This window comes from Burkholderia sp. A2 (genome assembly GCF_001729305.1).
In the GTDB taxonomy this organism is placed as follows: domain Bacteria; phylum Pseudomonadota; class Gammaproteobacteria; order Burkholderiales; family Burkholderiaceae; genus Burkholderia; species Burkholderia sola.
Window position 1 is genome coordinate 1 of sequence record NZ_LZXX01000081.1, and the last position, 56533, is coordinate 56533.

The window sequence follows — 56533 nt, forward strand, 5'->3', positions numbered from 1 at the left end:
GTGTCGCTGTTCCTGCAGCCCTTCGATGCTGTGCGCGACGAGATCCTTGACCATCGGCGCCATCGCGCGCAGGTCGACGCCCGGCCGGTAGCGGATGTACACCGCGGCCGACGACGGCTTGATCTTGTCCGCGAGCGGATCGTTTTCCGGAATCACGACCTGCACGCGCGCGACCACCACGCCCTCGATGTCCTGCAGCGTGCGCGACAGATCCTGCGACACGCCGTACAGGTAGCGCACGCGCTCCTCGGCCGGCGTCGACACGAGGCCCTGCTTCTGGAACAGCTCGCCGAGGCTCGCATAGCTCGGCTTCGGCAGCCCGTTCGCGTGCAGCACCGTGAGCGCCGCCTGCATGTCGCCGTCCGCGACGCTCACGAGCCATGCGTTGCGGTCCGACGTGTCGCGCGCGTCGTTGTCCTTCGACGCGCTGATGCCCGCGTCGCCGAGCACCGCGATCATCTGGTTCGCGTCGCGCTCCGACAGGCCCGAGTACAACTCCTTCTGGCACCCGGCCAACAGCACGAGCAGCCCCGCGAGCAGCGCGCGCGCCGCCCGGCTGCGCCACGCATGCGTGCGCGGCGTCGAATCGATCGTCGTCATCGTTTGTCCGCTTCAGGGCGCATGGGACCCTATGGTCCGCACGCGCGCTTTCACTCCTGCGTCTTCAGCACCGTATGCGTGAAGCCGTTCGCCGCCTGCGCAACCGACAGGCTCAACTGGTATTCCGAAATCGTGGTGGTTGCCGTCCACTGGAAATCCATCGCCTTCACCATTGTCATCAGCGGGTCGCTGCGGCTGTCCGCCATCGACGTCAGCATCTCGTTGCGGTGCTTGTCGATGTTCGCGTACCGCGAATCGAGATCGTTGCCGTACGTGCGCAACCGCTCGACGAGCGACGACTGGTTCGCCTGCGCGGGCGTCATCTGCACGGCCGGCGCCGCATCCGCCGGCGCGCGCGCCATCGCGACGCCCGACGAAGACGGCGGAGCGGCCGTCGACGCGCCCGGCTGCATCAGCGCATCGAACTGGCGCACCTGCGCCGGATCGGACGCCGCGCCCGTTTGCTGCGCGGCACTCGCGAGCGCCGCCGCGCCCGGCGGCGCCGCGCCTACGCCTGTTACCGACATGATCGTGTCCTCCTTGACCGGCAGAGCCGGAAACGGGCCGGCCGGCACGCATCGACGCCCCACCGGGCGCCCGTCACGGGCGGCCCCGGCATGCGACGTCGCGCGGCTCGGCCGGCGACCGGCGTCACGCGCGGCCGGCGGAACTCAGGTGTTGCGCAACCTGGGCGTTCGCCGTCCCTTCCTGCGCGGTCACTGCGTTGCTGGTTTCGAACGTCGCAGTCGATTGCTGAACCTGGAAATTGATCTTGGTCAGTTCGAGCTGCGTCTTGGTCAGGTCGTCGGCCTGCTTCTGCACGTCGCCCGTATTCGTCACACCACCTGCTGCCGAGGTACCCATGCTTCGCTCCTTTACGTGAACCACACTCCACCTTCCGGCGGCGGCCCCATGCCCCGCCGGCGACGTGACGCGCCGCATGCGCGGCGTGTCGCGTAATGCGCGCATCGCGCGACGCGATGCGCAAATCCTGTCGCGACGCTAGTGCGTCGCGCCCTTCGATGCGCCGGCCGCCGCGACGGGCGGCGGCGCCGGCGCATCGGGCAGCAGCGTCGGCCCCGGCACCGGCTGCGCGACGCCCGCCGCCGCCCCGCTCGCGAGCGGCGCCACGGGCGGCGCCGGCGCCTGCTCGGGCGCATGCGCGGACGGGCCGCCGAGCGGCATCGTGATGCGTTGGCCGTTGCGCTCGAACACCACTTCGTCCGGGCCGATCGACACGACGGTCGCGCCCTCCTTCAGCCGTGCGCCTTCGAAATAGCGGCTGCCGTCGATCGTTTCGATGTAGCGCTGGTCGCCGTCGCCGGCGAATACGGTCGTGATCTCCGGAATGCCTGCCGTGCCGCCGAGCGTCGTCGCCGTGCGCGGCGCGGCCGCATCGGCGTCGCGCACGTGATCGACCACCTCGAGCGCCGGCCGGGCATCCTTCATGTAGTTGCGGATGCGCGGCTCGATCTGCGCGCGCGCGGCCGTGCCCGTCAGCTCGATCCGGCCGCGCCCGAGATACGTGACCGTCAGTGCCGTATCGCTGAAATAGGTCTGCGCGGTCGCGACCAGATCGCTGACCACGTAGATGTTGCCGAGCGCCGCGTTGTCGACGCCCGCGACGATCTGCGCGACGCGTTCGCGCGCGGCCGGATCGCTCACGTAACCCGACACGATCACGCCGTCGTCGCGCGGCGCGACCGCCAGCTCCGGATACGCGTGCAGCAGCTGCTGCAGCCGGTGCGTGCGCGCGAGCACCGATTCGTGCTGCCACGGCAGGCGCCCCGACCATGCGACGAAGCCGTAGCCGAGCGCGCCGAGCAGCACGCCGACCCACAGCGCGACCAGCGCGATCACGAGCCGCCGGCTGCCCAGCCGCCGCAGCCCGCCCGTGAGCCAGCCGAGCCACGCGGCCTCGCGCGCGGTGTCCGGCGCATCGGTTTCGTCGGGCACCGCGACGCTCGCCTGCGCATGCCGCGCGATGCCGAGCCGGATCGAGCCGACCGTCACGACGTCGTTCGGCGTCAGCGAGCGGCGGCCGGCGCCGAGCGGCTCGTCGTTGAACAGCACCGGCGCGCCGGCGTCGCCGCCGTGGTTCTGCACGGTCACCGCGAGCGCGCCGACCTGCAGGCACACCTGTTTCGCGCCGATCTCGCGATCGGGCAGGATCACTTCGCAGTCGGCCGCCGTGCCGACCCAGTTCGCGCCGCGCGCGAGCGACATCGTGCGGCCGTACATCGGCCCGCTCAGGAAGCACAGATTCCACGGCGATGCGAGCGCGGCCGAGCCGGCCCCCGCGCTTCCCGCGCCGCCGGGCAATGCGCCGTCGCCGTGCGGATCAATGATGCTCGTCGACATGCGTGGCCACTCCTGCGGTCGTCGCCGCGGGCTGCGACGCCGCGCCCACGGGCGGCGGCGGCAACGCGGGCGGACCGAACTTCGTGCCGGGCAGCGGCTTCGGCGTCAGCGGCACCGCGACGTCGTTGTCCGGCGGACGATACATCGACAGCCCTTCGGGGTTCGCCGGACCGTCGACGCCCGGGTTCACGGGCGAGCCGTCCGGCGCATACATCGACGCGTTCGTCACGACGCGCGGCGTCAGCAGGTAGAACCGCTCCATGTGGTTGCCCGACTTGTCGGTGTACTTGAACAGGTTGCCGATCAGCGGAATGTCGGACAGCCAGGGCACGCCGCTCTTGTTCAGCCGCACCTCGTCGTCGTTGAAACCGGCGATCAGGAGGCTCTTGCCTTCGTCGATCATCGTCTTGGTGACGATGTTGCGCTGCTGGATCACCGGCACGTTCGACACGGCCTGCCCCGGCACGATGTTGCCGTCCTGGATGTCGATCGACATCATCACGCTCTGCGGGTTGCCGGACACGGCGGCCGCATTGCGGATCGCCTCGTCGACGATCATCGGCGTCACCTTGATGCTGGTGCCGGTCGTCACGCTGTACAGCGACGAATCCTGATAGCCCGGCACCTGCACGTAGAACTGCGTGAGGTTCTCGAGGATCGCCTCGGTGTTGTCGAGCGCGAGCACCTTCGGCTTCGATCGCAGTTGCGCCTGACCCTTTTGCGCGAGTGCGTTCACGCGCGTGAGCAGGTAGTTGCGCAGCGACCCGCCGATCGACGCGGTCAGCGCGATGCCGGTCGGCATGAACGCGCCCGTCTGCCCGGTTTCCGACGTGCCGATGCCGAACGTCAGCGGCGGATTGCCGGCGCCGTTGTACTGCGTGTTGCCGTTCAGCGCGTTCTGGCCGTTGCCGATCTGTACGTCGCCATGCGTCGTGTGCAGGCGCCAGTCGATCCCGAGGCTGTCGAGCGAATCCTCGTTGATGTCGATGATCGTCACGTTGATCTCGACGATGCGCGGCCGCTCGTCGAGCTGGCCGATCAGCGACTGGTAGCGATACATGTTCTCCGGCAGGTCCCGCACGATCACCGCGTTGATCGCCGGATCGGCGACGATTTGCGGCAGCGTGTCGCCGCCGCCGTTGTTCGAGAACGGCGAGAACCCGCCGCCCATGCTGCCGTCCGCACCGCCATAGCCGCCCTGCCGCGGGCCGCCGGAGATGTCGGGGAAGTCGAGGCGCGGCACCGCGATCGTCAGCCCCGAGCCGAGCTTCACCTGGCGCGCGGCCTGCCCGAGCGGCGTGCTCGACGGCGCCGCGACCGTGTCGCCGGTCTTGCCGAACAGCCGGCGCAGGATCGTCGCGACGCCCGGCACCGTCACTTCCTTGCCCGAGCGGTTGATCGTGAAATCCGACGCCCAGCCGTATTTCAGCCGGAACGCGCGGATGTCCGCATGCGCGCCGTTCGCCGACGGATCGCCGACCGAGCCGATCGCCTGCCGCACGAGTTCGACGTAGCGGCGCGGGCCGGCCACGTACACGCTGTTCGCGCGATCGTTGATCACCAGCGTGTAGCGCTTGTCCGGAATCTGCATCGCCTGCAGCGCGCGGCCGATTTCGCCGGACGCGTTCGGCGGGATCGGGATCATCTGCGTTTGCGACTGGTCGGCCGGATCGACGTACAGGAACGAGCCGTCGTAGTACCACGTGAGCCCGTAGGTCGAGCAGATCGTGTCGAGCGTCTGCTGCGGCGTGCCGGAGAAGCGGCCGCTGATCACGCCGTCGACCTTCGGATCGACCACCGCCGTCACGCCCTGCGACGACGCGAGCTCGCGGATGAAGTCGCCGATCTTCTTGCCGTTCGCGACGATCGTGAACGGCTTGTTGCGCCAGCGCAGGTCCGCGGCGCGCGCATGCTGCGCGGGCGCCATGCACAGCGACGCCGTGAGCAGCGCGGTCGCGCACACGGCAAGCGCGGCCCGTTGCAGGCTGCGCGGTTGAAACCGGATCGAGGCGACGCGTCGACGCATCAAAGGACTCCTGTGGAAGAAACGAACATGCGTTCCAGCGCCTGCTGCGCAAAGCGCAGCACTTCGCCGCCGAGCCAGCCCGACAGCAGCACGAGCGCGACCATCACGGCGATCAGCCGCACCGCGATGCCGATGTTGGCGTCCTGCACCTGCGTAACGGCCTGCAGGATCGCGACGACGAGGCCGGTGACGGTCGCGATCAGCACGATCGGCAGCGACAGCAGCAGCACGAGCATCAGCGCCTGGCGCGTCAGGTCGAGGATCGTCGAGCTCGTCATTGCACGGCTCCCGGCGCGCGCACGTCGGCGCCCGCGCCGACCGTCCCGTCGTCCGGCGGGTTCTTCACCCAGCCGACCGTATGCAACTGCACGTCCTCCTCGACTTCCTGGTACGACAGCACCGCGAGTTCGGGCAGCACCGGCTGCAGGATCGTCTTCACGTAGCGGCGCGCGCCGAGCGCGACCATCACCGCGAGCCGCGCGGCGCCCGGCGCATTGCCGTGGCCGCCGGGGCCGGCCGCCTGCGCGGCCTGCACGATCGCGCGCACCTGTTCGCCGATGTCCTGCTTGACCGCGCTCGACAGCGCGAGGAAATTGCCCTGCTTCGTGCGCATCACCGCGCGCTCGATCCGCTCCTGCAGGTTCTGCTCGAACAGCACGACCCGCAGCTGGCGCGCCGTGCCCGCATGACGATCGGTGATCATCCGGCGCAGGTCGACGCGCACGAGTTCGACCAGCGCGATCACGTCGTCGGGCTCGTTCGGCGCCCACGTGATCAGGCTCTCGAAGATCACGCGCAAATTGCGGATCGGCACCTGTTCGGCGAGCAGCCGGCGCAGCACTTCGGTCACGCGCTGCAGCGGCACGAGCCGCGTCAGTTCGCCGACGAGCTCCGGGTGATCGCGGCGCACCAGATGCACGAGCGCCTGCGTCTCCTGGATGCCGAGCAATTCGTCGGCATGCTGGCGCACGATCTGCTCGACGTGCGCGGCCAGCGCGCTCTCGCTCGACAGCCACTTGCCGTCCGGCGCCGCGCCGTCCGGCTTGATCCACAGCGCGGTCGCGAACGGGCCGAACGCCTCGGCCGGCTGGCGCTCCGCGCGCTCGGGCAGCGGCGCGACGCCGTCCCACAGCAGCCAGCCCGGCTTCAGCGCACCGTGCGCGGCGAGCACGTCCTGCAGGTAGATCCGGTACGTGCCGGCCGGCGCGCCCTCGTCGTCGTTCAGCGTGATGCGCGGAAACACCGTGCCGATGTCCGCGTCGACGCGCGCCTTCGCGCTCGACAGCGCCGCCTGCAGTTGCGCGAGGTTCAGGCCCGTGCGCAGGTCGTCGGACAGCGACACCGCGATCAACGACGTGACGCCCGCCGCGTGCGACACCTTCGCGGGCTGGCCGTCGTCGGCCGCGCCGACGCGCCCCGCGACATGAATCAGGTTGAAGCTCGGCGCGGACGTCTTGCGCTTCAGTTGCGAGAACGCGAACGCGCCGAGGCCGAGCGCGATCAGCGCGAACGACCATTTCGGAAAACCGGGCACGACGAGAAAACCGGTCAGCACGAACGCCGCGATCAGCAGCGCGCGCGGATGCGCGCCCAGTTGCTCGCCGAGCTGTTCGCCGAGCTGGCGCTGCCGTGCATCGCGCGTCGCGACGCGCGTCGTCACGATGCCCGCCGCGATCGACACGAGCAGGGACGGAATCTGCGACGCCATCCCGTCGCCGACCGTCAGGATCGCGTAACGCTGCAGCGCCTCGCCGATGTCCATCCCGTGCATCAGCGTGCCAACCGCGATCCCCGCGACGATGTTGATGAACGCGATCACGAGCCCCGCGATCGCGTCGCCCTTCACGAACTTCATCGCGCCGTCCATCGCGCCGTGCATCTGCGATTCCTGCTCGAGCTTCTCGCGGCGCTCGCGCGCTTCGTCGGCGCTGATGATGCCCGCGCGCAGGTCGGCATCGATGCTCATCTGCTTGCCCGGCATCGCGTCGAGCGAGAAGCGCGCGCCGACTTCGGCCACCCGCTCCGACCCTTTCGCGATCACGATGAACTGCACGACCGCGATCACGAGGAACACCACGCCGCCCACCACCACGTTGTTGCCGACCACCAGCCGCCCGAACGCGTCGATCACGTGGCCGGCGTTCGCATGCAGCAGGATCAGCTTGCACGACGCGATGTTCAGCGCGAGCCGGAACAGCGTCGTAAACAGCAGCAACGCGGGGAACGACGAGAAGCTGACCGCCGACGGCACGTAGGTCGACACCGTCAGCAGCACGACGCTCGCCGCGAGATTCAGCGAGATCATCCCGTCGAGCGCGGTCTGCGGCAGCGGCAGGATGAACAGCGCGACGACCGCGACGATGAAGGTCGCGAGAAACAGGTCGGCGCGCGGCGACGCGCCCCCGAGGCGCCGTCCGGACACGCCGCGGCCGGCGGAAAACAACCGCTGCCAGTCGCGGGGGAGCGCCTTCGGTTCAGCCATCGTGCCGTTGTCCTGTCGTTATCGCCGGCTGGCACGGGCAACCCTTCCCCGTGCTGCGCGGACCGTTGAATGGGACGAGTGTAGCGACGGGAAACGGCGGAAAAAGAAGCGCGCCTCGTAGCGTGAAAGCGCGTTTTCGTCAGACAATCGAATCGGACTACGAAACCCGGCGGCAGGTTCGGGCACGCGCCGCCGGAACCGCTTCCATTGCGCGCAGCGGGCGCCGGCGCGTGTCCGGCACGCGTCAGGTCAGGACGGCAGCCGCCGCGCGGCGAGATACGCGAGCTGCGCGCGGTTCTGTACGTTGAACTGCTTTTCCAGCGAGCGGATATGGTGCCCGACCTTGTGCAGCGACGTACGCAGCGCGCTCGCGATCTCCTGGTCGGACAGCCCGTGCACGAGCCGGTCGAGCACCTGCTGCTGCTCGTCGCCGAGCGCGAAGCCGCGCATGCGCGCGACACGCGCCTCGAGGAACGGCAGCGCGACGCGGTGCACGGCAAGACTGACCGACAGCGCGCCGCCGATCACGCGATCGTCGATCCATTCGGTCCCGTGCGTTTCCGACGTCAGGTTCACCGCGACGCGCAGGTCGAGGCGCGGCGCCGACAGGCTGAAGATCACGCCGCTGTTCATTGCGTGCGCACGCAAGTGGCCGGCGAGCGCGAGCACCTTGCGGTCGCCGCTGCCCTGCGCAACCGCCTCGATCTCGTCGAGCCGCCACGCGACCGGGAAGCCGCTCTGCCGCACCTGCGCGAAGCGCGGGTCGCTTTCGTACAGCATCCCTTCGATGAACGGCTGCATGAACGTCGCCGGCGCGAGATCGCGCAGCAGATGCGCGCGCAGAATGCGGCGCCCGATCATTTCGTACGCGCCGTAACCGAGCGTGCTGAAGCCGATTTGCCGCAATCGCGCATGGCATTGCGCGAAATCGAATGACGCAAGGTCGGTTTTACCTGGCGCTATTTGAATACCGGTAAAAACGTCACGCTCGATTGCGTGATATTCGTTCGAATAAGCGGCAGCGGCCGCTATATCGGCTTGTGAGAACCACTCGACGCGTGGTGCGCCGTCAGCATATGTCATGAGGAGCCCGCCCTTTCCCAATATGTGAAACTGCGCCCCGTCACGATCCGGTCTTTTCTTTATGATTTTCTGGTCGTCGTTATATGCGTTCGAAGATGAACCTTTCGCCGCCATTAGTATTACGGCATATTACCCACACCCCGGCATTTTTGTACAATGCCCCCGCGTTTCGTCAGGGATGACGATCGGCGCAATCACAACGATGCTCGGTCGCACCGCCGCGAATGCCGTACACGATACGGCCGCCGCCAGGCGATGCGCGTCGATTCCGAGGGATGGCTCATGTCCGATATTGCATTGCATGAAGAAGCGGTCGCCCCAACCAGCTTGCCGCGCTCGTCGCGCGGATCGAACGCCGGCGCGGACGCGTTGCGCGAGCGCGCCGTGCAGGTCGTCTGGTGCGACGACGTGAAGCGCGGCGACGACGCGCAGCCGCACGCGCCGAAGCTCGGCGTCGCCGATACGCTCGCGCACGCGCAGAGCACGGCCGAGCGCAACCGGATCGTCACGAGCCTGCTGCATCTGACCGGGTTCTCGACGTTCGCGTATTTCGCACTCGAATTCGCGCGCGAGCGCGTCGAAAGTCTCTACCTGCACGAAGCGTTCACGCCGGCCACCTATCGCGGCGACTACGTGCGGCACAGCCACCACGACGTCGATCCGCGCACGCTGGGCGCACGCGTGTGCAACATGCCGATCGTGTGGGACCTGCAGCAATTGCGCCGCGCGCACCGCGAGCGCGACGACGCGCCGTCGGTGAGCCCGGCCGCGCTCGACGGCTTCCTGCAGACGATGCAGGACGACGGGATGTGCAGCGGCATCATGTATTCGATGGCCGTGCCCGGCACGCGGCTCCACGCGTTCATGAGCTTCACCGCGCCGCGCCGCACGCGCGAATGGATCACGCCGGCGACGATCGAGCAGGCGCTGTCGATCGGGCTGTCGGTCCACAAGTTCGCGTCGCCGCAACTGATCTCGACGTCGCGCGAGCGTGCGGTCAACGGGCTCACGCCGTTCGAGCAGGAGTTGCTGCTCGGCATCGCCGAAGGCGCATCCGACAAGGAGATCGGCCGGCGCCTCGACACCAGCGCGCACAACGTCGACTATCACCTGCGCAAGCTGCGCAAGCGCTTCGGCGTCGCGAACCGGATCCAGCTCACGTACCTGACGTCGAAGCTCGAGCTGATCTGACACGCGGCGGCGGCGCAACGCCGTTGCGCGTCATCGCCCGCGTAAAACGCACATGCCGGCCTCGCGGGCCGGCATGGACGGGTTGCGGCGCGGTGCCGGGTCCGGCGCCGCTTCCTGGCAGACGATCGCCGTTACTTCAGCAGCGTCATCTGCACGACCTTCACGATCACGAGGCCGACCGCGATCACCAGATAGCCGCGCAGCACGGCCATCCAGATCCGCGTCGCGAGCGTCATGTTCTGCGGCTCGAGCGTGTCGAGCGGCGGCATGCGCCACGTGTCGCGCAGCGAGCGATCGACGGCCGGCTCGACGACGCGCTTGTTGCGGCGAATCAGCACCGTCGCCAGATAGCCGGCGATCGCGAGCACGGTGCCGCCCACCAGCACGTCGACGATCGCTTCGCCGCTGATGTCCGGATACATCACCGACGCGGTCAGGATGATCGACAGCAGCACCAGCACCCAGATCACCGCGCCCGTGAACACGTTGAGCTTCGTCGAGTTGACCCAGGGTCCAAGCACCTGGCGGTCGTTGCACAGCACGAGCAGGAACACCGTCGCGCTCGGCAGCAGCACGCCGGCCAGCGTCTGCACGGCCTCGGTCAGCAGCCCCAGCGGGCTGCCCGGGATCAGCACGAGCGTGGCCGCGGCCGCGACGATGCCGAAATACACGAGATAAAAGCCCTTCGCGTCGGTCACGCCACGGTGTAGCGAGTGGCGAATCTTGAACACGTCGCCGATCGCGTAGGCGGTCGACAGCGACACGGCCGCCGCGCCGATGATGCACGCGTCCAGCAGCGCGACCGCGAACAGCGTCGCGCTCGTGCGGCCCGCATACCGCTCCAGGCCGGCGATGACCCCGCCCGCGTCGGTGAAGTTGCCGGCTTCCGGATGGCCGCCGAACAACGCCGAGCTGAAGCCGATCATCGCGACCGCGCCAACCAGCACGAACGCGATGCCGATCCACAGGTCGGCCTTTTCATATTTCATGAAGCGCGGCGTGATGCGCTTGTCGATCACGTAGCTCTGCTGGAAAAACAATTGCCACGGCGCGACCGTCGTGCCGACGATACCGATCACGAGCAGCATCACGTCCGACAGCTTCGCGTGCGCGGGCCAGTTCGGCACGAAGAAATCGCGCGTCATCTGCGCGACCGGCGGGTGGATCGACACGAGCACCGGCACGAGCAGCAGGCTCAGCACGCACAGCCCGATCGCGAACCGCTCGAAGCGCCGGAAGTCGCCGGTACTGACGGCCGCCATCGTCAAGGCCGCGGCCACGCACACGCCGGCCACCTTCGGCAATCCGAAGAAATCCAGCACGAACGTGATGCCGATGAACTCGGTGACGATGGTCAGTGCGTTGAGCAGGAACAGGTCGATCACACTGAACGCGCCCCAGAACTTGCCGAAGCGTTCGAAGATCAGGCGCGCATGGCCGACGCCCGTGACCGCGCCGAGGCGCAGCACCATTTCCTGGTTCACGTACAGCACGGGCACGAGCAGCAGCAGCGTCCACAACAGCGTCGTGCCGTAGTTCTGGCCGGCCTGCGTATAGGTGCCGAACGCGCCGGCGTCGTTGTCGCCGACCATCACGATCAGGCCCGGGCCGACGATCGCGAGCAGCGTGCGCAGGCGCGCCCACCACGTGCCGCGCGCACCGGTGTCGTGGTGCGAGATCGTGCCGAGCGCACCGCGGATGTCGCCCAGATGGGCTTCGTCGAGTACGGCGTTGCGCTCGACCGCGATCGGTGGAGAGACGTTGGAGGGCGTGGACATGATGTATTCCGTACGGCTAAGGGTTATGCGATTCGATGAGCGTGTGACCTTGGAATGCGCACGGGACGGCCGCTCGAAGGCGGGCGCGCGTGCGCATGCCGAGGCGCGCTCGGCGTTTCTGTTCAGTGGATCAATGCTTTCAGCTGGTTCAGCAGGCGGGAGAACACCCGCGGACGGGCGTCGAGCGTCAGCATCGCGTCGTAGTGGGGGCGCGATTCCGTGACGTGCGGAAGGTTCGACAGCAGAAGGCCGAAGTTCATGGTCTGGCTCCGTGCGGCGACGGCATCGTGCCGGCCGCGTCGTGGACGCGGGGCCAGTCCGGCGCCTGAACGACGTGTCAGGCTAGGCGGCCGGATTGTCCCCGCGACCCGGGTTCAAAAAGGGTCTGCGTATGCAACGGGCATAAGGGACAACTGTCACTGTCGTTCATGGCGGCTCCTGTGCGGTGTTCCGGGGAACACGGTTGACCGCCGTCCGGCGGGCGGGCCGGCATTCGCGCCCGGAGAACGGATGCGCGAACGCGGCCGCCTGCCTGGCGGCGGTGAAACCGGGCAGCGCATGCGAGAACGCATCACGCTAACCGGCGCGAATCAGGGTGCACGTAGGGAGTTGCTGCGGAATACTGCTGCGCGCACCGTTTGCCCGGGAGACAAACGGCGGCTTCGATGAGGCGCGGACGTCGGTCGCTCAGGCGGAAATTTCGTTCGAAGATCGACTACTGCAGGCGTCCAAGGCGGCGGCCCCAAGAGTGAAGATGGCGGATTCTATGGACCGCCCGAAAGTGAAGTCAACCCCTTGAAACCCCATTTTTCGAAATAAATTCCCCGCCTGACGCGACTGAAAGATTTGCCCTTGAAATAACGTTCCGAAACCTTTCAGCACCGTCATCGCGCCACGGCGCGCCGATGCGTGCGAGCAACGGCACGGCACCCTGCCGCGCATCCTTTTCACGATCGCCGGGCGGGCGCGCGACAGCCCCGCCACGCGGCGACGCGCACGCGACACAGCGCATCTTTCGTGCGTTTTTTGCTTGCGCCGCAGCAAAAGTCGCGACTACAATCCGCCCCAATTCATCAAGGGAGTCCCTCCGTGGACACATGCTCCAGTTGCAGTTCGATGCCGGTCCAGGCCGGCCAAGCCATCGCGAGATAGCAGCCAGACGCATGTCTTTCGCCGCTAGCTCGCATTCGTCGGGTTAGCGCGCGTCCTCCCGGGCCGGCCATCGCCGGTTCGTCAGTCGCACGCTCCGTTATGTTCCATCCTCCGATCGCAGGGTCGCGTCACGCACCCGCGCTCGATCACGTCGTCCGGCGTTCGCCGGGCGGAACGGAGGCAGCGTCATGTTCTTTCAATCGTTCGCGGTCAGACTCAAGCGCGTCGTGCACGTCGCGTGCGACCGCTCTTTTTTCGGTCGCTCGCCGTTCGCGCGGGCATTCGGCCACTGGCGCGGCTGCGCGCTCGCCCACGTGCCGGCGCCGCCCCGCCTGCTCGACTGCGTGCTGATCGCCGCGACGGCCGCCGCGCTCGCGCTCGCCGCGCTGCTGTGCTCGGTCGCGCCACGCGTCGGCTTCGCGCAGGTGTGGCGCGTCGGCGGCTGGCTGCCGTAACTCCCTCTCCGTCCGTGCGGGCCGTCTCGCCATACGCCCCCGCATCCCGTTCCCGTTTCTTCAGCGTAACTAATCAAACTGCCAACGGATCCCAAATGAAGCATCCTCTCGCACCCGTCCCGCGCAAGCGTCGCGTCGATGCGCTCGCCGCGCTGCTGCTGTCGTTCGCCGCCGCACCCGCATTCGCGCAAGCGACGTCTCCCGCCGCAACCGAACCGGCGGCCGGCGCGCGCGATGCGGCCGCCCCCGCGCAACAACAGGCCGCCGATGCTGCCGCGCCTGCTCCGACCGGCTTGTGGGAGCGATCGAACCTGCTCGGCAACATCGGCGGCCTGCGCGACGTGCTCGACGCGCACGGCGTCACGCTGAGCCTGCAGGAAACCAGCGAGTACCTGTACAACACGTCCGGCGGCACAGGGCGCGGCGGCGCCTACCAGGGGCTCACGCAGTTCGGTTTCGACGTCGACACCGGCAAGGCGATCGGCCTGCCGGGCGGCACGTTCAACGTGTCGGGGCTGCAGATCCACGGCACCAACCTCACGCAGCGCTACCTGCAGACGTTGCAGACCGCGACCGGCATCGAAGCCAATTCGACCACGCGCCTGTGGGAGATCTGGTATCAGCAATCGCTGCTCGACGGCAAGGTCGACGTGAAAGTCGGCCAGCAGAGCGTCGACCAGGAATTCATGGTGAGCCCGAACGCGGCGACGTTCATGAACGCGACGTTCGGCTGGCCCGTGCTGCCGTCCACCGACCTGCCGTCCGGCGGTCCCGCGTATCCGCTGTCGTCGCTCGGCGTGCGGCTGCGCGTGAAGCCGGCCGACGCGTGGACCGCAATGGTCGGCGTGTTCGACGGCAACCCGGCCGGCCGCAGCGACGGCGACGCGCAGGTGCTGAACGCGCACGGCACCAACTTCAACCTGCGCAGCGGCGCATTCGTGATCGGCGAAGTGCAGTACGCGCTGAACGCGCCGCCCGCCGATCCGAAGGCGCCGCAACCGGCCGGCCTGCCCGGCACGTACAAACTCGGCGTCTGGTATCAGTCGCAGCACGCGAACGATCCGCGCTACGGCGCCGACGGATTGTCGCTCGCCGATCCGGCGAGCAACGGCACGCCCGCCACGCATCGCGGCAACTACGGCTTCTATGCGGTCGCGGACCAGATGGTGTGGCGGCCGTCGGCCGGCAGCCCGCGCTCGGTCGGCGTGTTCGCGCGCGTGATGGGCTCGCCGGGCGACCGCAACATCGTCGATTTCGCGGCCAACGCCGGCGTGACGCTGAAGGCGCCGTTCGTCGGACGCGACAACGACGTCGCCGGCATCGCGATCGGCTACGCGAAGATCGGCTCGCATGCGCGCGGCCTCGACGGCGACACCGGCGCGTACACGACGCCCGGCTATCCGGTGCGCCGCGCGGAGACGGTCATCGAGGCGACGTACCAGTATCAGGTCGCGCCGTGGTGGCAAGTGCAGGCCGACCTGCAGCACTTCTTCCGTCCGGGCGGCGGCATCCCGAACCCGAACGCGGCCGGCGCGCGCATCGGCGACGAAACGGTGGTCGGCGTGCGCACGACGATCACGTTCTGATACCCGCCGCATCAGGACACGGGCCGGACGGCCGCTTGCGCGACGGTCCGGCCCGTGTGGTTGCTTGCCGTGCGGGCATGCGGCCCGCGCCGCCGTGCGTTACTCGCCGTACAGCCCCAGCAGCTTCAGCGTGACGCCGTTGGTCCAGCCGAAGCCGTCCTGCAACGGATATTCGCCGCCCCCGCCGCCGCCCGTGCCGCTGCCCTCGACCACGTACTTCTCGACGAGCTTGCCTTCGGCCGCGTACACCTGCTTCACGTCGGACAGGAAACGCGTGCCGATGTCCTTCGCGAGCGCCGCTTCGCCGTAACGGCGCAGCCCGTCGATCGCGATCCACTGCAGCGGCGCCCAGCCGTTCGGCGCATCCCACTGCTGGCCCGTGTTCTCGGTCGTCGTCGCGAGACCGCCCGGCTGCAGCAGCGTCTTGCGCACTTCGCGCGCGGTCGCCTTCGCGCGCTCCGGCCATGCGACGCCCGCGAACAGCGGATACAGCGCGGCCGCCGTCACGCCGTCGCGCGGCTTGCGCAACTGCCAGTCATAGTCGCCGTAATAGCCGCGACGGTTCCACAGGTAGTGATTGATCGCGGCCGCACGCCGCCCCGCGCGCGCTGAAAAATCGGCCACGCAGGCGATGTCGCGCGTGACCGCGCAGCCCTTCACGATCGTCGTCTCGAGATGGAACATCAGGCTGTTCAGGTCGACCGGCACGATCGACGTCGTGCGGATCGTCGCGAGCGTCTTGCCGTCGCCGAACCAGCGCGAGCTGTAGTCCCAGCCGCTTTCGGCGCCCGCGCGCAGGTCGCGGTACACCTCGTTCGCCGGACGGGACGGCACCGATTTCGCGGTCGTCACGTCCTCGAGATACGACTCGTCGCGCGGCGTGTCGCGCGCATCCCAGTAGCGGTTCAGCACGGCGCCGTCGGGCATCGCGACCACGTTGCGCGTCGCCTGCCCGCGCGGCGTCGTGGTTTCGCCCTGCATCCAGTACGCATGCTCCTTGCGCAGCGCCGGCAGGTATTTCTGGTAGACCTTGTCGCCTTCGACCCGCGCGGCGAGCGTGACCATGTACGCGAAGAACGGCGGCTGCGAGCGGCTCGCGTAGTACGTGCGATTGCCGTTCGGGACGTGGCCGATCGTATCGATCAGGTATGCGAAGTTGTCGAGCATGTCGTCGACGAGATCCTCGCGCCCCGACACCTGCAGCCCGAGCATCGTGAAATAGGTGTCCCAGTAGTAGCCCTCGCGGAAGCGGCCGCCCGGCACGACGTACGGCTTCGGCAGCGGAATCAGCGAACTGTACGGGGGCGCCGTGGTGCTCGTGCGCGTGAGCTGTGGCCACAGCCAGTCGATATGCTGGCGCAGCGTCTGGTTGGGCGGCGGCGTCACGCCGCCTTCCGGGGGCGGCGTGAAGTGCTGGTCGACGAACGCCTTCAACGAGAAGCCCGGCTGCGATTTCTGTTGCTGATACAACTGCACGATCGTCGCGGGATCGGTATCGGGCGTGGCGTCGACGAAGGTCTTCTGGTCGGGATAGAGCTGCGCGGTTTGCACCGCGACGAACAGGTCGCCGTAGAGCTGGCTCGGCGGCGGCAGCAGCGTGCCGGATGCGGGCGCGGCTGCGGAAGTGGCCGGCAACGCGGACTGGCTGGCCGCTTGCGCGGCGGCCTGGTGCGCATTGTCGGCCTGCGCGGCGCAGCCGGCGACGGCGAGATAGGCGATGGCCAGTGCGGCCGCCCAGCGCGGACGCGGCGCGGGCGGCGACTGACGCGACGGAAAGCGAGATGCAAGCGGTGCGGCACGACGTGACGTCATGGCGTGTCCCCTCCTTTCGAATGGTGAGTGGATCGGCACGAGGTCTCGTTCGCGCGCGCGTTCGTCTCGATGGCCTTCGATCGATACGCGTCATGTTGTGGTGCGAATGGGCCTGACTGTCGCACGAAACACGCATGTCAAGCAAGTTTCGATTCGCGCGACTCGCGGAGATAGCCGCGTACCGCCCGCCACGCACGCGCTTCGAGCGCCTCCGCATCGGTCTCGCCGCGCGCGCCCGCCGCATCGACGATGCCCTTCACGATCGCGAGCAGATCGTGCGCGACGACGTCGGGTGCAGCGACGCGCGGCGCATCGCGCAGCCCGAGCGCATGCAGCAAGGTCGCGTGGATGCGGTCCGCGACGCGCGCGGTGCGTGCGCCGAGCGGCAAGCGCGCCTCCTCGAAATCGATCAGCCGCGCGAGCACCGGCCGGCGCATCTGGTGCGCGACGGCCCCGCGCACCAGCGTGCGCAGCACGTCGTCGCAGGACGACAGCGCGGCGGCCCGGTCGACGTCGTCGAGCAGATGCGCGCTCTCGCGCTCGACGAGCGCGGCCGTCAGCGCATCGCGGTTCGGAAAGTATTGATAGAGCGAGCCGATGCTCACGCCGGCCAGCGCGGCCACCGCGTTCGTCGTGTAACCGTCGAAGCCGTCGCGCTCCAGAATGCGGGCGGCGGCCTCGACGATCGCATCGACGGTGGCCACCGAGCGGCGTTGGCGCGGCGCCTTGCGCGGCGACAGCGGAATGCGCGACGACGATTCGGACATGACGGTAAGGCGGCTTTCGAATGTGAGCAAGTGCTCATATTCTAGAAACGCACGGCCACGCCGTCAAAAGGAATCGACATGACCGGGCCGGCGTCGATCCCTCGTCGCGGATTCCGACTCGAACGCGCGGTCGACGTGCCGTACGACACGCGGTTCGGCGATCACCGTGTCGGCCTCCTGCCTCGCATCGAAGACGCGTGCGCATCGCTACGACGATGCTGCGTTGTTCATCGCCCAGGAGAGGAGCGCACGCTCGCACGTGCGCGGTCGTCCTTTCCGCGCCACCCGCCGGAAAAGACGACTGTTGCAACATGCGGAACAACTGTTGTCGTACGTGACGCAACGGTCACATTGTGGGCATAATGGCGTCTTTACCGCGCGCCCTGCCCATGTCGCCCGTCTTTCTAGCACCGCTCATCGTTGCCTGTGCGTTGTTCATGGAAAGCGTCGACGCGAACATCATCGTCACCGCCCTGCCTGCGATGGCAAGGGACTTCGGGCACAACCCCGTCACACTGAACATCGCGATCACGGCCTACGTGGTCGGTCTCGGCGTGTTCATCCCGATCTGCGGCTGGCTCGCCGACCGCTTCAGCGCGCGCGCCGTGTTCCGCACCGCGATCGGCATCTTCGTCGTCGGCTCGCTGATGTGCGCGGCGTCCAACTCGCTCGGCGTGCTCACGTTCGCGCGCTTCATCCAGGGCGTCGGCGGCGCGATGATGGTCCCGGTCGGCCGCATCATCATCTTCCGCGCGGTGCCGCGCGCCGATCTCGTGCGCGCGATGAACTACCTCGCGATTCCCGCGCTGTTCGGGCCCACGGTCGGGCCGCTCGTCGGCGGCTTCATCACGACCTACCTGCACTGGCGGATGATCTTCTTCATCAACGTGCCGATCGGCATCTACGGGATCTACCTCGCCAGCAAGCACATCGCGAACACGCACGAGCCCGACCCGGGCCCGCTCGACTGGTTCGGCTTCCTACTGTCGGCCAGCGGCGCCGCGATGCTGCTGATGGGTCTCACGCTGATCGACGGTGCGCTCACGTCACGCTCGAACGCCATCATCATGTGCGCGGCCGGCGCCGCGATGCTCGCGTTGTACGTGCCGTACGCGCGCCGCAAGGCGCGCCCGGTGCTCGACCTCAGTTTCCTGAAAATCCCGACGTACCACGCGAGCGTCGTCGGCGGCTCGCTGTTCCGCATCGGGCTCGGTGCGGTGCCGTTCCTGCTGCCGCTCGCGCTGCAGGAAGGGCTCGGCATGAGCGCGTTCCACTCGGGGCTCATCACGTGCGCGTCCGCGCTCGGCGGCGCGGTCAGCCGCTCGACCGCCACGCATACGCTGCGCCGCTTCGGTTTTCGCACGGTGCTGATCTACAACGCGGCATTCGCGGGCCTCGCGATCGCCGCGTACGGCGTGTTCCATCCCGGCATGGCGACCTGGGCGATCTGGCTGATCGTGCTCGTCGGCGGCATCTTCCCCGCGCTGCAGTTCACGAGCCTGAATTCGATGATCTACGCGGACATCTCGCCGCGCGACGCAGGCCGCGCGACGAGCCTCGGCAGCGTCGTGCAGCAGATGTCGCTCGGCCTCGGCGTGACGGTGGCCGGCCTCGTGCTGCACGTGTCGCACTGGCTCCAGGGTCACCAGACGATGATGTGGTCGGATTTCTGGCCCGCGTTCCTGGTGGTCGGGCTGTGCTCGTTCGCGTCGATTCCGATCACGCGGCGGCTGCCGCCTGGCGCCGGCGACGAAGTCGCGCGCGGCAAGCGGGCATAAGCGGCCGGCGCCGCGGCATGCCCCGTCGCGCGGCAATGGATGAAAAACCGGAAAAGCAAAAAAATCAGCGGACATCCACACGGGGCCGGTGCACAGCCGCATGGATGTCCGCTCAGGGCTCCGGGTCTCCCGATGGGGGTCGGGAATCCCGGATTCGCTTCCTGCGTGCCATGGACATATGTGCGTCGGAAGCGGAATCATTGCGCGCATTGATCGTCGCGCCATGAACTGCACTATAGGGAAACTTGCAAAACGCATCTGTCAACCATTGTCAGACGCGTTGCAGCCGCACGTCGCACGCGCGCGCCGCTTTCGCGCTAAAGTGGCTCCCGATCGCCACCCTCGACCGTCCCGCCGATGCTCACGCTCTCGCCCGCCGCCGCCCGCGCCCTCCATCTCGCCGCACAGGGCCTGCTCACCCCGCCGCGCCGCAAGGCGACCAAGTCCGACGTGCTCGACACGATCCGCCGGATGGCGCAGTTGCAGATCGACACCATCCACGTCGTCGCACGCAGCCCGTATCTCGTGCTGTTCAGCCGCCTCGGCGATTTCCCGCCGCACTGGCTCGACGAACATCTCGCCGAGGCGCGCCTGTTCGAATACTGGTCGCACGAAGCGTGTTTCCTGCCGATCGAGCAGTTCGGGCTGATGCGCTACAAGATGCTCGATCCGTCGGGGATGGGCTGGAAATATGCGGCCGAATGGCACGAGCAGAATCGTCCGGAGATCGAACGGCTGCTTGCGCGGATTCGCGAGCAAGGCCCGGTGCGGTCGGCCGATTTCGCGCGCGAGGATGGTGTGAAGGGCAACGGCTGGTGGGATCGCAAGCCCGAGAAGCGTCACCTGGAAGTGCTGTTCACGACGGGTGACCTGATGGTGTCGGAGCGCCGCAATTTCCAGCGCGTGTACGACGTGCGCGAACGCGTGCTGCCCGACTGGGACGATACGCGCGACCTGCCGCCGCGCGATGCGGTGCTGCCTGCGCTGCTCGACTACACGTGCCGCGCGCTCGGCGTCGTGCGCGCGGACTGGGTGGCCGACTACTATCGGCTGCCGCGCCGTTCGTACCGCGCGGAACTGGAGCAGCTCGCCGAGGCCGGCGACCTGATTCCGGTGCGGATCGACGACTGGAAGGAACCGGCCTACGTGCATCGCTCGCTCGACGCGCTGCTGCCGGCGGCTGCTGCCGACACGCTGCGCTCGACGGTCACGACGCTGCTGTCGCCGTTCGACCCGGTCGTGTGGGACCGGCGGCGCGCGTCGACGCTGTTCGGTTTCGACTACACGATCGAGTGCTATACGCCCGAGCACAAGCGGCGCTACGGCTATTTCTGCCTGCCCGTGCTGCATCGCGGCCGGCTGGTGGGCCGCGTCGATGCGAAAGCGCATCGCACGCTCGGCACGTTCGAGCTGAAGGCCGTGCATGTCGAGCCGGGCGTGCGGTTCGGCACCGGGCTCGCGGCCGACGTCGCGAAAGCCGTGAAGAAACTCGCGGCGTGGCACGGCACGCCGGAGGTCACGGTCGCCCACGCGCCGCCGGCCCTCGTGCAGGCATTCGCGCGAGCCTGAACACCGCGTGCCGCCGGCACGCTAGAGCATGTGCATGCCGGCGTCGATATAGTGCGTGCCGCCCGTGATCGCCCGTGCGCCGTCGCTGGCGAGAAACGCGCAGAACGCGCCGACGTCGTCGATATCCAGCGTGTGATGCAGCGGGGCCCGGCGCGCGGTGTCGTCAAGCAGCCGGCCGAAGTCCGGCAGGCCCGACGCCGCGCGCGTCGGCAGCACGCCCGGCGAAATCGCGTTGACGCGAATGCCCGCGCCGCCGAGTTCGGCCGCCAGGTACCGCACGCTCGCTTCGAGCGCCGCCTTGACCGGCCCCATCACCCCGTAGTTCGCGACGACCTGCTCCGCGCCGAGATAGCTCATCGCCATCAGGCTCCCGCCGCGCGTCATCAGCGGCTCGGCGAGCCTCGCCATCCGGATGAACGAATGGCACGAGGTGTCCATCGCCAACGAGAAGCCTGCCGGCGAACTGTCGACCACACGGCCCTGCAGATCGGCCTTCGGTGCATACGCGATCGAATGCAGCACGAAGTCGATCTCGCCCCATTGCGCCGCGATCGCATCGAACACCGCCGCCATCTGGTCGGGCTGCCCGACGTCGAGCGGCATCCGGATCGGCGCGTCGAGTTGCGCGAACAGCGGCTCGACGTGCGGCAAGGTCTTCTCCGACTGCCAGGTCACCGCGAGCGTGGCGCCGGCCCGGCAAAACGCGCGCGCGCATCCCCACGCGATGCTCTGTTCGTTCGCGATGCCGACGACGAGCCCCCGCTTGTGTCGCAACGTCATGTCGCCCCCGTGTCGATCTAGCGCTGCGCCGCGATCCATCGCGCGATGTCGGGCCACACCGTCGTCAGCGTGCGCGTCCCCATGAACAGGCCGATATGGCCGCCCGGCACGAGCCGGCTCTCGATCCGCGACGCGCGCGTCCCGAGAAGATCGCGCGCCCCGAACACCTGCTCCGGCGTCGTGATGTCGTCGGCCTCGCCGGCGAGCAGATAGGTCGGGCACGCGACGTCCTTCAGGTCGAGCGTGCGCCCGAGCGCGACGAACGTGCCCTTCGCGAGCCGGTTCTCCTTGAAGATCTGCACGATCGCCTGCAGGTACCAGCGCCCCGGCAGGTCGATCGGGCTTTCGTACCAGTTCGCGAACACCTCGCGCTTGCGCAGGTATTCGGGATCGTCGAGATGCTCGTACAGGTCGACGTGCTCGGCGAGATAGTGCTGGTCGGGATGCATGTTCTTCCAGCCGCGCAACATGAAGCGCCCGCGCATCAGCCCGCCGCCCATCGTGACGAGTTCCTCGTAGAACGACGTCGGATACGTGTGCACCATCCGCTTGATCGGGCCGTCGCCCGCGTCGGTGTCGATCGGCGAGCCGGCCAGCACGAGGCTCGCGACCTTGTGCGGGAAACGCGCCGCATACATCGCGGACATCCAGCCGCCCTGACACAGCCCGACGAGATTCACGCGGCCGCCGAGTTCGTCGACGCACACGTTCAGCTCGGCCAGATACTGGTCGACCTCGAGGTCCTTCATGTCCTCGGTGGCCGAACGCCAGTCGGTCAGGTACAGACGCGTCACGCCGTGCTCGCGCAGCGTCTGCATCAGGCTCTGCCCCGGCTGGTAGTCGGCGATCATCGCGCTGTGCCCCGCGTACGGCGCATCGACGATCGTCGGCAACCCGTGCGCCGGCGCGGCCGAATAATCGCGAAACGTCATCGTCCGCAGCTCCAGCAACGGCCGGTTCGCCGATGCCAGCGCCGGATGCGCTTCGAAATGGAGCTTCTCCTCTTCCGCGAGGAAGCGGAGATTGCGCGCCGCGATCTCGGAGCCGGCCGCAAACATCGCCGTGGCGGCGGCCATCGGCCAGAAAATCGGCAGCGCGGGGGCGCTGACGGCAGGGGAAGGCGTGTCGCGTGCTGTCATCGGAAGTCTCACCGGGTCGGATACGGCGTGGAAGGAGTCGCGTCGTCCAGCACGCGGCGCGTGTGCCGCGCGATCATCAGGTTCTCGTCGGTCGGGATCACGCGCACCGTCACGCGCGACGCGTCGCTCGAAATCACCGGCAGGCCGGCGGCGTTCGCCGCGTCGTCGAGCACGATGCCGAGCCACGCCGCGCGACTGCAGATCCGTTCACGCACGGGCGGCGCGTGCTCGCCGATGCCCGCCGTGAACACGAGCGTGTCGAGACCGCCGAGCACGCCGGCCAGCGCGGCGAGTTCGCGGGCCGCGCGATAGGCGAACAGCTCGACCGCATGCGCGGCCGACGGTGCGTCGCTCGCGAGCAGCGTGCGCATGTCGCTCGACACGCCGGACACGCCGAGCAAGCCCGATTCGGCATAGATCAGATGCTCGACCTCGTCGAGCGACAGGCCTGCGTGACGCTGCAGGTACAGGATCACGCCCGGGTCCAGCGCGCCCGTGCGCGTGCCCATCGGCAGCCCGTCGACGGCCGTGAACCCCATCGTCGTCGCGACGCTGCGGCCGTTCGCGAGCGCACACAGGCTCGCGCCGTTGCCGAGGTGCGCGACGACCGTCCGTTGCTGCACCCACGACGGATCGAGGGCCGCGAGCGCGGTCGCGATGTACTCGTACGACAGCCCGTGAAACCCGTAGCGCACGATGCCCTGCCCCGTCAGCGCGCGCGGCAATGCGAACTCCCGTTCGAGCGCCGGCACCGTCGAATGAAACGCGGTGTCGAAACACGCGACCTGCGGCAGGTTCGGCGCAACCGCGGCAACCGCGCGAATCGCGTCGACGTGATGCGGCTGGTGCAGCGGCGCGAGCGGCGAAAGCGACGCGATTGCATCGAGCACGCGCGCGTCGATCCGCACCGGCGCGGTGAAATACGGGCCGCCATGCACGACCCGGTGCCCGACGCCGTCGAACGCGGCCTCCCGCCCGACGTGAGCCGCGAACCACGCGTGCAGCGCCTCGATCGCGCCTTGATGCCCTGGTCGCGCGACGGGGCCATCGGCGAGCGTCGCACCGTGCGCGTCGGCCACGAACAGATGCGGTGCGCCATGCAGATTCTCGACCTGTCCGTGCAGGCCCGCATCGAGCGAACGATCGTCGCGCGTGTCGTAGACCGAGAACTTGAGGCTCGACGAGCCGGCGTTGAGCACCAGGACGGGATGTCGCATCGCGGCCTCGTCAGTGTGCGTCGGCCGCAACCGCCGGCGCGTCCACGGGCGCCGCCGTGGCGCGCGCCGCCGCGACGAGCGCCGCGACCGCGCAACTCGCCAGGCGCGTGCGTTCGCTGTCGGCGCGACTCGTCAGGATCACCGGCACGCGCGCGCCGAGCACGATGCCGGCCGCATCGGCATTCGCGAGGAACGTCAACTCCTTCGCGAGCATGTTGCCGGACTCGAGGTCGGGCACGAGCAGGATGTCCGCATCGCCCGCGACCGCGGAACCGAGATGCTTGAGCCGCGCGGCCTCCGGGCTGATCGCATTGTCGAACGCGAGCGGCCCGTCGAGCAGCGCGCCGGTGATCTGGCCGCGCTCGGCCATCTTGCACAGCGCGGCCGCGTCGAGTGTCGACGGCAGCTTCGAGCTGACCGTCTCGACCGCCGACAGGATCGCCACCTTCGGCCGGGCGATGCCGAGCGCATGCGCGAGATCGATCGCGTTCTGCGCGATGTCGACCTTCTGTTCGAGCGTCGGACGGATATTGACGGCCGCGTCGGTGATGAACAGCGGCTTGGGGTAAGTCGGCACGTCCATGATGAACACGTGGCTCAGGCGCCGCCCGGTGCGCAGCCCCGTGTCGGCGCGCACCACCTCCGCCAGCAACTCGTCGGTGTGCAGGCTGCCCTTCATCAGCGCCTGCGCGTCGCCCGCGCGCACCAGCTCGACGGCGCGCGCCGCCGACGCATGACTGTGCGGCGCGTCCACGAGCCGATAGCCGGACAGGTCGACACCGAGCGTCGCGGCGAGCATCGTGATCCGCGCCACCGGGCCGACCAGCACGGGCACGATGATGCCGGCCCGCGCGGCGGCGGCCGCCGCGTGCAGCGATACCTCGTCGCAGGGATGCGCGACCGCGACCGTCACCGGGCGCAATGCGCGGCAACGCGCAATCAGCGCTTCGTATTTCTGATGCGTGCGCAACTCGGTCATCGACTGCCCCTTCGCAAGGATCATGTGAACGGATTCTGGTGCGGGACCGGGTGAAGTCGTTTGATTTCCGTCAATTGTTTCAGGTGAAGTCCCGATAGCATGAATCCGCACGATGACATCCGGATGGCCGCGACGCCCCCCCTGACATGCACATACGCGAAATCCGCTCGAAAATCGCCAGTACCTCGTCCACGCGCAAGATCACCAAGGCGATGGAAATGATGGCGCGCACCAAGATGGCGAGCGCGCAGCGACGCGCGCGCGAATTCCGCCCGTACGCGGCGCGCATCGGCGCGATGGCGGAACGCGTGCTGCGCGACCGTCCCGACCACGTATCGGCGCTGATGGCGCGACGCGATACCGTGCGCCGCGTCGGCCTGATCGTCGTCAGCACCGATCGCGGGCTGTGCGGCCCGCTCAATGCGCGGCTGCTCGTCGAATGCGTGGATGCGCTCGAACGCTGGGACCGGGCCGGCGTCGCGTGCGAACTGAGCGTGATCGGGGCGCGCGGCCTCGCGCCGCTGCTGCGCCACGGCGCGACCATCGCCGCACGTGCGAGCGGCCTGGCCGCCGAGCCGCACTTCGAGCAGTTGCTCGGTGCGCTGCTCGTGCCGCTGACCGCGTTCGTCAACGGCGAGCTCGACGAAGTACACGTCGCATACAACCGGCTGACGAGCCCGCTCGCGTACGAGCCGCGCATCGATGCGATGCTGCCGATCGTGGGGCTCGACACCGGCGCGCCGACCGACGGCGCGGCCGCGTCCGACTATCTGTACGAGCCCGCGCCCAAACCGGTCGTCGACACGTTGCTGCTGCGCTACGTCGAGGCGACGCTCTATCAGGCCGTTGTCGAGAACTACGCATGCGAGCAATGCGCGCGGATGTTCAGCATGCAGACCGCGACGGACAATGCCGACCGCGTGTTGCGCGAACTGCGGCACCTGTACCAGAAGACGCGACAGGCGCAGATCACCACCGAGCTGTGCGAAATCGTCGCCGGCGCGGCCGCGGTCTGAAGGAGTACGCATGAAAACGTCGATGAGGCTCGACATCGTCAGCGTGGAAGCGGTGCTGTATGCCGGCGACGCGCATTTCGTCGTCGTTCCGGGGGAAAGCGGAGAACTGGGGATCTACCCGCACCACGCGCCGCTGCTCACGCGGATCCGGCCGGGCGTCGTGATGCTCGTCGACGCACCGACCGGCGAGCATCGCCGCCTGCTCGTCGCGGGCGGCGTGCTGGAGGTCAGCCGCGACGGCGTGACGCTGATCGCCGATCACGCGTTGCGCACGCCCGAACTCGACGATCTGCGCGCACGCGAAGCGCGGCATGCGGCCGACGACTGGCGCCGGCGCTACGCGCATGAAAACCGGCGCGCGTTCGATTTCGCGTCGGCCCGCGCGGAATTGATGGATGAAATCCGGCGCTTCTTTGCGATGGCGCTGCGGCAACAGGCGCCGCACGACAAGCCGGGCAGCGCCGGCTAGACACCGGCTCCGGTGCCGCCCGCTCAGTCGCGCAGCTTGCGAAAACGCGGCGTGCCGTCTTCGAGGTTGCCGTTGAACATCGCTTCCGGGCGCACCCACAGCCCGCGCGCATGCGGCCACAGATGCTCGTAGACGACCACCGATTCCTCGGTTTCGGAATGGCGGGCAACGCCGATGTAGCGGTACAGGCCACCCTTGTAGTGGCGGTGCGTCGCGAGCTGTTCGGCTTCCTGTTCGGTCATGGTGTGCTTCTCTTCGGCAAAAACGGAAAGCGCGTATTGTATGCGCTGCGCCGCGTCAGCGTTTCGCGTAGATGTCGGGCCGGCGGATCTCCATCAGCCGCTCGGGGTTCGCGGAAGGACCGAACCCGACCGGCCGGTAGAGTTCGTGCGCGTCGGTCGTGACGAGCATGATGCGGCGCAGCCGCTGCACCATCTCCTGCGCGAATATATGGTCGATCAGTGCGCGGCCGTAGCCGTTGCCGCGTTCGGCCGGCAGCACGAACACGTCGCACAGATACGCGAATGTCGCGTGATCGGTGACGAGCCGCGCAAACCCGACGAGCCGGTCGCCGACATATGCACCGAAGCACAGCGAGCCCTCGATCGCCCGCTCGACCACGTCGCGCGGAATGCCCTGCGACCAGTACGCGTCGCGATGCAGGAAATCGAAGATCGTGTCGATGTCGAGCTCGCGCTTGTCGGTGGAAATTCTCAGCGTGGCGGGAGTGGCTGCGGGCACGTCTGTTCTCCGGTTCGAGGGGCGGCAAGCGGAGCATCGACGATACCGCGCCGTGGGATACGGGACAAGGGGCACTGGAATCCGCCGTGGACGAACAGCCGCACTGCCACCCTCGATTCGGCGACAATGGCATCCGCCGATAAACCCGAGACGCTGCTTCATGACCTACCGCCTCATCGCCTTCGACTTCGACGGCACGCTCGCCGATTCGCTCGACAGTTTTCTCGCCGCGCTGTCGGAAGCGTCGCGCCTGCACGGCTTTCGCGACGCCACGCCCGAACTGCGCCCGGCGCTGCGCGGGATGTCGGCGCGCGACATCATTCGCGCGCTCGACGTGCCGATGTGGAAAGTGCCGCGCGTGACGATCGACATACGCCGCCTGATGCGGCCGCGCGTCGCGCACGTGCGGCTCTTTCCCGGCGTCGCCGAAACGTTCGACGCGCTCGCCGCGCGCGGCATCCGCGTCGCGATCGCCACGTCGAATACCGAGGAGATCGTGCGTGACCGGCTCGGCCCGCGCGCCGGCGCGCGCGTCGACCATTTCGCATGCGGCATTCCGCTGTTCGGCAAGGCGCGCCGCCTGCGTGCGCTCGTCCGCGAGGCCGGTGTGCGCGCCGACGAAGTGCTGTACGTCGGCGACGAAATCCGCGATGCCGACGCGGCGCGGCGTGCGCATATCGCATTTCAGGGCGTCGCGTGGGGCTACACGGCACCCGACGCATTGCAGGCACATTGCGCGACGCCGTTGCTGCCGCGCCTCGATGCGCTGCTCGATCGCGTGTAACGCTTTCACGCACGCCACGCTCACACACCGCCCCTCGCCCGACGCGCCGCCACGGCAACAGCCGCGACGGCATCACGTCGCTGAAGCGCCGATGACACGCACGCGCATCTCATCCATTGCATGCGCCACGCGCACGCAAAAATTGCCGCCGCCGCACGCGCATCAGGTACGCGCTACCGGCCTGCGCGCGTGCCCATCGATTCGTCTTACCAACCGTTACACAAGCCACAGCACGGTTGCACCTGCTACCCGACCGCTCTCCTAGAATCAGTCGGGCCGGAAAGCACTTCGAACGCCGCCGCGGCAGAGCGGCAGTCGAATCCGGCCCGGGCGCGCCCGGTCTCTCGCACAGCGACGGATCGCACGATCCGTTTTTTAACCAGAGCCCCGATCGAAAGGAGGTCCCATGAACCGCTTTCCCCATATTTCGCGCCTTGCCTTGTCTGCCGCTGGCCTGCTTCTCGTCGCCGTGACGGCGACCGCGCAAACCGCACAGCCGGCACCCGGCGCATCGGCTGCGCCGGCCGCGACCGCGACGCGCATCCACGAAGCCGACCAGACCTTCATCAACGACGGCACGAAGACCGTGTCGACGCAGCACGACGCCGCACGCATCGCCGATTCGCGCACGTCCGACAGCCAGGTCAAGGCGTTCGCGCAACGCGTGTCGACCGACGATGCGAAGATCATCCAGGCAATGCGCGCGGCCAGCCCGCGCGGCGTCGACGTGCCGGCCAACGACCCGGACACGTCCGTGCTGAACAGCATCAAGAGCCTGCGCGGCGCCGAGTTCGACAAGGCGTATATCGAACAGGTCGCGCTCGCCGGCCAGCAGAAGGCGATCTCGGCGTTCCAGGCCGAAATCGCATCGGGCCGCGACACCAAGCTGAAGGAAGTCGCACGCCAGGCGCTGCCGATCCTGCAGGCGCACTACGCGGATGCCCAGAAGCTCGCGCAGCGTCATCACCTCGCATCGGCGCAGTAATTCATCCTGTGCGGCGCCGCGCATCGCGCGCGGCGCACCGTTTCCCCCCCCGTCGCGCCGCCGCCCCCCTGCCGGCGGCGCGACGCACGTCTGAAGCATCAAGCGCCCCGCGTCATCCGTCACACGTTACGTCGCCAGCTTCGCGTCGAGTCGCGCCCGCACGTCCGGCCATTCGTCGTCGATGATGCTGAAGCGCACCGAGTTGCGCTTGCGGCCATCCGGCATGATCCGTTCGTGACGCACGATGCCCTCCTGTTTCGCACCGAGCCGCAGGATCGCCGCGCGCGATTTCTCGTTCAGCTCGTCCGTCGTGAACTGCACACGCACGCATTGCAGCGTGTCGAACGCATAGGCCAGCAGCAATCGCTTCGCTTCGGTATTCGCGCGCGTACGCTGCGCCGATTCGCTCAGCCACGTATGGCCGATCTCGAGCTTGCGATTCTGGCGGTCGATCTTCCAGAAGCGCGTGCTGCCGATGGCGCGGCCCGACGCGCGATCGACGATCACGAACGGCATCACGGTGCCGGCCGCCCGTCCCTGCAACGCCGCGTCGATGTAGGCGTCGATCGTCTGCGCGCCCGGCACGACCGTGACCGTCAGGTTCCACAACTCGCCGTCGGCCGCGGCGTCCAGCAGCGCCTGCCGGTCGGATACGTCGAGCGGGCGCAGGACGACACGTGCGCCGGTGAGAGTCGGTTGTTCGAGGAAAGACGATGCGTCGGTCATGACTGGATTCCGGAAAATGGCGGCGATGACGGCGATGGCGGCGAAACGCCCATCATACGGCGGCACCGCTAGCCGAGGTAGGCGGCCAGCCGGCGGCGGATCGCCTTCGCTTCGGCGCGCAGCGCATCGGCGAATGCGTCGACGAGCAGGTTCTTCGGCCGGTGCTCGGGCACGACCACGCTGACCCGGTACGGAAACGACCGCGTCAGCGGCCGCACGTGCAGGTCGCGGCCGACGAAATCGAGCGCGGTGAGCGGGTTGACGATCGCGGCTCCCAGCCCCTGCCGCACGAACGCACACACCGACACGGCCGACGGCGTGTCCACCACCGAGCGCGGCGCGACGCCGAGCTGCGCGAACGCCTCGTCGATCAGGATGCGATACGGATCGTTCAGCGACAGGCTCACGAACGGGCGATCGGCGAGATCCAGCAGGTCGATCGCGTCCTGCGCGAGCAGCGGATGGCCATCGGGCAGCACGCACACTTCATCGACTTCGAGCAGCGGCGTGAGCACGGTGCCGGCCGGCGCGACGTCGCGCTCGGTCAGCCCGAGATCGTAACGCTGCGCGGTGAGCCATTCTTCGAGCACCGGCGACTCCTGCGTCGCGACCGACACGCTGACGCCCGCATGCGCGTCGTGAAAGCGCCGGCAGGCCCCGGGCAGGATCGCGTGCGAGAACGCCGGCAACGCGATCACCGACAGTTGCCCGTCGCGAAACTCGCGCAGGCGCGCGGCCGTCGCCGCGACCCGTTCGAGCCCCACATACGCGAGCCGCACGTCGTCGAACAGCGTGAGCGCGGCCATCGTCGGGCGCAGCCGGCCGTGCGCGCGTTCGAACAACGCAAAGCCGACGACCTGCTCCATCCGCGCCAGCTCGCGGCTGATCGTCGGCTGCGACGTGTACAGCATCTCGGCCGCGCGGATCGTGCTGCCGGTGACCATCAGCGCACGGAAGACCTCGATATGACGGTGCGTCAGCATGATCTTATATATCAGAAATGAATCGAATGAAGATAAACAGGCATTTTACTGTATAGCCAATCAGGCGCATCATCCGGCTATCCGTTCATTCGATCCGATTCATCCGCCATGTCCCTCGATTCCCGCCAGCTCGCGACGCTCGCGCAGCAATACGGCACCCCGCTGTGGGTGTACGACGCCGACGTCATCCGCGACCGCATCGCCCAACTGCGCCAGTTCGACGTGATCCGCTACGCACAGAAGGCGAACTCGAACGTCCATATCCTGAAGCTGATGCGCGACGAAGGCGCATGCGTCGACGCCGTGTCGCTCGGCGAGATCGAGCGCAGCCTCGCGGCCGGGTTCAGCCCCGCAGGCGAGCCGGAAGGCGTCGTGTTCACGGCCGACCTGATCGACCGTCCGACGCTCGCGGCGGTGCTGAAGCACGGCGTGACCGTGAACGCAGGCTCGCTCGACATGCTCGCGCGCATCGGCGAGCACGCGCCCGGCCACCGCGTGTGGCTGCGCGTCAACCCCGGTTTCGGCCACGGCCACAGCAACAAGACCAACACCGGCGGCCCGCAGAGCAAGCACGGCATCTGGATCGACGACGTCCCGCGTGCGATCGAGATCGTGCGCCGGTACGGGCTGAAGCTGGTCGGGATCCACATGCACATCGGTTCGGGCGTCGACTACGGCCACCTGTCGCAGGTGTGCGATGCGATGGTCGATCTCGTCACGTCGCTCGGCCACGACATCGACGCGATCTCGGCCGGCGGCGGCCTGTCGATTCCGTATCGCGACGGCGAGCCGCGCGTCGACGTCGGACACTACTTCAGCCAGTGGGACGCCGCGCGCAAGCGGATCGAACGACATCTCGGCCATCCGGTGCGCATCGAGATCGAGCCGGGCCGCTTTCTGGTGGCCGAAGCCGGCACGCTCGTCACCGAGGTGCAGGCCGTCAACCGTCGGCCGAAGCACGATTTCGTGCTGATCGACGCGGGCTTCAACGACCTGATGCGCCCGTCGATGTACGGCAGCTATCACGCGGTGTCGGTGCACGCGCACGACGGCGCGCTGCCCGCCGGCCGGCCGCTCGTCGACCTCGCGATCGCCGGGCCGCTGTGCGAATCGGGCGACGTGTTCACGCAGGACGCAGGCGGCGTGGTCACGCACCGCAAACTCCCGCAGCCGCAGATCGGCGACCTGCTGTTCCTGCACGACGCCGGCGCGTATGGCGCGTCGATGTCCTCGAACTACAACAGCCGGCCGCTCGCGCCGGAAGTGCTGGTCGATCGCGGCGCGCCGCGGCTCATCCGTCGCCGGCAGACGATCGGCGAATTGCTCGCGCTCGAAACGTTCGAGTAACCCGCGTCCGGCGTGACGAACGCCAACGGCCGGGCTTGCCGCTGCCGGCAGCCTGGCCGTTTTGCTTGGCGTCTCGCCGTCGGGCTCACGATCGCGATCATGCGCATCGATCGCAACCGGCTTGCCGCCATCGCATCGGGTAACGTCGGCCCGATGCGCGGCACGCCGCGGCGTCTGCGTCACCCCGCGCGCTGCACGGGCGCCATCTTCGAGAAGTACTTCGCGCCCGCCACGCAGCCGACCACGATTACCGTCACGACGACCATCGACGGCGGCACCGTCTCGTGCAGCAGCCCGGCCGCGAGCAGGAAGCCGAAGAACGGCTGCAGCAGCTGCAACTGGCCGACGCCCGCGATCCCGCCGAGCGCCAGCCCGCGATACCAGAACACGAAGCCGATCAACATGCTGAACAGCGACACGTACGCGAGCCCCCCCAGCGCGGCGGCATCGACGCCGTCGAACGACGCGGGCCAGGTCAGCCACGTGAGCGGCAGCATCAGCGGCAGCGACAGCACGAGCGCCCACGAGATCACCTGCCAGCCGCCGAGCTGGCGCGACAGGCGCGCGCCTTCCGCATAACCGAGCCCGCACGCGACGATCGCGGCCAGCATCAGCGCGTCGCCGACCACCGACGCCTGCCCGCCGTCGCGCAGCGCGAACGCGGCCACCGCGCCGCTGCCGACGATCGAGAAGATCCAGAACGGCAGCCGCGGCCGCTCGCCGCCGCGCCACACGCCGAACAGCGCGGTCGCGAGCGGCAGCAGCCCGACGAACACGATCGCTTGCGCGGACGTCACGTGCTTCAGCGCAAGCGCCGTCAGCAACGGGAAACCGACCACGACGCCGAGCGCGACGACGGCCAGCGACACGGCCTCGGCGCGCGACGGCCGCTTCTGCTTCAGCACGACGAGCAGCAGCAGGCCGAGCGCGCCGGCGATCGTCGCGCGGGCGAACGTGAGAAACAGCGGGTCGAGCCCTTGCACCGCGACCCGCGTCGCGGGCAGCGAGCCACTGAAGATGATGACGCCCAGCATGCCGCTGAGCCATCCGTCGGTCGTCTTTTGCACGGTCAACCCTGAATGGAGAATGGATGACCGATGATCCGCCGCCGGCGAAAACGGCGTAAGCTACAGCCCAATACAATTCAGACAAACTGTACTGGACAACCAACCGTACAGTTCATCGTTCGCCATGAGCCCTTCCGCCCCGATGCCCGCTCCGCCCGCGCCGTCGCGCACGCGCGTGGAAACCGTCATGGACACCCTGCGCGCACGGATCGCGAGCCGCGCGCTGATGCCGGGTGCGCGCGTGCCGTCGATCCGGATGATGGCCGACGGGCTCGGCGTGTCGAAATCGACGGTCGTCGATGCGTACGAGCGGCTCGCGAGCGAAGGCGTGCTCGTCGCCCGGCGCGGTTCGGGCTTCTACGTGTCGGGCCACGCGCCGCCGCTCGCGCTCGCCGAGCTGGACCCGCGCCTCGATCGCGAACTCGATCCGCTATGGCTGTCGCGCCAGTCGCTCGAAGCGGCGCCGACGTCGGTGAAGCCCGGCTGCGGGTGGCTGCCGTCGTCGTGGCTGCCCGACGAAAGCCTGCGTCGCGCGCTGCGCGCCGTGTCGCGCGACGAAGCCGATGCGCTGACCGACTATGCGACGCCGCTCGGCCTGCCCGCGCTGCGCCAGCAGCTTGCATGGCGGCTCGCACAGCATGGCGTTCACGCGGAACCCGCACAGATCATGCTGACCGACGGCGGCACGCACGCGCTCGATCTCGTGTGCCGCCTGCTGCTGGAGCCCGGCGATACCGTCGTGCTCGACGATCCGTGCTACTTCAACTTCCAGGCGCTGCTGCGCGCGCACCGTGCACGAATCGTCAGCGTGCCGTTCACGCCGAACGGGCCCGATCTCGTGCGCTTCGAGCAAGTCCTCGCCGAGCATCGACCGCGCCTGTACATCACCAACGCCGCGCTGCACAACCCGACCGGCGCGACGCTCGCGCCGCCCGTCGCGCACCGGCTGCTGACGCTCGCGGCCGAGCACGGGCTGCTGATCGTCGAGGACGACATCTTCGCGGATTTCGAGAGCACGCCCGCGCCGCGGCTCGCGGCGTTCGACGGGCTGTCGCGCGTGGTGTCGATCGGCAGCTTCTCGAAGACGCTGTCGGCCGCGATCCGCTGCGGCTATGTCGCCGCGCGGCCGGAATGGATCGACGCCCTCGTCGACCTGAAGCTCGCGACGTCGTTCGGCAACGCGCAGATCGGCGCCAACGTCGTGCATCGGCTGCTGATCGATGGCACGTATCGGCGCCATCTCGACAGCCTGCGCGCGCGTCTCGCGGATGCGATGGGCGAAACGATCCGGCGCCTCGCGCGAGCCGGGCTCGGCATCTGGACGGAGCCGCGCGGCGGGTTGTTCGTGTGGGCGCAATTGCCGGACGGGCTCGACGCGGCGCGCGTCGCGCGTCATGCGCTCGACCACGACGTGGTGCTCGCACCCGGCGACGTGTTCAGTGCGTCGCGCAGCGCGACGTCGTACCTGCGCTTCAACGTGTCGCGCTGCAAGGGGCCCGCCGTGTTCGATGCGCTCGCGCGGGCGATGGACGCGGCGCGGGTGGGAGAGCGCGGCGGCGCGCCGGCGGATGCCGGCGGCCGTTTGCTGGCCGGCAAGTGACGCGAGCCGGCCGTCCCGCGACGGGTTACCCCGCCGCCCGCGTCACACCTCCCCCGCGTGCGCCCTCGCCCTGACCTCGGCGAACGACGTATCGACGAGCAGACGCCCGGTGTCGAACACCGTCTCGAGCGCCTCGTCCCATTCGCCTTCCAGCACACGATCGTCCCACGCAACCGGCAGCGTCACCGTCCGATACTCGCCGGTGCGCCAATTGCGCAGCAACGTCAACCGCCCCTGCTTCGAGCGCTTGCCCTGATCGGTGACCGGATCCTTGCGGACGTCGTGCCACACGCCGCCGCGCCGGATGGCCGAACACTTCATCGCGAAGCGCTGCGTATCGCGATTCACCCGCTGCAACAGCGCACCGCCCATGCCGAACACCACGTTGCCGGCCGCATAGCCCGCATCGTCGAGCGCGACGAGGATCGCTTCGATCGACTGCTCGTCGACACCGTCGCCCTGGATCACGCGCACGTGGTTCAGCACGCGCCGCCCCTTGCCGTTCACGGTCGATCCGAACGATGCGTCGAGCGCCCGCACCGTTTGCAGCACGATCGTCACCGGGTCGCCGGAATCGGGACGCACGACCAGCGTCGCGCCCGAATCGATCACCGCCTGCCGAAGTTCGCCGCCCCATAGATCGAGCGCGGCGAACAGATCATACGAGTCCGATACAACCGATACGATTGCGCCCGGCAAGCCGAAGCGGCTGATCATGTTGCGGTACGCATCGGCCTCGCCTTCGCGCCCCCACGACGTGATCGTGCTGTGCTCGGCCGCCGGCACGGAGTAGGCGGCCATCGGCTCGCGATAGAAGCGGTTCGCGGCCAGCACGCCGAGCACCGTGTCCGAGCCCATGAAGCTCACGAGGTGCGCGGCGCCGCCAATCGCGGCCGATTCCGCGCTCGACACGCCGCGCGCGCCGAAGTCGTGCAGCTTGAACGGCAGTTGCGCGAGATCGTTGTCGGTCCTTTCGAGGAAGCGGCGAATCGTTTGCCGCAGGTGCCAGCTGCGCGTCGCCACCGTCACCGGATACCAGATGCGCAACAGCATCGTCTCGAGATACGACGCGAGCCAGAACACCTGCGGATCGTCGCATTCGACCGTCATCAGCACGTTGTGCACCGGCACGATCGAACCTTCCGGCACCGCGCGGATCTTCACCGGCAGATAGCCATCGTAGTGCTCGACGATATGACGCCATCCGGCTTCGTTGAACGGCTCGCCGTGCACGGCGAAGAAATCGCGCGCGTCGTCGATCATCGCGTGCGTGACCGGCTTGCACAGATACTCCTTCAGCAGCATCTGCAGCCCGAAGAACAGCGTTCGGTCGTAACGGCCGCCGCGCGATTCGACGTACGAGAACATCGCCGATGCGTCCGGCGGATATTGCAGGAAGTGGGAAGCCTTGTACGAATCCGTGTTGAGAATCGGATTGGCGAGAACCGCGGCAAAGCCGCCGGGATCGTTTTGCATGGCTAGAGCTCCTCTAGGCCGTTGAAGTGCCGCCGCGTCTGTCGCGGCGGACCGAATGCGGGGAATCAGCGCGTCACAGCTTCCCCAGGAAGTGATATGCGATGTCGAAGTGATCCTCGAACATCACGTTGCGCATCTGCGCGAATTCGTTGAGCGGGACCCAGCGCGCCTTGTCGGCGTCGTCGCTGCCCTTCACGCGCGGCAGCTCGCCGGTCGGGAAGTTGAACAGGCACGCGTGCGTGATCGTGCGGCCGCGCAGCGAACGCGTCGGGTGATCGAACACCTGGCGATCCTTGATCGAGCCGCGCAGCACGGGCTCCGGCAGCTTGAGGCCGGTTTCCTCGCGCAGTTCGCGAATGCACGCCGCATCGAGCCGCTCGTCCTGGTTCACGAAACCGCCCGGCAGCGCCCACAGGCCGCGGCCCGGTTCGCTGCGGCGACGCACGAGCAGGATATGCCCCGAGTGCACGACCACCGCGTCGACCGTCACGAACGTGACGGGATACGGCGCGGCCGCCCAGGCCTTGCGATACGCGGCGATGAATTCGGCTTCCGACTTCAGTTGCGCGAATTCCGGCTGCGTGCGGAACCGCTCGAGCCAGCCGAACACGGGTTCCGGCACGGCCCACTGCACGAAGCTGTTGGTTCGTTCGGCGAAGTACTGGTCGCGGATCTCGGTCGCGGAAATGTCTTCCGTCGCGTCGACGTCGACGAGTTCCCATTGCGGGAACATCCGCAGGTAATACGATGTGGCGTCCTTCTCGTGGCCGATCAGCCCGACCTTGCGCTGCGCGACGTCGCCGAGCGCGCCGGCCACCGCATCCTGCACCCAGCGCACCCAGTCGCCGTCGTTGTAGGTCGAATCCTGCAGCGGGGCGATCGTCACGCGGTCGCGCTCGGACGCGTCGAGCAGCGAAGCCAGCATCTGGCGGCGCTCGTCGAACGAGAACGGATCCTTGATGGTGCGAGGCTTGTCGGTCGATCCGATCAGCACGCAGACGCGCTCGGCCCGGCTCAGTGCCGACTTCAGCACGTTCAGGTGACCACGATGCGGAGGCTGGAAACGACCAATGAAAACGAGCGCGTCGAAGCGCCGGTTCTGTTGCGTACTCATGAGGCTCCCTCAAGAGATTGAAACGCTCCGGGTCTGTCCCGAAGGGTTGGGATAAATCGTAGGGGAATTCCCGAAGTGCGTCAATCGATCCCATTCGAGCCCGCGCTCGACTTGACGAAGTCTGACGAAACACAGGTTATTGGCGCGGTACACTCGATTGCATCCCAATCCGAACCTTGGCGCCCGCCCTCATGAGGATCTCAGTCAGCCGGACCGTCGGCGTCGATCGCAGACGCCTGTTCACGTGGTCGCAGGATTACGGCCGGCGGCTCGTGTGGGACAGCTTCCTCACCGATGCCTATCTGCTCGACGGAACGACCGCCGATGTCGGCGTCGATGCGTTCTGCCGCAGCCAGTCGGGTGCGACGATGGTGTCGCGCTACATCTCGTACCGCCCGCCGCAGGTCGCCGCCGTCGAAATGGTCGAAGGGCCGAAAGTGCTCGAACGCTTCAGCGGCAGCTGGAACTTCACCGAGCACACGCCGGGGTCGACCGAGGTGAAGTTCACGTACCACTTCCGTGCGCAGCCGTCCTGGCTGCGCTGGCTGCTCGAACCGCTGATCGGCGCGTTCTATCTCGTGCACACGCGCCGGCGTCTCGATTCGTTCAAGCGCTGGGCCGAGGCCGAAGCGCTGCCGCGCTGACCGGCGCCCCTCCGCGCGCCACCTGCTGCCGAACCTGCGCCTGCGCGCCGAGCGCCGTGGCGATCGCATCCACCGCGTCGGCCGCGCGCGCCGCGCCGCACATGAACGCGTCGACGGCCGCGAAACGATGCTCGGGCCACGTATGGATCGTGATGTGCGACTCCGCCAGCAGCACGACGCCCGTCACGCCATGCTCGCCGCCGAAATGATGGAAGTGCGCGCCGATCACGCGCGCGCCGGCCCGTTGCGCCGCGTCGGTGAGGATCGACTCGAGCCGCGCGGCGTCGCGCAGCAGCGCCGCGTCGATGCCGGCCAGGTCGGCCAGCACGTGCGAGCCGAGCACCGCGCAGGGCGGCGCGATCCCGTCGCGCGCGGTCATTTGTGCGACCCGTACGACGAGTAGCCGCTGCGCGCCGACGAACTGCCCCACCCGCCGCCGCCCGAACCGCCGCCGATCGACGCGCAACTGAACAGCGTGACGACGATCAGGCCGTAGATGCCGTAAAGGATGTACCGGATCACGCGTTGCCCCCGTCCGACGCAAAACGCGCCCACAGCCATTCCGGCAGCCACAGCACCAGCAGGCCGACCAGCACGTAGACGGAGCGTCCGGTGAACGAGAACAGCGAACCCAGGTTGAAGATCACGAGCAACGCGCTGAACATGAACGGCAGCGGCGCGAAACTGTGCGGCCCCTTGCTGCCGAACAGGCCCATCGATTCGGTGGCGCCCGCGGCAGCCGCGGTGGCCGTCGCAAGCGCCGGCGTGCCGAAACGCTCGGCGAGCGCGCTGCCCGACAGCGGCCGCGCGCGCGACCAGACGATCTCCGCGTCACTGCGCTCGCGCGTCAGCTTGTCTTTCTGCCAGCCGTAGTCGATGATCGACGTGCGGTCGCCCGCCTGCACGCGCCAGTTGAATGCCCCGACCACGTAGACGACCTCCGATTCGTATTCCTCGCGCAAACGATAGGTCTTGCCGCCATCGGTCACGCTGGATTCGCTGCCGATCGTCGGCCAATGGTCGAGCACCTGCACGCGTTCCCAGCGCCCTTCGCTTTGCACGAGCCACAGGAAGCCGCGCTTCGGGTTCAGCAGCAGATATTCGTCCCATGTCTCGGCGTCACCCGGCACGCGGCAGCGCATCATGCCGATCACCGTGTATTTCACGCCGTCGAACGTGCCGATCGCGCCGAGTTCGAGCGCGCCTTTCACCGATTCGAGCTTGCGCTGCGCCGCGAACACGATCTGCTGCTCGGCCGTGCACTGCACGCCTGCATGACAGCTGCCGCACACGACGTAGTCGGCCACGTTCGGCGCATAGGACAGCGGCGCACCGCAGCTCGGGCACGCGAACGGCACCATCTCGGCGCCGCGTTTCTCGCGCGTATCGTTTTCGGTATCGCGCAAGCCCGTGAACGCGAGCGCATCGAATTCCAGCGCCTCGCCCGAATAGACGGCCGGGATGCCGCCGTTCGACTCGGCGTCGGAATAGTCGTAGGTCGCGAATGCATTGCCGGTGCGCAGGTCGACGACGCGCGCCTCCCAGCCGGCATCGACGCGGAACGGCAGCTCGCCGTCGCCGCCCGTGCAGCGTGCGGTACGCACGTCGGACACCAGATACGCGCGGCCGCCGTGGTCGATCCGCATGCCGGGTTCGAGCGTGCCGAATGCGGGCCACGTTCGGCCTGCCGCATCGTCGGGCTCCCGCACCGTGATCGCGTACTGGCCCGACGCATCCGACAGCCAGCCGAACGCGCCGTCGTCGAACACGACGTACCATTCGCTCCACGCGCCGGCGTCGTAGGTCATCTGGATGCGGCCGAGCACCGTGAACATGCGGTTGCCGTAGCGCCCGGCCGTGCCGATCTGGACCGGCGATGCGTCGTCGAGCACCGTGGCCAGTTCGCCGATGCGCTCGACGTCGGCGCCGCGCTTGAGCAGCGTGCTGCGGCAGAACGCGCAGACGGCCATCACGGCCGCGGCCGAGCGAAACTCGACCGGCGCGCCGCATTGGGGGCACGAGGTACGGAACATGTGCGACGCTTACCGCGTGAGCTTCGCGAGGATCTCGGCCTTCGCGCGCGAATAGTCGTCTTCGGTCACGAGGCCCTTGTCGAGCAGCGCCTTCAATTGCTCGAGCCGCTGCACGTAATCGGCGCCCTCGGTCGCCGCCGCGGCTACCGGCGCCGCAACGGGCGCGGGCGGCGCGGCCTGCGCCGGTTGCGCGGCGCCCGCGATCTGGCCGGCCATCGCCTGCCCGATCGCCGCGCCGGCGGCCAGCCCCGCGCCGACCCCGGCGATGCCGCCCGGGTTTTGCGCGGCGAGCGGAATCGCCTGCGCGGTCTGGTATTGCGTGGCGCGCGCGAGATCGCCGGCCATCCCCGCTCCGATCCGCAGGTCGAGCGCCTTTTGCAGCTCGGCCGGCAGCGACACGCTCTCGACCGCGAACGCGTCGAGCGCGAGCCCGTAGCGCGTGAATACCGGCACCAGTGCGTCGGCGACGCGCTGCGACAGCAGCGACTGGTTCGCGGCCATGTCGACGAACGCCACGTCGGCCGAGCCGAACGTCGTGCTCATCGCGGTGACGACCAGGTTGCGCAGTTGCTGCTCGAGATCGTCGACGGTATAGGCCGCGCGCGTGCCGCTGACCTCGCGATGGAACGCGGCCGCATCGACGATCCGGTACGAGTAGATGCCGAACGCGCGCAGTTGCACGAAGCCGAACTCGCGATCGCGGATCGTCACCGGCTGCGCGGTGCCCCAGCGGCGGCCAAGCTGCAGCCGCGTGCTGAAGAAGTAGACGTCCGACTTGAAAGGCGATTGAAAGAATTTGTCCCAGTTCTTCAGGTTCGTGAGCACCGGCAGCGTGCGCGTTTCCAGCGTATAGAGCCCCGGCTGGAACACGTCGGCGACCTTGCCCTCGTTGACGAAGATCGCGACCTGCGTTTCGCGCACGGTCAGCTTGCCGCCGTACTGGATTTCCTGGTCTTCCATCGGATAGCGCCAGGCCAGCACGCCGTCGGTGTCTTCCGTCCATTGCAGGACGTCGATGAACTGCTTGCGGATGAATGAACCCAGACTCATGTCGGTCTCCTCGAAACGCGTGGCGCGTCAGGTCAGGCAGGCGGCATTGATGATGCCGACGACGAGCGACGCGGTGCCCATCAGGCCGCCCATCGCGACGTTGCGATCCTCGATCGCGTGATTCATGCCGGGCATCACGCGCGTCAGCACCGCATAGGTGATCAGTTGCACGATCATCGCGCCGACGGCCCAGATCACGACTTCGCCGAGCGTGGAATTGTGCGCGATGCTGGATGCGAGCGTCAGGCAGAAACCGATCAGCGCGCCGCCGAACGACAGCGTCGCAGCCGCGTTGCCGTCGCGGATCAGCGCGAGTTCGTCGAACGGGGTGACCTTCAGGTACACTGCCGCGAACACAAGAAGCAGCACGAACGCCGACAGTAAATGAACCGCATAAAGATAGGCACTATTCATTCTTTTCCTCGGATTTTGTGCTCGGTTCGCCGCCCCGTCGCCGGTCGGCCCGCACGGGGCCGCCAGACGAAAATCCGCGCCAGTATATCCACATTGCCGAACACTGCACAACGGATGCGCGATGCTGCATAAGCGTGCGCTCGTCCTGTCGATTCTCGTGCTCGCGTCGTGCGGGCTCGGCTACGAACTGATCAGCAGCGCGCTGTCGAGCTACCTGCTCGGCGATTCGATCCTGCAGTTCTCGTCGGTGATCGGCTGCTACCTGTTCGCGATGGGGATCGGCTCGTGGCTCGCGAAGTTCGTCGAGGACGACGACGTGCTCGACCGCTTCGTCGACATCGAGCTGCTCGTCGGCCTGCTCGGCGGCGTATCGGCCGCGCTGCTGTTCGTCGTGTTCGCATGGCTCGCCGCACCGTTTCGCGCGGCGCTCTACGCACTGGTGCTCGCGCTCGGCCTGCTGATCGGGATGGAAATTCCGCTCGTGATGCGCGCGTTCCAGCAGCGCCGCCAGGCGTTCCGCCATACCGTCAGCGAGGTGCTGACCTTCGACTATCTCGGCTCGCTCGCCGTGTCGCTGATCTTCCCGCTCGTGCTCGCGCCGCGTCTCGGCCTGCTGCGTACGAGCTTCCTGTTCGGTCTCCTGAACGCATTCGTCGCACTGTGGACGACCCACCTGTTCCGCGACGAAATCCGCAACGTGCGCGGCAAGCTGATGCGCGCGTCGCTCGTGATCGGGCTGCTGATTGCCGGGTTCGCGCTGTCGGAGCGCATCACGCACTGGGCCGAGCACGGCGTGTACGGCGACGAGACGATCTATTCGGAAACGACGCCGTACCAGCGCATCGTGCTCACGCAGTGGCACGACGACATGCGGCTGTACCTGAACGGCAACCTGCAATTCTCGTCGCGCGACGAGCACCGCTATCACGAAGCGCTGATCCACCCGGCCATCGAGGCGCTGCCGTGGGCGAAGCGCGTGCTCGTGCTGGGCGGCGGCGACGGCCTCGCGGTGCGCGAACTGCTCAAGCACCGCAATCTCGAACGGATCACGCTCGTCGATCTCGATCCCGCGATGACGAAGCTGTTCTCGACGTCCGCGCCGCTCGTCAAGCTGAACCAGGGCGCGCTGAAGGATCCGCGCGTGCAGGTGATCAACGACGACGCGGTGCGCTGGCTCGAATCGAATGCCGACGTGTACGACGCGATCGTCGTCGACTTCCCCGATCCGACCAACTTCGGGCTCGGCCGCCTGTATTCGGTGCCCGTATTCCGGCTGCTCGCACGGCACCTGTCGGAGAACGGCTACACGGTAATCCAGTCGACGTCGCCGTATTTCGCGCCGCATGCGTACTGGACCATCATCGCGACACTGCGCGAAGCGGGGTTCAACACGTGGCCGTACCACTGCTACGTGCCGTCGTTCGGCGACTGGGGCTTCGTGATCGCCGGCAAGCGCCGCGATTTCACGGTGCCGACGCACTACTCGGTGCCGACGCGCTGGCTCGATCCGCAAACGGCCGCCGAGATGTTCCACTTTCCGGCCGACATGCCGGCGCTGCCGATGTCGCCGAACGAACTCAACGACCAGCCGCTCGTGCGCCGCTTCGACGACGACTGGAAGCACGTGCTGCGCTGATGGACCGTCGCACGTTCCTCGTCGCGTCGGCGGCCGCGTCGCTCGCCGCCTGCGGCCGCACCGGCTGGATCGAGACGACGCCGCGCGTCGACTACCCCGGCATGCGCGAAGGCCATGCGCTGCGCGACCATGCCATGCTGCCGCCGCCGTCCGGCACGATCGAGACGGATGTCGCGATTCTCGGCGCCGGCGCGGCCGGGCTGTCGTGCGCATGGCAGCTCGCGCGCGCCGGCCATACGCGCTTCACGGTGCTCGCCGGCCCCGAATTCGGCGGTAACGCGGCCGGCGGGCGCTTCGGCGCGCTCGGCTATCCGAAGGGCGCGCACTACCTGCCGCTGCCGTCGCGCGAATCCGTGCATCTGCGCGACATGCTCGCCGACCTCGGCGTGATCGAATCCGCGCCGTTCTCCGCGCGCCCCGTGTACGACGAGCGTGCCCTCGTCCACGCACCGGACGAACGGCTGTTCATCGGCGGGCAGTGGCAGGACGGCATCGTGCCGACCGCCGGCCTCGACGCCGACGCACTCGCTCAGCAGGCGCGCTTCTTCGCGTACACCGACGGGCTGCGCACCGCGCACGGTGCCGACGGCCGCAAGGTGTTCTGCATCCCGATCGCGGATTCGTCGCGCGACCCGCGCTGGCGCGCACTCGACCGGCGCTCGTTTCGCCAGTGGCTGCGCGACGAGGGCTACACCGCGAAGGCGCTGCACTGGTATCTGGACTACTGCTGCCGCGACGACTACGGCGCCGGTTACGAGCACGTCTCCGCATGGGCCGGGCTGCACTATTTCTCGTCGCGCGGCGGCCATGCGGGCGACGCGGGCGACGGCGCGGTGCTGACCTGGCCCGACGGGCTGCACACGATGGTGACGAAACTGAGCGATTCGATCGCCGCGCGCACCGGCTCGAACGCATGGTCGCGGGACGGCTTCGCGGTGCGCGCGACCGAACGCGCGAGCGGCGTCGACGTGCTGTGCGCCCGCGTCGGCCACGACGGCGCGCTGTCGACGTTCATGCTGAAGGCGCGCCGGGTCGTATGCGCGATGCCGCTGTTCGTCGCGGCGCGCGTGTTTCCGCAGCTTGCCGCGTACGGCTTCGAACCCGCGCGCGACCTGCCGCCGCGCGCGCCGTGGCTCGTGTCCAATTTCCTGCTCGACGGCATGCCCGCCGAGGAAGCCGGCGTGCCGCTCGCGTGGGACAACGTCGTCTACGACGGCGCGGGGCTCGGCTATGTCGTGTCGACGCACCAGTTGATCCGGATGTCGCCGCCGACGCGCTCCGTGTTCTCCGCCTATCAGGCATTGAGCACGCAAACGCCGGACGAGACGCGCCGCTGGCTCGCGCAGGCGAGGCCCGACGCGTTGCGCGAGCAGGCGGCAATCGACCTGCAGGCCGTATACGGACGCGAGCTCTGGAAGCATGCGACCGCACTCGAGATCACCGTGCGCGGCCATGCGATGGCCACGCCGGACGTCGGCTTCCTGAGCCGGCCGGGGCTGCTCGCATTGCGCGATGCCGACGGCCCCGTCGTGTTCGCGCATGCCGACCTGTCCGGGCTGTCGCTGTTCGAGGAAGCGTCGTACTGGGGCATGCTGGCGGCCCGGCGCGTGCTGGCCTGACAACCGCCGTTCGTCATTGCGGCGTCGCCGCCACCCGCTATAATCGCGCGACATTCCGACTGCATTGAGCAGGCCGACGGCGGCGCGCCGTTCGACGCGCCGACCGCCCTTCTCGACAACAACAATGACGAACCGAACCCTCCGACGCCTTCGCCCGCTCGTGCGCGCCGCCGCGCGCGTGCTCGCGTGCGCCCCGCTGCTCGGCGCACCGCCGGCGCTGCACGCGGCCGACGCCGCCGCAATCCGCGGCGCTCCCGGCGCTTCCGTTGCCGAGCCCGCGAGCGGGCGCTACATCGTCGTCGACACCGGCCATACGCCCGCGCATCCGGGCTCCACCGGCGCGAGCGGCCGCGTCGAATACCTGTACAACCTCGACCTGTCCGGCGCGGTCGCCGACGCACTCGCCGCGCACGGCGACCGCGTGCTGCGCACGTCGGCGGACGGCCGCGAGATCGCGCTCGATCGGCGTTCGACGCAGGCGCCCGACGCGAACCTGTTCGTATCGATCCATCACGACTCGATGCAGCAGCAGTTCATCGACGCGGGCCGCCAGCGCGAATTCCGCGGCTTCTCGGTGTTCGTGTCGGAACGCAATCCGCACTATGCGGAAAGCCTGCGTTGCGCGAAGGCGATCGCCGAGCGGCTGGTCGCGGCCGGCGAACGGCCGTCGCTGTATCACGCGCAACCGATCAAGGGCGAGAACCGCCCGCTGATCGACCCGCCACTCGGCATCCACCGCTTCGACGATCTCGTCGTGCTGCGCACCGCGCCGATTCCGGCCGTGCTCGTCGAAGCCGGCGTGATCGTCAATCCGGACGAGGAAGCGCGGCTCGCGCGGCGCGAGACGATCCAGCGCCTGTCCACCGCGATCGCGGGCGGCATCGACGCGTGTACGACACCCCGATAAGCGACGGTATCGCCCGTCGGATTCACCGGTTTTCACCCAGTCAGGAGCCTCACCATGAAGAAGAAGAATCTGCTCGCATCCTGTGCGTTGCTCGCGCTTGCCGTTCCGTTCGCCGCGCACGCGGCCGGCTGCGGAAAGCCGCGCAGCGCGTTCGACCAGGTGTATTGCACGAGCACGCAGTTCTCGCAATCCGACCGCGATCTCAACGACGAATACGGCCGGCTGCGCAAGCAACTGAGCGGCGACCAGCAGGCGACGCTGAAGGCCGGCCAGCTCGCGTGGCTGAAACAACGCGACGCGCAGTGCAGCGAAACGCGCGGCAGCAGCTACCTCGTCGATATCCAGTGCGCGAACGACATGACGCAATCGCGGCTGTCGTTCCTGCGCGAGCGTGAGCGCGAATGCTCGAGCACGGGGTGCGTGACATCGAAGCTCGGCGAATAAAATCGCCACGCGTGCCGTGCCGCGAAGCATGTCGCGGCACGGCACGCTGCTCGAAAGGAACAACGATGCGGCATGAGTTCTCTGAAGTCCTCAACGATCTGATCGACTACTTTCTCGTCGGCGATCTTCTGCTGCTGAAGCGCTACAAGAATGAACACGGGCTACCGGACGACGTCGCATCGGCGTTCACGACCGGCGACAGCGGCGACCACGCGGTGCTGGAAGGCATCGTCATTCCGCTGGCCGGCATCGAGAATCATCCGTATACGATCATCTTCACGCTGGACGGCGACACGCCCGAATTGCTGAAATCAGGCAGCCGCCTGCAGCATCGGCGCGGCGGATACGTATTGCGCGTCGAGCATCGTGCGGTGATGCTCTACACGTGGCGCATTCTCGAACGTTTCACCGACGACACGGTGAATGCGCTGCTTGCGCGCTATCGCGAACCGGGCAGGCCCGTCGTTGAAATCGACAACGGCTGGTACGACGTCGAGATCCTCGGCGGGGAAATCGCACGCGACGGCTGGTTCGAACCCGCGTTCGAGTTCGTCTTCAAGAAAACCGATGCACCTGGCGACGCATCGCACGTGGACATCCACTACCGTTTCACCATCGACGGCAGTCCGGATCCGGCGGCGTGAACCCGGCGGACAACAGCGCGGCATACGGCAACCGGCCACACCGAGGGGCGCATGGCACCGAACACGACGACGATCGACATCCGCGCGGCCACCTCCGCCGATGCATCGGCCATCGCCGACATCCACGTCGCGTCGTGGCAGGCCACTTACGCGGACATCATGCCGGCCCCGTTCCTCGCCGGCCTGTCGGTCGAAAAACGGACGGCGGCCTGGCGCCAGGCACTCGACGCGGGACGGCCGCGCGTCGCGCTGGCGTTCATAAACCACGCACCGGCCGGCTGGATCGCATACGGTCCGACGCGCGACGCCGACAGGGATCGAGCCTGGGGCGAAATCGAAGCGATCTATCTGCATCCGTCGCATTGCGGGCAACGCATCGGCGCGTTGCTGGTCGACCACGCATGCCGATCGCTGCATGACGCGGGCCATGCGTGGGTGTCGCTGTGGGTACTGGTCAAAAACCGTCGGGCACGGGCGTTCTACGAACGCGAAGGTTTCGTCGCCGAATGCGACGTCAAGACGTTCGAGATCGACGGTACGCCGATCGAGGAAGTGCGCTACTGGCGCGCACTTCCCTAGCCGGCTGCTTCGACGCGCGCGGCCATCACAGAAACCACCGATACTCCCGCGCGCCGATCTCGTTGCGAAAATCCAGCTCCTCCTGCCGCTTGTTCTCGCAATACACCATCACGAATTCGCTGCCGAGCCCTTCGCGCACGGCCGGATGATCCTGCATCGCGGCGACCGCCGACAGCATCTCCTTCGGGAAATCGATGCCGCTGCCGCGATCGTCGTTGAGCGGCGCGATCGGCTCGAGCCGCGCATCGAGCCCGTGCTCCATCCCGCTCAGGATCGCCGCCAGCACCAGGTACGGGTTCGCATCCGCGCTCGCGAGCCGGTGCTCGATCCGCAGGTTGCGTGCATCCGACTCCGGAATCCGGATGCACGCGTCGCGATCCTCGAAGCCCCAGCTCGCGCGGCTCGCCGCGTTCACCATCGACCCGTAGCGGCGAAACGCATTGTGATTCGGCGCGAACACCGGCATGCAATGCGGCAGCAGCGCGAGGCAGCCGGCCACCGCGTGCCGCAACGGCCGCTGCCCGTCAGCGGCAAGCACGTTGCGCCCCGCGTCGTCATACAGGCTCACGTGCACGTGCATCCCGCTGCCCGGCGCATGCAGATACGGCTTGCCCATGAAGCTCGCGCGATAGCCATGCCGCAACGCGACGCCGCGCGTGCTGCGGCAGAACAGCGCCGACCAGTCGGCCGCGCGCAGCGCGTCGTCGGTATGCCCGAAGTTGATCTCGAACTGGCCGGGCCCGAGCTCGGCGGTGATCACCGTCGCATCGACGCCCTGTTCGCACGCGGCGTCGACCATCTCGTGCAGCACGTCGGAGAAGCGCGTCAGGCGCTCGATATGCATGTTCGGCTGATCGTCGCGGTCGTCGCTCAGGCGATCGCGCGGATACTGCGGCAACCCTTGCGCGAGCTGCGCGGCGAACAGGTAGAACTCGAGCTCGAATGCGACGACCGGCCGGATGCCGCGCGCCGCGAACCGCCGCAGCACGCGCGCGAGCACCTCGCGCGGCTCGAATTCGATCGGCGAATCGGTACCGTCGGAGCTGATCAGCATCTGCGCGAGCGGCTGCCGTTCCCAGCGCACGGGCTTCAGCGTGCCGGGGATCAGGCGGCGCGGCGCATCGGGATCGCCGTCGTTGAAACAGTAATCGCCGATCTTGTAGAGGCCGCCCTGCGTGCCGAGCAGCACGCAGTTCTGCGGCAGCTTCAGCAGCGAGCCCGACGCGACTTTCTCGAGCGCGTCGATCGGATAGCGCTTGCCGTAGAAATGCCCGGGCAGGTCGAGGCAGATCAGGTCGACATAACGGATCTCGGGGTGCGCCTGCCGGAATGCGCGGACTTCACTGACCAGCGCGGGAACGACGTCAGCCATGTCTCATCCTTTCCATGTCTTGTAGGGCGGTGCCGCCACGCGGCGAACCGGACTCATGCGGCGCACCGCGCAACGCATGCCGCATGTCGATCAGTACTGCAAACAGGCTGCGCGGGGCGACGGGCAGCGACGCCGACCGCTCGACTCAGGTGAACACCCAGATCACGCGCGTCGGCGCGTCGGTCAGGTTCGCATACCGGAAGCGCTTGTGCGCGGGAAGCTGAAATGCATCGTTCGGGCCGAGCGTGACGGGCGTGTCGTCGCCGTCGATCCAGATCGTCAGCGCTCCTTCGAGCACGAAGCCGCCCTGCTCGTCGCTGTCGTCGACCGGGCGATCGCCGCTGCTCGCGCCCGGCCCGAGATGGCTTTCGAGGATCGAGAAGCGCGAACGCATGTTCGGCGACACGAGAATGTCGGTAATGCCGGCCGCGTAATGCACGGTGCGGCGTTCGTCGGGCCGCGTGACCCACGGCACGCTGCGCGGCTTGCTCAGGCTGTAGAAATACGTGGTCGGCACGCCGAGCGCTTCGCCGATCGCGGTGAGATCCGCAACCGTCGGACGCGACAGCCCGCGCTCGACCTGCGACAGAAAGCCGACCGAGCGGCCGATCCGTTCGGCGAGATCGCTCAGCGTGACCTTGCGATGCTTGCGCAGGTCGCGGATCAGGATCGCCAGACTTTCTATCTCTTCCTGTTCGTTCATGAAGGATTCCGATGCAGTCAAACGGTATCGCGCAGGCGGTACCAGGCCTTGCCGAGCGCCTCCAGCGGCGCGGCCAGCCGGTCGCCGCCGGGAAAGCGCGGGTTGCGGATGCGCTGGTAGTGCTCGAGCAGGTGGGCGTCGCCGAGCACGGCGTCGGCCACCGCGCGCGCACCGGCGAGCGTCGGCAGCACGCCGTGCCCCGAAAAACCCTGCAACCAGAAGCGCTGCCCGTGGCGGCCGATGTCCGGCGTGCGACGCATGCTGATGTCGATGTGACCGCCCCACGCGTAGTCGAGCGGCACGCCGGCCAGTTGCGGAAACACGCGTTCGAGATGCGGGCGCGTCGCCGCCGCGATATCGGCCGGGATGCCGCCGAGATACGTGCAGCCGCCGCCGAACAGCAGCCGGTTGTCCGGACTCAGGCGGAAATAGTCGGGCACGAACTGGTTGTCGATCACGCAGCTGTTGCGCGGCAGCAGCGCATGCGCGACGTCGGGCGCGAGCGGCGCCGTTGCGACCTGGTACGTGCCGACCGGCAGCAGCCGGCGCGCGAGATCGCGATCGAGCCGGTCGACGTATGCATTGCAGGCGAGCACCAGCACGTCCGCCCGCACTTCGCCGCGCGCCGTGCGCGCGACGTGGCCGCCGGCCGTCTCGCGGCAGTCGAGCACGCGGCTCTGTTCGAAGATGCGGCCGCCCGCGCGCTCGATCGTCTGCGCGAGGCCGAGCGCGAGCTTCAGCGGGTTCAGGTGGCCGGCCTCCGGATCGTGGAGCGCGGCGAGATAGCGCGTGCCGCCGATCCATTCGGGCATCTCGTCACGCCCGATCACGCGCAGCCGGTCGTAGCCCCACCGCTCGGCGGCTTCGTCGCGGGCCTGCGCGAGCATCGCGACGCGCCGCGGCCGCACCGCGGCCCACAGGCTGCCGGGCCGGTAATCGATGTCGAAACCATGCCGCGCCGGCAGTTCGCGCACCTCGGCCGCTGCCCAGCGCATGCTGTCCCAGAGCAGGCGCGCGCCGTCGCGGCCGAGCGCATTCTCGAGCGGCTGCATGTCGCACGACCAGCCGAGCAGCGCTTGTCCGCCGTTTCGGCCCGATGCGGCCCAGGCGACGCGGCTCGCTTCGAGCATGACGACGCGCTTGCCCGCGAGCGCGAGCCGCAGTGCCGTATGCAGCCCGCTGAAGCCCGCGCCGACGACCAGCACGTCGGCGTCGACACGTTCGTCCAGCGCCGGCCGATGCGGGATCGGCGCCGGGTAGGTGCCGGCGTAGTAGCTTGCGACGTGACGGTCGGACTGCACGAACATGCGGATTCCGTGAAAATTGTGCCGATAAATTTCATGAAAAACTAGCACGACAATTTCACGGAGGCAAGGCCGGACATGATGTCGCCGATCGTCGGTGCGACGGGGTCGAGCCGTCCGAATCGACTGGCGGTTTATTTGTCGCACGCTCCACCGACGCGTGCTCGACGCCCAGCAGGTGTGACGGCAACGAAACGAGCATCGGGAATTCGACGCGAATGCATTCAACGTCGTCCGAATGATATGGACTGCGAAGTCAACCGAATCGACCTGAACGACGAAGCGTCGGCAATCCCGCCGCGTGTCGCCTCACCACCGACGCGCGATCGTCTCCCGTCATCGAAGCGCCGCGATACCGCCGACGACGGCACGGCGTGACCGCCATCGTCCGGCAGCCCTCGCTCGCGCCGATGCGCGACGGATATCACGATCACGTCCGGCAATCTCGCTCCGCCTCCCATCGCCTCGCCGCTTGCGCCCGAATCATCCGCCGCCGCGCACCGCGTCGAAGTGCAATAACTGACAGTTTCTCGTCCGGGGGCTTTTCATTAGATTGGCGACACGATCCATGCAAAGTCTCGCGCCCCGACATGACTCTCACCGCCTGCGAAGCACAGCACACGACGACCGCCGCATACCGGGACATCGCCGAACGACATGCGCGGTCCGCCCCTTGCGGCGCCTTCCATCGAGAAGCATGGGATGCCTTGTCCGACGCGGGACTGTGGCGCGTGCCGGTGCCGCGCGAACTCGGCGGCGCGGGCGGCACTTGGCACGACTTCGTCGATGCGTTCGAAGCGGTCGCCGCGGCGCTGCGCTCCGTCGGCTTCGCGATGGCGCTCGCGAATCAGGCGACGCTGATTCGCGCGCTCGTCGCATACGGTTCCGACGCGCAGCGCACACAGCATCTGCCGTCGCTGCTGTCCGGCGCGATCGGCGCCACGGCGATCTCGGAGAAAGGTACCGGCACCGAAGTGCGCGCGCTCGAAACGTGTCTCGTTCGCGACGGCGACCACTACCGGCTCGACGGCCACAAGTACAACATCAGCCACGCGCCCGAAGCGCGCCTGATGATGATCGTCGCGACCCTGACCGGCGACGGCAAGCCGGCCACCGCGCTGGTGCTGATCGATCCCGAACGTGCGGGCGTGCAGCGCAGCGCCCCGCAGGCGACGTTCGGCGTCGCGGATCTTCCGATCGGCGATCTCGCACTGTCCGGCGTGCGCGTCGACGCCGACGAACTGCTCGGCACGCCCGGCGACGGGCTGCGCCTGCTGATGGACATCGCGTCGATGAATCGCGCGCTGTTCGGCCTGCTGTGCGCGAACGTCACCCAGCCGTTTCTCGCCGACGCGCTCGCGCACGCCGGCGCCCGCAAAACGCTCGGCGTCGCGCTGGACGCGCATCAACACGTACAGCGCCGGCTGGTCGACATCCAGGTCGGCATCGAACGCACCCGCTGGACGGCGCGCGCGGCGCTCGACCTGCTCGTCGCGCAGCGCCCCGAGGCGCTCGCGAACTGCTCGATCGCGAAGCTCGCGGGCGCGCGCGATCTCGCGCAGGCCGCGCTGCACCTGCTCGCGATTCACGGCAGCGACGGCTACCGGCGCGGCCCGCTCGCCACCTTCGTCGCCGACGCGCTCGCGATGGGCTCGGCCGGCGGCACCGAGGAAATGCATTACCGCAACATCTTCAGCCAGATGCAACGCCGCGCGGCCGCCACGGCGCGCGCGGCGTGACCGCCTACCCTTCCCTCACCCGTTCAGGAGCTGCCCTTGACTATCCAGACTGGCCTGCGTGCCCGCGCCACCCACCGCGTCGACACGATTTCGCTCGCCGATCAATGGGGAGGCGAAGCGCACGCGCTCGCGAGCCCGATCATGATCATCTTCATCGAACAGACCTGCATGCAGGCGACCGACCATCTGCTGCCGGCCGGTCAGATGACGGTCGGCTACAACTTCGAGATCAAGCATCTCGCACCGACGCCGCCCGAATGGGAAGTGACGGTCGATGCGGAACTGATCGAGGTCGACGGTCGCATGATGACGTACCGGGTCGAGGTGCGCGACGCGGTGGGCGTCGTCGGTGAAGGCGTGCATACGCGCTGCGCCGTGAGCCGCGACGGCTTCCACCACCGCCTGGCCGAGCGGCGCGACAGCGCGGCGCTCGCACGCTGACGAGCCGGAGCCCGACCATGATTCCGCTTCCGCTGCAGGGTCTCCGGCTGCCGGTGATTGCGTCTCCGATGCTGATCGCGAGCTATCCCGAGATGGTGCTCGCCCAGTGCAGGAGCGGGATCGTCGGCGCATTTCCGGCGCTCAACGCGCGGCTCAGCGCGCAGCTCGGCGACTGGATCGACACGATCGACGGCACGCTGCGCGCGTACCGGGACGCCCATCCCGATGCGCCGGTCGGCCCGTATGCGGTCAACCATATCTGCCATCCGTCGAATCCGCGCGTCGAACAGGACCTGCGCATCTGCATCGAGCGGCGCGTGCCGCTGATGATCACGAGCCTGCGCGCCCCGTCGCGCGACGTCGTCGACGCGATCCACGCGTACGGCGGGATCGTGCTGCACGACGTCACGACGGTGCGACATGCGCAGAAGGCGCTGGAAGCCGGCGTCGACGGCCTCGTCCTCGTCGCGGCGGGCGCGGGCGGCCACGCCGGCACGCTGTCGCCGTTCGCGCTGGTCACGGAAGTACGGCGCTTCTACGACGGCTTCATCGCGCTGTCCGGTGCGATCGCGACGGGCGACGCGATCGCCGCCGCGCGCGCGCTCGGCGCCGACTTCGCGTATATCGGAACGCGCTTCCTGGCGTCGCACGAAGCCAACGTGGTGCAGCGCTACAAGGACACGATCGTCGAAGCCAGCGCGGCCGACATCATCTACACCGACGCGTTCACCGGCGTCCACGGCAACTACCTGCGCCAGAGCATCGAGGCGGCCGGGCTCGACGCGCGGCGGCTCGCCCGGGTCGACGGCGCGCAGCTCGATTTCTCGCCGGACGGCGGCGCGAAGCAGTGGCGCGACATCTGGGGGGCCGGCCAGGGCGTCGGCGCGATGGACGCGGTGCTCAGCGTCGCCGAAATCGTCGAACGGCTCGAGGCCGAATACGCGCGCGCCGTCGCACGCATGCAGCCGGGCGCGGCGACACACCTCGCCACGCACCGCCCGGCCGTTTCCGCGACTTCACGGATCGACACGCCATGACGCCGACCGAACTTGCCGCCCCATCGTCGATCGACGATGCGATCGCACGCCGCCGCGCGCAGATCGACGTGATCGACGACCAGCTTCTCGAGCTGATCGGCCAACGCATCGCTCACGCAACCGAGATCGGTCATCTCAAGCGGCATGCGGGGCTCGCGGTGCGGCAGCCCGCCCGCGAAGCGTCGATCGTCGCCGAACTGTGCACGCGCGCGCCGTGGGGGCTGCGCGACCGCGACCTGCGCGCCATCTGGCAGACGCTGTTCAGCGCGAGCCGTGACGCGCAATCGCTGCCGTCCGTCGCGTTCCTCGGCCCGTCGGGCACCTACACCGAAACCGCGATGCTGCGTCACTTCGGCGAATTCGCCCGCGGGCAGGCGCACGAGACGATCGACGCGGTATTCGACGCGCTCGCGCGTGGCGACGTGGAATGCGCGGTCGTGCCGATGGAGAATTCGTCCGAAGGCACCGTGACCCGCACGCTCGACCTGCTGATCGCGCAAGCGGCGCCCGTCACGGGCGAAATCGAACTGCCGGTCGCGCACTGCCTGCTGAGCGCCAGCGGCTCGCTCGCCGGCGTCGACAGCGTGGTCGGCCATCCGCAGGCGCTCGCGCAATGCCGCGCGTGGCTCGACGCGCATGCGCCCGGCCTGCGCCGCATCCCGGTGTCCAGCAACGCGGTGGCCGCACGCGAGGCCGCGCACCTGTACGACTGCGCGGCGATCGCCGGCGAACCCGCGGCCGCACTTTATGGACTGCGAATCGTCGCCAGCGCGATCCAGGATCACCCGGACAATCGCACGCGCTTCGTGATCGTCGGCGGCCAGACGCCGGCGCCGACCGGCCACGACCGCACGAGCATCGTGCTGCGGCCGACCGATGCGCCCGACGCGCTCGCGCGCGTATTCGATGCGCTCGCCCACCACCGCGCACCGCTGCTGTGGGTCGACGTGCGCCCGGCACGGGACGCCGGCCATGCGTATCGGTACTGCATCGACTTCGGCGGGCACCCGCTCGATCCGAACGTGCGCGCGGCGCTCGACGAGATTGCGTTCGCCGCTTCCGAGCTGCGCGTGCTCGGCGCCTATCCGCGTGCCGCGGGCGGTACCGACCGGCACACCGACGGCCCCGACGCATCATGACGACGGCGCCCGCTTCGTCCCGCGTCGCCACCCGGCTGCTCGCGATTCGCGACGGTCGCGACGATCGCCTGCTCGTGCTGTGCGGCATCGCCGCGGCGGACTGCCTGCCGCTCGCCGCCGGGCGATGGCTGCGCGCGCTGCGCGCCGAATACGACGACGAACTGGAGCTGCTGCCGTTCGTGCGCGGCACGCCCGACGCCGCCGGCATCGCATGCCTGCTGCGGCGCTGCGAGCGTCTCCGGCTTCCGGCGGTAGCGGTCGGCGACACCGAGGCGACCGCCTACGGCCGCTGGCGCGCAAGCCTGCCCGCGGCGCCGCTGACCTGGCGGGTGCTCGAAACGTCCGCTGCACGGGCCGCGACGCCGCTGCCCGGCGGCCTGCTGGCACGCTGGCCGATACGCCCGGCGGAGCCGGTCGACTGGCCGCGCTCGCGTCGCGTCATTGCAGATCTCGGCGCTGCGTCGCCGGCGCTTGGTGCCCGCATCGGCGCGCTCGCCGACGCCCTGTGCGACGGCACGCTCGTGGTCGCCGGCATTGCGCTGGACACGGCTGGCGGCGCGCCGCACACCTTCATCGCCGATGCGCTGGACCCGCTCGCGAACTACGTCCGGATGCAGCGCATCGCCGCCGTGACGCGCCGCGCGCCGTCGCTGCGCAGCCGCCTGTGAACACGCGCCCGCAGGCCGGCTCGACGCGCATCGCGCTCGTCGGCATGCCCGGCGCCGGCAAGACGACCATCGGCAACGCACTGGCCCGCGCACTCGCGTTGCCGTTCGTCGACGCCGACCGCGAACTCGAACGCCGCTTCGGCGCGCCCGTCGCCGTGCAATTCCATGCGGGCGACTTCCGCGCACGCGAAGCCGACGTGATCGACGCGCTGACGCGCGGGCCGGCGCTCGTGCTCGCGACCGGCGGCGGCGCCGTGCTGCGCGACGACACGCGCGCCCGGCTCGGCCAGCGCTGTTTCGTGATCCACCTCGCGACCGATCTCGACACCCTGTGGCACCGCACGCGCGGCGACGCGTCCCGGCCGCTGCTGAACGTCGCCGACCCGCGCGCGGCGCTCGCCGCGCTGCACGACGCGCGCGAATCGCTGTACCGCGCCTGCGCGCACTGCCGCATCGATACCTCGGGCCAGTCCGTCGCACAAACGCTCGCGGCAGCGCTCGACGCACTCGCCATCGCGTAACCCGCCCGCTTCTGCCTACCCCCTCCGCTGTTTTCAACGATGCCGGCCGATGCGGCCGACTGCCATTTCTACCAGTTGCCGATCGCCAAATAATATCTAAAGATATATTTTTAGATACAGATCGTTTGCCTTCACGCGACAGGAAACCGACCATGCCCCTATTCATCGATCGAGCGCGCGGTGCCCGCCGCCTGGTTCCCGCGCTCGCCGCGCTCGCGATCGCCGGCTGCGCGCCGTTCGGCCCGCAACGCCCGGCGGCCCGGATCACGCCCGTCGAGCAGCTCGATGCGGGCGCCGCGATCCGCGCCGCCGACGCCGGCTCGCCGACGGTCGCCGAACGCTGGTGGACCGCATTCGGCGATGCGCAGCTGGATCGCCTCGTCGACGATGCGCTGGCCGGCGCACCGACGCTGCAGGCGCAGCGTGAACGGGTCGCGCAGGCGCTGGCCGACGCCGACGTCGAAAACGCCGCGCTGCTGCCGCAGCTCGGCGCGACGGCGAGCGCGGTGCCGACGCGCCTGCCGGGCAGCTACCGGACGCCGCCGCCCGCGGCCGGGCACTGGCAGGTCGATGCGC

56 protein-coding genes (1 of these 56 cut by a window edge) are annotated in these 56533 nt (G+C 68.5%); 25 read left to right on the plus strand and 31 right to left on the minus strand.

Features of this window, described 5'->3' with window-relative positions; translation table 11 throughout:
• The 8 genes from sctJ to A9Z05_RS05960 form a co-directional block, all read right to left on the minus strand.
• Window positions 1-600: type III secretion system inner membrane ring lipoprotein SctJ (gene sctJ / locus A9Z05_RS05925; protein WP_069617273.1), on the minus strand; the 600-nt coding region annotated here is incomplete at its 3' end.
• A 50-nt stretch (window positions 601-650) separates the two neighbouring features.
• Window positions 651-1127: a hypothetical protein gene (locus A9Z05_RS05930; RefSeq protein ID WP_069617274.1), complete on the minus strand. Its 477-nt coding sequence runs from the start codon at window positions 1125-1127 to the stop codon at window positions 651-653.
• Between the two features lie 124 nt (window positions 1128-1251).
• Window positions 1252-1464 carry a hypothetical protein gene (locus A9Z05_RS05935; RefSeq protein ID WP_006480857.1) on the minus strand — a complete coding sequence of 71 codons (213 nt, stop codon included), beginning with the start codon at window positions 1462-1464 and terminating at the stop codon, window positions 1252-1254.
• A 138-nt stretch (window positions 1465-1602) separates the two neighbouring features.
• Entirely contained in the window at window positions 1603-2961 is a 1359-nt protein-coding gene (gene sctD / locus A9Z05_RS05940; RefSeq protein ID WP_069617275.1) for a type III secretion system inner membrane ring subunit SctD, read from the minus strand.
• Entirely contained in the window at window positions 2942-4987 is a 2046-nt protein-coding gene (gene sctC / locus A9Z05_RS05945; protein WP_069617276.1) for a type III secretion system outer membrane ring subunit SctC, read from the minus strand. The genes sctD and sctC overlap by 20 nt, the downstream gene beginning before the upstream one ends.
• Window positions 4987-5265, minus strand: a complete 279-nt coding sequence (gene sctS / locus A9Z05_RS05950; protein ID WP_006480854.1) for a type III secretion system export apparatus subunit SctS — start codon at window positions 5263-5265, stop codon at window positions 4987-4989. Before sctS ends, sctC begins: the two co-directional genes overlap by 1 nt.
• Entirely contained in the window at window positions 5262-7469 is a 2208-nt protein-coding gene (gene sctV, locus A9Z05_RS05955; RefSeq protein ID WP_069617277.1) for a type III secretion system export apparatus subunit SctV, read from the minus strand. Before sctV ends, sctS begins: the two co-directional genes overlap by 4 nt.
• 249 nt (window positions 7470-7718) lie before the next feature.
• A complete protein-coding gene (locus A9Z05_RS05960) occupies window positions 7719-8552 on the minus strand; it encodes an autoinducer binding domain-containing protein (RefSeq protein WP_069617278.1) in 834 nt (277 codons plus the stop codon).
• Window positions 8553-8834: 282 nt separating this feature from the next.
• Between A9Z05_RS05960 and A9Z05_RS05965 the strand changes: the two genes are divergently transcribed.
• On the plus strand, window positions 8835-9743 hold the full coding sequence (locus A9Z05_RS05965; protein ID WP_069617480.1) for a LuxR family transcriptional regulator: 909 nt from the start codon (window positions 8835-8837) through the stop codon (window positions 9741-9743).
• A gap of 131 nt (window positions 9744-9874) precedes the next feature.
• Here the strand turns inward: A9Z05_RS05965 and A9Z05_RS05970 are convergent, their stop codons facing one another.
• Window positions 9875-11521: an NRAMP family divalent metal transporter gene (locus A9Z05_RS05970; protein ID WP_069617279.1), complete on the minus strand. Its 1647-nt coding sequence runs from the start codon at window positions 11519-11521 to the stop codon at window positions 9875-9877.
• Between the two features lie 122 nt (window positions 11522-11643).
• Window positions 11644-11781 (minus strand): hypothetical protein, encoded by a 138-nt coding sequence (locus A9Z05_RS36820; protein WP_176730164.1) that lies wholly within the window; start codon window positions 11779-11781, stop codon window positions 11644-11646.
• Between the two features lie 1080 nt (window positions 11782-12861).
• Here A9Z05_RS36820 and A9Z05_RS05975 point away from each other — a divergent pair.
• Both A9Z05_RS05975 and A9Z05_RS05980 read left to right on the plus strand, forming a co-directional pair.
• Window positions 12862-13128 carry a hypothetical protein gene (locus tag A9Z05_RS05975; RefSeq protein ID WP_069617280.1) on the plus strand — a complete coding sequence of 89 codons (267 nt, stop codon included), beginning with the start codon at window positions 12862-12864 and terminating at the stop codon, window positions 13126-13128.
• Window positions 13129-13223: 95 nt separating this feature from the next.
• A complete protein-coding gene (locus A9Z05_RS05980) occupies window positions 13224-14714 on the plus strand; it encodes a carbohydrate porin (protein ID WP_069617281.1) in 1491 nt (496 codons plus the stop codon).
• A gap of 99 nt (window positions 14715-14813) precedes the next feature.
• On the opposite strand, the gene treA is transcribed toward A9Z05_RS05980, so the two are convergent.
• Both treA and A9Z05_RS05990 read right to left on the minus strand, forming a co-directional pair.
• The gene (gene treA, locus A9Z05_RS05985) at window positions 14814-16526 is read right to left on the minus strand and encodes an alpha,alpha-trehalase TreA (RefSeq protein ID WP_069617282.1); all 1713 of its coding nucleotides are present in this window, start codon (window positions 16524-16526) and stop codon (window positions 14814-14816) included.
• 137 nt (window positions 16527-16663) lie between these two features.
• Window positions 16664-17293: a TetR/AcrR family transcriptional regulator gene (locus A9Z05_RS05990; protein WP_069617283.1), complete on the minus strand. Its 630-nt coding sequence runs from the start codon at window positions 17291-17293 to the stop codon at window positions 16664-16666.
• Between the two features lie 389 nt (window positions 17294-17682).
• Between A9Z05_RS05990 and A9Z05_RS05995 the strand changes: the two genes are divergently transcribed.
• Window positions 17683-19071, plus strand: coding sequence for an MFS transporter (locus A9Z05_RS05995; protein WP_069617284.1), 1389 nt, complete (start codon window positions 17683-17685; stop codon window positions 19069-19071).
• 357 nt (window positions 19072-19428) lie between these two features.
• On the plus strand, window positions 19429-20640 hold the full coding sequence (locus tag A9Z05_RS06000; protein WP_069617285.1) for a winged helix-turn-helix domain-containing protein: 1212 nt from the start codon (window positions 19429-19431) through the stop codon (window positions 20638-20640).
• Window positions 20641-20661: 21 nt separating this feature from the next.
• On the opposite strand, the gene fabI is transcribed toward A9Z05_RS06000, so the two are convergent.
• From fabI to A9Z05_RS06020, 4 genes are read right to left on the minus strand one after another with little or no spacing between them, the layout of a single operon-like run.
• On the minus strand, window positions 20662-21420 hold the full coding sequence (gene fabI, locus A9Z05_RS06005) for an enoyl-ACP reductase FabI (protein WP_069617286.1): 759 nt from the start codon (window positions 21418-21420) through the stop codon (window positions 20662-20664).
• A 17-nt stretch (window positions 21421-21437) separates the two neighbouring features.
• Window positions 21438-22559 (minus strand): alpha/beta fold hydrolase, encoded by a 1122-nt coding sequence (locus A9Z05_RS06010; RefSeq protein ID WP_069617287.1) that lies wholly within the window; start codon window positions 22557-22559, stop codon window positions 21438-21440.
• A gap of 8 nt (window positions 22560-22567) precedes the next feature.
• Window positions 22568-23776 carry an acetate/propionate family kinase gene (locus tag A9Z05_RS06015; RefSeq protein WP_069617288.1) on the minus strand — a complete coding sequence of 403 codons (1209 nt, stop codon included), beginning with the start codon at window positions 23774-23776 and terminating at the stop codon, window positions 22568-22570.
• Window positions 23777-23786: 10 nt separating this feature from the next.
• Window positions 23787-24866, minus strand: a complete 1080-nt coding sequence (locus A9Z05_RS06020) for a phosphate acetyltransferase (RefSeq protein WP_256121865.1) — start codon at window positions 24864-24866, stop codon at window positions 23787-23789.
• Window positions 24867-24901: 35 nt separating this feature from the next.
• Here A9Z05_RS06020 and atpG point away from each other — a divergent pair, with 35 nt between their 5' ends.
• Window positions 24902-25771 carry an ATP synthase F1 subunit gamma gene (gene atpG, locus A9Z05_RS06025; protein ID WP_069617289.1) on the plus strand — a complete coding sequence of 290 codons (870 nt, stop codon included), beginning with the start codon at window positions 24902-24904 and terminating at the stop codon, window positions 25769-25771.
• A gap of 10 nt (window positions 25772-25781) precedes the next feature.
• Window positions 25782-26240: an ATP synthase F1 subunit epsilon gene (gene atpC / locus A9Z05_RS06030; RefSeq protein WP_069617290.1), complete on the plus strand. Its 459-nt coding sequence runs from the start codon at window positions 25782-25784 to the stop codon at window positions 26238-26240.
• Between the two features lie 23 nt (window positions 26241-26263).
• Here atpC and A9Z05_RS06035 read toward each other — a convergent pair whose 3' ends face one another.
• Window positions 26264-26482 (minus strand): DUF1653 domain-containing protein, encoded by a 219-nt coding sequence (locus A9Z05_RS06035; protein ID WP_006480837.1) that lies wholly within the window; start codon window positions 26480-26482, stop codon window positions 26264-26266.
• 55 nt (window positions 26483-26537) lie between these two features.
• Complete coding sequence (locus A9Z05_RS06040) at window positions 26538-26981, minus strand: GNAT family N-acetyltransferase (RefSeq protein ID WP_069617291.1); 444 nt, start codon at window positions 26979-26981, stop codon at window positions 26538-26540.
• 160 nt (window positions 26982-27141) lie between these two features.
• Between A9Z05_RS06040 and A9Z05_RS06045 the strand changes: the two genes are divergently transcribed.
• Both A9Z05_RS06045 and A9Z05_RS06050 read left to right on the plus strand, forming a co-directional pair.
• Window positions 27142-27765, plus strand: a complete 624-nt coding sequence (locus tag A9Z05_RS06045) for an HAD hydrolase-like protein (RefSeq protein WP_069617292.1) — start codon at window positions 27142-27144, stop codon at window positions 27763-27765.
• 406 nt (window positions 27766-28171) lie between these two features.
• Window positions 28172-28750 (plus strand): DUF4142 domain-containing protein, encoded by a 579-nt coding sequence (locus tag A9Z05_RS06050; RefSeq protein WP_069617293.1) that lies wholly within the window; start codon window positions 28172-28174, stop codon window positions 28748-28750.
• Window positions 28751-28876: 126 nt separating this feature from the next.
• On the opposite strand, the gene A9Z05_RS06055 is transcribed toward A9Z05_RS06050, so the two are convergent.
• Both A9Z05_RS06055 and A9Z05_RS06060 read right to left on the minus strand, forming a co-directional pair.
• Window positions 28877-29476 (minus strand): GNAT family N-acetyltransferase, encoded by a 600-nt coding sequence (locus A9Z05_RS06055; protein ID WP_069617294.1) that lies wholly within the window; start codon window positions 29474-29476, stop codon window positions 28877-28879.
• Between the two features lie 68 nt (window positions 29477-29544).
• Window positions 29545-30459 (minus strand): LysR family transcriptional regulator, encoded by a 915-nt coding sequence (locus A9Z05_RS06060; RefSeq protein WP_069617295.1) that lies wholly within the window; start codon window positions 30457-30459, stop codon window positions 29545-29547.
• Between the two features lie 108 nt (window positions 30460-30567).
• Here A9Z05_RS06060 and lysA point away from each other — a divergent pair, with 108 nt between their 5' ends.
• A complete protein-coding gene (gene lysA, locus A9Z05_RS06065; protein WP_069617296.1) occupies window positions 30568-31806 on the plus strand; it encodes a diaminopimelate decarboxylase in 1239 nt (412 codons plus the stop codon).
• A 179-nt stretch (window positions 31807-31985) separates the two neighbouring features.
• Here lysA and A9Z05_RS06070 read toward each other — a convergent pair whose 3' ends face one another.
• Entirely contained in the window at window positions 31986-32873 is an 888-nt protein-coding gene (locus A9Z05_RS06070) for a DMT family transporter (RefSeq protein WP_069617482.1), read from the minus strand.
• Between the two features lie 124 nt (window positions 32874-32997).
• Here A9Z05_RS06070 and A9Z05_RS06075 point away from each other — a divergent pair, with 124 nt between their 5' ends.
• Window positions 32998-34473 carry a PLP-dependent aminotransferase family protein gene (locus A9Z05_RS06075; RefSeq protein WP_069617297.1) on the plus strand — a complete coding sequence of 492 codons (1476 nt, stop codon included), beginning with the start codon at window positions 32998-33000 and terminating at the stop codon, window positions 34471-34473.
• A gap of 42 nt (window positions 34474-34515) precedes the next feature.
• Here the strand turns inward: A9Z05_RS06075 and A9Z05_RS06080 are convergent, their stop codons facing one another.
• Both A9Z05_RS06080 and A9Z05_RS06085 read right to left on the minus strand, forming a co-directional pair.
• The gene (locus A9Z05_RS06080; protein WP_069617298.1) at window positions 34516-35949 is read right to left on the minus strand and encodes a nicotinate phosphoribosyltransferase; all 1434 of its coding nucleotides are present in this window, start codon (window positions 35947-35949) and stop codon (window positions 34516-34518) included.
• 73 nt (window positions 35950-36022) lie between these two features.
• Window positions 36023-37063 (minus strand): bifunctional nicotinamide-nucleotide adenylyltransferase/Nudix hydroxylase, encoded by a 1041-nt coding sequence (locus A9Z05_RS06085; RefSeq protein WP_069617299.1) that lies wholly within the window; start codon window positions 37061-37063, stop codon window positions 36023-36025.
• 191 nt (window positions 37064-37254) lie between these two features.
• On the opposite strand from A9Z05_RS06085, the gene A9Z05_RS06090 reads away from it, so the two are divergent.
• On the plus strand, window positions 37255-37707 hold the full coding sequence (locus A9Z05_RS06090) for a type II toxin-antitoxin system RatA family toxin (protein WP_069617300.1): 453 nt from the start codon (window positions 37255-37257) through the stop codon (window positions 37705-37707).
• Here the strand turns inward: A9Z05_RS06090 and speD are convergent.
• From speD to A9Z05_RS06110, 5 genes are read right to left on the minus strand one after another with little or no spacing between them, the layout of a single operon-like run.
• Window positions 37670-38086, minus strand: a complete 417-nt coding sequence (gene speD, locus A9Z05_RS06095) for an adenosylmethionine decarboxylase (RefSeq protein ID WP_069617301.1) — start codon at window positions 38084-38086, stop codon at window positions 37670-37672. The two genes, A9Z05_RS06090 and speD, sit on opposite strands and share 38 nt — an antisense overlap.
• Entirely contained in the window at window positions 38083-38229 is a 147-nt protein-coding gene (locus A9Z05_RS36825; RefSeq protein WP_175972952.1) for a hypothetical protein, read from the minus strand. The genes speD and A9Z05_RS36825 overlap by 4 nt, the downstream gene beginning before the upstream one ends.
• Window positions 38226-39740, minus strand: coding sequence for a DUF4178 domain-containing protein (locus tag A9Z05_RS06100; RefSeq protein WP_069617302.1), 1515 nt, complete (start codon window positions 39738-39740; stop codon window positions 38226-38228). Before A9Z05_RS06100 ends, A9Z05_RS36825 begins: the two co-directional genes overlap by 4 nt.
• 9 nt (window positions 39741-39749) lie before the next feature.
• The gene (locus tag A9Z05_RS06105; protein WP_069617303.1) at window positions 39750-40790 is read right to left on the minus strand and encodes an SPFH domain-containing protein; all 1041 of its coding nucleotides are present in this window, start codon (window positions 40788-40790) and stop codon (window positions 39750-39752) included.
• Window positions 40791-40817: 27 nt separating this feature from the next.
• Entirely contained in the window at window positions 40818-41204 is a 387-nt protein-coding gene (locus A9Z05_RS06110; RefSeq protein WP_006480820.1) for a DUF350 domain-containing protein, read from the minus strand.
• 121 nt (window positions 41205-41325) lie between these two features.
• On the opposite strand from A9Z05_RS06110, the gene A9Z05_RS06115 reads away from it, so the two are divergent.
• From A9Z05_RS06115 to A9Z05_RS06140, 6 genes are all read left to right on the plus strand, one after another.
• Window positions 41326-42840 carry a polyamine aminopropyltransferase gene (locus A9Z05_RS06115; protein ID WP_069617304.1) on the plus strand — a complete coding sequence of 505 codons (1515 nt, stop codon included), beginning with the start codon at window positions 41326-41328 and terminating at the stop codon, window positions 42838-42840.
• Window positions 42840-44459, plus strand: coding sequence for an NAD(P)/FAD-dependent oxidoreductase (locus A9Z05_RS06120; protein WP_069617305.1), 1620 nt, complete (start codon window positions 42840-42842; stop codon window positions 44457-44459). The genes A9Z05_RS06115 and A9Z05_RS06120 overlap by 1 nt, the downstream gene beginning before the upstream one ends.
• A 124-nt stretch (window positions 44460-44583) precedes the next feature.
• The gene (locus A9Z05_RS06125) at window positions 44584-45366 is read left to right on the plus strand and encodes an N-acetylmuramoyl-L-alanine amidase (protein ID WP_069617306.1); all 783 of its coding nucleotides are present in this window, start codon (window positions 44584-44586) and stop codon (window positions 45364-45366) included.
• 54 nt (window positions 45367-45420) lie between these two features.
• On the plus strand, window positions 45421-45810 hold the full coding sequence (locus tag A9Z05_RS06130) for a lysozyme inhibitor LprI family protein (protein ID WP_006480817.1): 390 nt from the start codon (window positions 45421-45423) through the stop codon (window positions 45808-45810).
• Between the two features lie 65 nt (window positions 45811-45875).
• Window positions 45876-46454 carry a hypothetical protein gene (locus A9Z05_RS06135; protein ID WP_069617307.1) on the plus strand — a complete coding sequence of 193 codons (579 nt, stop codon included), beginning with the start codon at window positions 45876-45878 and terminating at the stop codon, window positions 46452-46454.
• Window positions 46455-46505: 51 nt separating this feature from the next.
• On the plus strand, window positions 46506-47033 hold the full coding sequence (locus tag A9Z05_RS06140) for a GNAT family N-acetyltransferase (RefSeq protein ID WP_069617308.1): 528 nt from the start codon (window positions 46506-46508) through the stop codon (window positions 47031-47033).
• 25 nt (window positions 47034-47058) lie between these two features.
• Here A9Z05_RS06140 and A9Z05_RS06145 read toward each other — a convergent pair whose 3' ends face one another.
• The 3 genes from A9Z05_RS06145 to A9Z05_RS06155 form a co-directional block, all read right to left on the minus strand.
• Window positions 47059-48405 carry a glutamine synthetase family protein gene (locus A9Z05_RS06145; protein ID WP_069617309.1) on the minus strand — a complete coding sequence of 449 codons (1347 nt, stop codon included), beginning with the start codon at window positions 48403-48405 and terminating at the stop codon, window positions 47059-47061.
• A gap of 145 nt (window positions 48406-48550) precedes the next feature.
• Window positions 48551-49108: a helix-turn-helix domain-containing protein gene (locus A9Z05_RS06150; RefSeq protein ID WP_069617310.1), complete on the minus strand. Its 558-nt coding sequence runs from the start codon at window positions 49106-49108 to the stop codon at window positions 48551-48553.
• Window positions 49109-49125: 17 nt separating this feature from the next.
• Entirely contained in the window at window positions 49126-50415 is a 1290-nt protein-coding gene (locus tag A9Z05_RS06155) for an FAD-binding oxidoreductase (RefSeq protein ID WP_069617311.1), read from the minus strand.
• 371 nt (window positions 50416-50786) lie between these two features.
• Between A9Z05_RS06155 and A9Z05_RS06160 the strand changes: the two genes are divergently transcribed.
• The 7 genes from A9Z05_RS06160 to A9Z05_RS06190 all read left to right on the plus strand — a co-directional run.
• Window positions 50787-52151: an acyl-CoA dehydrogenase family protein gene (locus A9Z05_RS06160; RefSeq protein ID WP_256121866.1), complete on the plus strand. Its 1365-nt coding sequence runs from the start codon at window positions 50787-50789 to the stop codon at window positions 52149-52151.
• A gap of 36 nt (window positions 52152-52187) precedes the next feature.
• A complete protein-coding gene (locus A9Z05_RS06165; protein ID WP_069617313.1) occupies window positions 52188-52592 on the plus strand; it encodes a thioesterase family protein in 405 nt (134 codons plus the stop codon).
• A gap of 17 nt (window positions 52593-52609) precedes the next feature.
• Entirely contained in the window at window positions 52610-53629 is a 1020-nt protein-coding gene (locus A9Z05_RS06170) for a nitronate monooxygenase family protein (RefSeq protein ID WP_084044138.1), read from the plus strand.
• Window positions 53626-54768, plus strand: coding sequence for a prephenate dehydratase (gene pheA, locus A9Z05_RS06175; protein ID WP_084044139.1), 1143 nt, complete (start codon window positions 53626-53628; stop codon window positions 54766-54768). The genes A9Z05_RS06170 and pheA overlap by 4 nt, the downstream gene beginning before the upstream one ends.
• A 74-nt stretch (window positions 54769-54842) precedes the next feature.
• Entirely contained in the window at window positions 54843-55436 is a 594-nt protein-coding gene (locus A9Z05_RS06180; protein ID WP_141723379.1) for a hypothetical protein, read from the plus strand.
• On the plus strand, window positions 55433-55957 hold the full coding sequence (locus A9Z05_RS06185) for a shikimate kinase (RefSeq protein WP_176730165.1): 525 nt from the start codon (window positions 55433-55435) through the stop codon (window positions 55955-55957). The genes A9Z05_RS06180 and A9Z05_RS06185 overlap by 4 nt, the downstream gene beginning before the upstream one ends.
• A gap of 152 nt (window positions 55958-56109) precedes the next feature.
• A protein-coding gene (locus tag A9Z05_RS06190; RefSeq protein WP_069617315.1) for an efflux transporter outer membrane subunit crosses the window boundary here: on the plus strand, window positions 56110-56533 show its 5' end (the start). The gene runs 1022 nt beyond the window's last position; the window shows 424 of its 1446 coding nt (coding positions 1-424); the start codon lies at window positions 56110-56112; the stop codon falls past the right edge of the window.

Coding starts and splice junctions, on each gene's coding strand:
- A9Z05_RS05930 (WP_069617274.1), bottom strand. CDS start 1,127: ATGTCGGTAACAGGCGTAGGCGCGGCGCCGCCGGGCGCGGCGGCGCTC.
- A9Z05_RS05935 (WP_006480857.1), bottom strand. CDS start 1,464: ATGGGTACCTCGGCAGCAGGTGGTGTGACGAATACGGGCGACGTGCAG.
- sctD (WP_069617275.1), bottom strand. CDS start 2,961: ATGTCGACGAGCATCATTGATCCGCACGGCGACGGCGCATTGCCCGGC.
- sctC (WP_069617276.1), bottom strand. CDS start 4,987: ATGCGTCGACGCGTCGCCTCGATCCGGTTTCAACCGCGCAGCCTGCAA.
- sctS (WP_006480854.1), bottom strand. CDS start 5,265: ATGACGAGCTCGACGATCCTCGACCTGACGCGCCAGGCGCTGATGCTC.
- sctV (WP_069617277.1), bottom strand. CDS start 7,469: ATGGCTGAACCGAAGGCGCTCCCCCGCGACTGGCAGCGGTTGTTTTCC.
- A9Z05_RS05960 (WP_069617278.1), bottom strand. CDS start 8,552: ATGACATATGCTGACGGCGCACCACGCGTCGAGTGGTTCTCACAAGCC.
- A9Z05_RS05965 (WP_069617480.1), top strand. CDS start 8,835: ATGTCCGATATTGCATTGCATGAAGAAGCGGTCGCCCCAACCAGCTTG.
- A9Z05_RS05970 (WP_069617279.1), bottom strand. CDS start 11,521: ATGTCCACGCCCTCCAACGTCTCTCCACCGATCGCGGTCGAGCGCAAC.
- A9Z05_RS36820 (WP_176730164.1), bottom strand. CDS start 11,781: ATGAACTTCGGCCTTCTGCTGTCGAACCTTCCGCACGTCACGGAATCG.
- A9Z05_RS05975 (WP_069617280.1), top strand. CDS start 12,862: ATGTTCTTTCAATCGTTCGCGGTCAGACTCAAGCGCGTCGTGCACGTC.
- A9Z05_RS05980 (WP_069617281.1), top strand. CDS start 13,224: ATGAAGCATCCTCTCGCACCCGTCCCGCGCAAGCGTCGCGTCGATGCG.
- treA (WP_069617282.1), bottom strand. CDS start 16,526: ATGACGTCACGTCGTGCCGCACCGCTTGCATCTCGCTTTCCGTCGCGT.
- A9Z05_RS05990 (WP_069617283.1), bottom strand. CDS start 17,293: ATGTCCGAATCGTCGTCGCGCATTCCGCTGTCGCCGCGCAAGGCGCCG.
- A9Z05_RS05995 (WP_069617284.1), top strand. CDS start 17,683: ATGTCGCCCGTCTTTCTAGCACCGCTCATCGTTGCCTGTGCGTTGTTC.
- A9Z05_RS06000 (WP_069617285.1), top strand. CDS start 19,429: ATGCTCACGCTCTCGCCCGCCGCCGCCCGCGCCCTCCATCTCGCCGCA.
- fabI (WP_069617286.1), bottom strand. CDS start 21,420: ATGACGTTGCGACACAAGCGGGGGCTCGTCGTCGGCATCGCGAACGAA.
- A9Z05_RS06010 (WP_069617287.1), bottom strand. CDS start 22,559: ATGACAGCACGCGACACGCCTTCCCCTGCCGTCAGCGCCCCCGCGCTG.
- A9Z05_RS06015 (WP_069617288.1), bottom strand. CDS start 23,776: ATGCGACATCCCGTCCTGGTGCTCAACGCCGGCTCGTCGAGCCTCAAG.
- atpG (WP_069617289.1), top strand. CDS start 24,902: ATGCACATACGCGAAATCCGCTCGAAAATCGCCAGTACCTCGTCCACG.
- atpC (WP_069617290.1), top strand. CDS start 25,782: ATGAAAACGTCGATGAGGCTCGACATCGTCAGCGTGGAAGCGGTGCTG.
- A9Z05_RS06035 (WP_006480837.1), bottom strand. CDS start 26,482: ATGACCGAACAGGAAGCCGAACAGCTCGCGACGCACCGCCACTACAAG.
- A9Z05_RS06045 (WP_069617292.1), top strand. CDS start 27,142: ATGACCTACCGCCTCATCGCCTTCGACTTCGACGGCACGCTCGCCGAT.
- A9Z05_RS06050 (WP_069617293.1), top strand. CDS start 28,172: ATGAACCGCTTTCCCCATATTTCGCGCCTTGCCTTGTCTGCCGCTGGC.
- A9Z05_RS06055 (WP_069617294.1), bottom strand. CDS start 29,476: ATGACCGACGCATCGTCTTTCCTCGAACAACCGACTCTCACCGGCGCA.
- A9Z05_RS06060 (WP_069617295.1), bottom strand. CDS start 30,459: ATGCTGACGCACCGTCATATCGAGGTCTTCCGTGCGCTGATGGTCACC.
- lysA (WP_069617296.1), top strand. CDS start 30,568: ATGTCCCTCGATTCCCGCCAGCTCGCGACGCTCGCGCAGCAATACGGC.
- A9Z05_RS06075 (WP_069617297.1), top strand. CDS start 32,998: ATGAGCCCTTCCGCCCCGATGCCCGCTCCGCCCGCGCCGTCGCGCACG.
- A9Z05_RS06080 (WP_069617298.1), bottom strand. CDS start 35,949: ATGCAAAACGATCCCGGCGGCTTTGCCGCGGTTCTCGCCAATCCGATT.
- A9Z05_RS06085 (WP_069617299.1), bottom strand. CDS start 37,063: ATGAGTACGCAACAGAACCGGCGCTTCGACGCGCTCGTTTTCATTGGT.
- A9Z05_RS06090 (WP_069617300.1), top strand. CDS start 37,255: ATGAGGATCTCAGTCAGCCGGACCGTCGGCGTCGATCGCAGACGCCTG.
- speD (WP_069617301.1), bottom strand. CDS start 38,086: ATGACCGCGCGCGACGGGATCGCGCCGCCCTGCGCGGTGCTCGGCTCG.
- A9Z05_RS06100 (WP_069617302.1), bottom strand. CDS start 39,740: ATGTTCCGTACCTCGTGCCCCCAATGCGGCGCGCCGGTCGAGTTTCGC.
- A9Z05_RS06105 (WP_069617303.1), bottom strand. CDS start 40,790: ATGAGTCTGGGTTCATTCATCCGCAAGCAGTTCATCGACGTCCTGCAA.
- A9Z05_RS06110 (WP_006480820.1), bottom strand. CDS start 41,204: ATGAATAGTGCCTATCTTTATGCGGTTCATTTACTGTCGGCGTTCGTG.
- A9Z05_RS06115 (WP_069617304.1), top strand. CDS start 41,326: ATGCTGCATAAGCGTGCGCTCGTCCTGTCGATTCTCGTGCTCGCGTCG.
- A9Z05_RS06120 (WP_069617305.1), top strand. CDS start 42,840: ATGGACCGTCGCACGTTCCTCGTCGCGTCGGCGGCCGCGTCGCTCGCC.
- A9Z05_RS06125 (WP_069617306.1), top strand. CDS start 44,584: ATGACGAACCGAACCCTCCGACGCCTTCGCCCGCTCGTGCGCGCCGCC.
- A9Z05_RS06130 (WP_006480817.1), top strand. CDS start 45,421: ATGAAGAAGAAGAATCTGCTCGCATCCTGTGCGTTGCTCGCGCTTGCC.
- A9Z05_RS06135 (WP_069617307.1), top strand. CDS start 45,876: ATGCGGCATGAGTTCTCTGAAGTCCTCAACGATCTGATCGACTACTTT.
- A9Z05_RS06140 (WP_069617308.1), top strand. CDS start 46,506: ATGGCACCGAACACGACGACGATCGACATCCGCGCGGCCACCTCCGCC.
- A9Z05_RS06145 (WP_069617309.1), bottom strand. CDS start 48,405: ATGGCTGACGTCGTTCCCGCGCTGGTCAGTGAAGTCCGCGCATTCCGG.
- A9Z05_RS06150 (WP_069617310.1), bottom strand. CDS start 49,108: ATGAACGAACAGGAAGAGATAGAAAGTCTGGCGATCCTGATCCGCGAC.
- A9Z05_RS06155 (WP_069617311.1), bottom strand. CDS start 50,415: ATGTTCGTGCAGTCCGACCGTCACGTCGCAAGCTACTACGCCGGCACC.
- A9Z05_RS06170 (WP_084044138.1), top strand. CDS start 52,610: ATGATTCCGCTTCCGCTGCAGGGTCTCCGGCTGCCGGTGATTGCGTCT.
- pheA (WP_084044139.1), top strand. CDS start 53,626: ATGACGCCGACCGAACTTGCCGCCCCATCGTCGATCGACGATGCGATC.